Source organism: Paractinoplanes aksuensis, from assembly GCF_024137025.1.
Taxonomy (GTDB): Bacteria; Actinomycetota; Actinomycetes; order Mycobacteriales; family Micromonosporaceae; genus Actinoplanes; species Actinoplanes aksuensis.
The window spans coordinates 1-56,431 of the sequence record NZ_JAMYJR010000050.1 but is presented as its reverse complement, the minus strand read 5'-3'; the positions used below and the strand labels follow the sequence as shown (position 1 = coordinate 56,431).

Below are 56,431 nucleotides of genomic sequence, written 5' to 3'. Positions count from 1 at the left end.
ACGGTCGGGGATTCACGTAACGGCAGCGTCGTGGTCGGCGCTTCTCTGATTGCAGCGGAAGCTGCGGAAACCCGTGCCGGTCGGGTGGTCCGGCTTCCGCGCCGTGGACGAAGCCAAGACTTTCCCTCACCCAGGCCGGCCCGGGCGGTGGGGCGCGCGTGCGCACCGTGCACCATCGCGCCGGCCGGTTCGGTGCCGGACAGCACCAACGCCGCTGTGACGGCAGTCGCCGTGGCGGCCGCAACCGCCATCACGGAGGCCAGGTGACGGAGCAGGACGGCCGGGGCCGGCAGGCGGCCGGACAGCAGCAGGTCCCATCGGCCCGCGTCCTCCTCGCCGCGGGTGATCCGGGTTGTGGCCAGGATCGCCCGGGCGCCGAGCAGGACCGCGGTGACGGTTCCGACCCGCCACACGGTGAAGCCACCGGCGGTGTCGAGACCGATCGGGGCGCCGAACAGCGCCCGGATCGCGGGGTTCACGGCCAGCCACCTTCTGCCGGTTGCCCGTGGAGTAGGCTCGGGCCGGCTTCGAGGGGTCGAGAGCGAACCGCCGTACGGCTTGGTGAGGCCGGCAGTGCGCAACGCGAGATCGGTCATCGCGGGGAACCCTTCGGTCGGACACGGAGAATGACCGCCGACCAGACTTCCCGGCACACCTGTGACTCACCGTACTCCCGCCCGCACACCGCGGGAAGGCGGGGCCCGGCGGATCAGCGGCGATCGGCGCCCGAGTCGGCGTCGGCGGCCGCGAGGAAGGCGTTGTAGCGGGACAGGTCGTCCTCCTCGCCGGTGGCTTCGGCCCGATCGGCGGCTCGATCCAGGCGGGACTGTTCGCGCTCGTCGGAGCGGATCCACTGGCGTACGAGCAGGAGCAGGATGGCGGCCGCCGGGAGCTCGCCGAAGGCCCAGGCCAGGCCGGCCCCCAGGTGCTGGTCGTCCAACGGGGAGGCGGCCCAGGGCGGGTGGGCGGCGGTGTACCAGTCGTCGGCGATCACCGTGGTCGACTGGAGCAGCACGAAGCCGAAGAAGGCGTGAGCCACCATGGCCAGGAAGTGCACGATCACCAGCAGGGCCGGGTGGACGCGCCGGCGGCCGGGGTCGATCCCGATGAGCACCCAGAAGAGCAGGTAGCCGGCCAGCACGAAGTGCACCAGCATGGCCAGATGGCCCAGGTGGTAGCGCATCAGGGTGCCGAGCAGACCGCCCATGTAGAGGCCGTAGAGGCTGGCCACGTAGATGCCGAGGGCGACCAGCGGATGGCTCAGGAGGCGCATCACGCGACTGTGCAGAATCAGCAGCAGCCATTCGCGGGCGCCGCGCACCTGGGGGTCGGCCGGGCGCCGCAAGGTGCGCAGGGCCAGGGTGACGGGGGCGCCGCCGACCAGCAGGATCGGCACGACCATCGACAACACCATGTGCTGCACCATGTGGGCGCTGAACAGGACGTACGCGTACCGCGCCACGCCCAGGCCCGTGATCGCGCCGAGCAGCAGCAGGCCGCCGATCCACGAGGCGGTGCGGCTCACCGGCCACGGGTGGCCCGCGCGGCGCATACGGCGGACGCCCGCCAGGTAGGCCAGGATTCCGGCGGCGACCACGGTCAGGAAGAACATGTCGGGCAGTGGGTCGGCGAGCATGCGTACGGCGGTGGGCGGGCCGGGCTGGTCGAAGCCGAGCAACTCGACGAGCGGGTCGGGTTCGACCGCGGTCTCGGGCACCGGCGTCGGGCTGCGGGAGAGGGCGACCGACAGTCCGACGGCAGCGCTCAGGACGATCAGTTCGCCGGCGGCCAGACGTACGAAAGCCCAGGGGGTGCCCGATCTCAAAGCGGGCAGCGTGCGGGCGCGGTGGGCGGCGCCGATCGCGCCGACGGCGAGCAGGGCGAGCACTTTGAGCAGCACCAGCGCCCCGTACCGGGAGGACCAGAGGGCCGGCCAGTCCCCCAGCCGCACGCCGGCGTTGACCAGGCCGCTGATCGCGGTCGCGGCGAAACAGGCCAGGGCGAGGCGGCTGTAGCGGGCGGCCGTCTCCGCGAAACGGCGGTGGCGGCGTACGAGAAGGAGGCCGGCCAGGCCGCCGACCCAGAGCGAGGCCGCGAGCACGTGCAGGGCCAGGCTGCTCACCGCGAGCTGGTGATTGCCGGCGCCCGCGGAATGACCGGTGAACGTGGGCGGCAGGACGGCGGCCAGGGCGAGTCCGGCCGTCACGGCCGCCGTGCCGCGCGACAGGCCGGCCCGGGAGGCGATCGCCACGGCCAGGGCCAGGCCGACCTGCCACATGAGGGACTGGCCCTGCGAGACCGAGAACGCGAAGCTCACTATCGAGGATCGGCCGAGGCGCTCGACGGGTAGGCCCAGCACGTCCGAGACGGTGAAGACGACGAGCGCGGCCGAGGTTGCGGCCCACAGCAGGGCCAGCCAGGTGGTGCGGCGCAGCAGGACCCAGCCGTGCGCGGCGACGCTGCGGCCGTCGCCGGGGAGCAGGAAGGCCGCGGTCGCGGTGAGTCCGACGGTGAGCACGCCGAGGACGGTGGCCACCATCGTGAGCACCGGCAGCGCCCACTCGGTGACCGGGCCGGGGCTCGGGATGCCCGGCAGCACCGTGCCGTCGACCGCCCCGCCGAACCGTAACGCCGCCACGAGGGCGACAACCGCTGCTGCACCGGCACTGATCAGACTTCTGCGCACGGTGCATCAGTCGCCGCGGCGGGTGCCGAAGTTCCCCGGGCCGGGACAGATCACTCCCGCGCCGGTCGATAGCCGCTAATCGATTAACGACTATCGGTAGCGGGTGACGTTGAATGGGAAGTATTGTTTACTGTTGATGATCGATTTTCCGGCGCCTTTTCGGAGCCTTTAAGGATCCTTTATGAAAGTGCGCGTTACGTTCCTGCGGTCGCTGATCGATACGAGCTGATCGAGGTAAGTCATGGTGCCAGCCGCAGTCGCGGGACGATGTCCGCAGGGAGCCGGAGCGGTGGGTCTGCTCGCCGGGCAGAGGCTGGACTACGTGCAGCTCGGGACCGCACTCGTGCTGGGTTTCTCGGGCGGCACCCGGGTGGTCATCGAGACCGCGGCCCGGCTGAACGGACCCGCCGGGTTCGCCGCGGTCGAGCCCGGCGACCAGCCCTCGGACGAGCTCGGCACGCTGCTCAGCGATGTGGTGCGGACGGCTGAAGTACGCGACAGCGGCGAGCTCGCGCTCGGCTTCGAGAGTGGATCGAGCCTGGCCGTCGGCCCCGACGACGACTCCGAATCCTGGGCGGTGGCCGGCGAGGACGGCTGCCTGGTCGTATGCCTGCCGGGCGGCGAAGTGGCGGCCTGGACCGAAACCCCGTCCAAGGTCGTCATCCGCCGCGAAGAGCAGTAACCCGCAGGAGGCGGCCGCCCCGACCAAGAAGCAGCGCGGGAGAACGGCCGCTGCGAGGCGCCGCGGCCGCGGAAGCGGCCGCCACGACGACGTGAGGCCCGGCCGGAACACCGGTCGGGCCTCACGTTTGTCAGACGGTCAGACGAGGTCGAAGCGGTCGAGCTCCATGACCTTGACCCAGGCGGCCACGAAGTCGGCCACGAACTTCTCGGTGGCGTCCTCGCTGGCGTACACCTCGGCCAGCGCCCGCAGCTGCGAGTTCGAGCCCAGGATCAGGTCGACCGCCGAAACCGTCCACTTCACCTGGTCGGTGGCGAGGTCGCGGATCTCGTACCCGTGCTCGTCGGTCTTCGACGCCACCCACCGGGTGCCCGGCGAGAGCAGGTTGGCGAAGAAGTCGTTGGTGAGCTTGCCCGGCGTGCCCGTGAGCACACCGGTCGCGGCGCCACCCACGTTGTTGCCGAGGACGCGCAGACCACCGAGCAGCACCGTCATCTCGGGCGCGGTCAGGTTCAGCATGTACGCGCGGTCGATCAGCAGGACCTCGGGCTGGGTCTTCTCGCCGGAACGCAGGTAGTTGCGGAAACCGTCGGCCCGCGGCTCCAGGACAGCGAACGACTCGATGTCGGTCTGCTCCTGGGTGGCGTCGGCGCGGCCCGCGCGGAACGGGACCGTGACCTTGACGCCACCGTCGGCGGCGGCCTTCTCGACGGCGGCCGAGCCGGCCAGCACGATCAGGTCGGCCAGCGAGATCTGGGCGCCACCGGTGGCGTTCCACTCCTGCTGGATTCCCTTGAGCGCGTCGATCGTCGGGATCACGCCCTGGTTGACCGCCCAGCTGCGCTGGGGCTCGAGGGCGATGCGGGCGCCGTTGGCGCCACCGCGCTTGTCGGTGGAGCGGAAGCTGGCGGCCGACGCCCACGCGGCGGACACCAGCTGCTCGACCGTCAGGCCCGAGTCGAGCACCTTGGTCTTGAGCGACTCGACGTCGGCGTCGGAGACGAGCGCGCCTTCGACGGCGGGGATCGGGTCTTGCCAGAGCTGAGCCTCGGGCACCCACGGGCCGAGGAAGCGGCTGACCGGGCCCATGTCACGGTGCAGCAGCTTGTACCAGGCCTTGGCGTAGGCCAGCGCGAACTCGTCGGGGTTGTTCAGGAAGCGGCGCGAGATCTTCTCGTACGCCGGGTCCATGCGCAGCGAGAGGTCCGTGGTCAGCATCGTCGGCTTGTGCTTCTTGGCCGGGTCGAACGCGTCCGGGATGATCTCGTCGGTCGTCTTGGCGACCCACTGCTTGGCGCCGGCCGGGCTGGTCGACGGCTCCCACTCGTACCCGAAGAGGATCTCGAAGAAGCGGTTGCTCCACTCTGTCGGCTTGTCGGTCCAGGTGACCTCGAGGCCGCTGGTGATCTGGTCCTTGCCCTTGCCGCTGCCGTACGTGCTCAGCCAGCCCAGGCCCTGCGCCTCGATCGGGGCGCCCTCGGGCTCGGGGCCGATGTGGTTGTCGGCCGGGGCCGCGCCGTGGGTCTTGCCGAAGGTGTGGCCGCCGGCGATGAGGGCGACGGTCTCCTCGTCGTTCATGGCCATGCGGGCGAACGTCTCGCGGATGAAGTGCGCGGCCGCGACGGGGTCTCCGCTGCCCTTGGGGCCCTCGGGGTTGACATAGATGAGGCCCATCTCGGTGGCGCCGACACCCTCGGCCATCGTCTTCTCGGTGGCGTAGCGCTCGTCGCCCAGCCAGGTGTCCTCGGGGCCCCAGAAGATCTCCTCGGGCTCCCAGGTGTCGACCCGGCCGAAGCCGAAGCCGAAGGTCTTGAAGCCCATCGACTCCATGGCCACGTTGCCCGCGAGCACCAGCAGGTCGGCCCACGAGATCTTCTGGCCGTACTTCTGCTTGACCGGCCACAGCAGGCGGCGCGCCTTGTCGAGGTTGGCGTTGTCGGGCCAGCTGTTCAGCGGGGCGAAGCGCTGACCGCCGTCGCCGGCGCCACCGCGACCGTCCTGGATGCGGTAGGTGCCGGCCGCGTGCCAGCTCATCCGCACCATCAGGCCGCCGTAGTGGCCGAAGTCGGCCGGCCACCAGTCCTGCGAGGTGGTCAGGACCGAGATGATGTCGGCCTTGAGCGCCTCGACGTCGAGCTTGGCGAACTCCTTCGCGTACTCGAACGAGGGGCCGAGCGGGTTGGCCTTGGACGAGTGGGCGTGCAGCACGGACAGGTCGAGCTGGTTGGGCCACCAGTCACGGTTGGTGTGCGGACGGCCGCCGGTCTTGGGTGTCGGCGAGTCGATCGCGGGATTCTCGCTCTCGCTGCCGTGCGCGGTCACGGAGTCGTGCGCGACCGGGCAACCGGAGGCCTTCGGGTCCTGGGTGTCGCTCATCGGTTTCCTTCCGAACAGTCGGGGCACGTGCCCCAATAAACGACTTCCGCCTCGTCGATCACGAATCCGTGGTCGTCGGAGGCAGTGAGACAGGGGGTGTGGCCGGCCGCGCACTCGACATCGGCGATCGCCCCGCAGCGGCGGCAGACGACGTGATGGTGGTTGTCGGCCACGCGCGACTCGTAGCGGGCGGTCGCGCCGGCGGGCTGGATGCGACGCACCAGCCCGGCTTCGGTGAGGGCCCGCAGCACATCGTAGATCGCCTGGTGGGAGACCTTCGGGTGATCGGTGCGGACCAGCGCGATCACCTGGTCGGTGTCGACGTGCGGGTGGTCGCGCAGGGCGGCCAGAACCGCGAGCCGCGGCCTCGTCACCCGCAGCGAGGCGGACCGGAGCTGCGCCTCGAAGTCGACCATCACCCGCAGAACCCTAGACCCCAAGATTGGAACAAATCAAGTTTACGGCGGGTGAACCTTACCCGCGCCGACCCCCGGGCCGATGGAAGATGGGGGCATGACTGATTTCGATCCGAAGTCGCTGCTGGCCGAGTCCCGGCTGGGCGTGCTGGCGACCATCAAGGCGAGCGGCCTGCCCCAGCTCTCCCCCGTCACGCCGTTCTACGACCGCGAGGCCGGCAAGATCTACGTCTCGGTCACCGACGGCCGGGCCAAGACCGCCAACGTCCGCCGCGACCCGCGCGCCGCCCTCGAGGTGACCCACCCCGAGGGCTGGGCCTGGGCCACCGCCGAGGGCCCGGTCGAGCTGATCGGCCCGTCCAGCGACCCCAACGGCCCCGAGGTCGAGGCCCTGGTCGACTACTACCGACGGGCCGCCGGCGAGCACCCGGACTGGCAGGAGTACCGCGAGGTCATGGTCAGCGACCGCCGCGTCCTGCTGGTGCTCACCGTCGACCACGTCTACGGCCAGTCGATGCGCTGACTCACTCGAGGGCGGCGACCACCCGGCGCAGTTCGCTGTTGACGTAGAAGCCGTGGTCGGCCAGCAATTTCTGCATCTCGTCCAGGGCGGCCTGCCCCGGTTTGCCGAAGCGGACGGTGGCGTAGCGGGCGGCCACGGCCGGGGTGCGGCTCTGGCCGGCGGCGCAGTGCAGCAGCACGCGGTGGCCCTCGTCGCGCAGGGCGGCGACCATGCGGGCGGCCTGGTCGAGGGCGAACGCGGTGTTGGCGTTCGCGCCGGGCTGGTCGACCAGCCACACCTGCACCTGGTTCTCGGCCGGCACGCCCGGGAACTGGGCCCGGCCCACGCGGCACAGCGACACCACGGCCGTGGTGCCGGCCGCCGCCGCGTCGGTGACCAGGTTGCCCAGGACCACCTGGTCGTCGTCGGGGTGGGCCAGCAGCAGCGAGTGCGGGATGGGTGGTTCCATCCGGTCGACGCCGGGCCAGCCCACCCCGTCGGGGCGGCCGCCGCCGACCGTGAGCAGGCCCAGGCCGATCAGGTCGGCCGAGCGCTGGTGGTCCCAGCCGTGGACGATCCGCTGCCACGGCAGGGGGATGCCGGAGACACCCCAGCGGGCGCCGAGCAGCGCCCCGGCGATGGCGGCCACCGTATCGGTGTCGTTGCCCGCGCGTACGGCCGCGTACAGGGCGTCCCGCAGGTGATCGCTGGGGAAATCGGTGGCCGGCACCGGCGTACGGGAAATGGCCGACCACGCCGCCTGCAGAGCGGTCACCACGAAGCCGTTGTTGGGGAAGTGCGCGGGCGGGTGGGCCTCGGCCTCGTCGAGCCAGGCCGCCCACTGGCCGCAGCGGTCGGCCGGCAGCAGGTCGAGACCCTCGCGCAGGCCGTCGAACGTGCCCTCGAGCACGGCGTGCCGGATCGCGGCGCACCACAGCACGCAGGCCTCGCTCGCGAGCGGGTCGAAGTGGGTGAGCTCGCTGACCGCGCGGGCGGCTTCGGCCATGCCGACCGGGTCGTCGAGATAGGCGAGGGCCACGACGCCCGTACGCATGAGGGAGCCGTTGCCCGCGCTCTTGCCGGTCTTTTCGTGCAGCGTGCGGGCCGATTCGCTGAGCACCCGGCCGAGCCCTTCGACGGGTCGGCCGCGGACCGCGGAGAGCACCTGGCGGGTCTGGATGCCGATGTCGCTCGCACCCTCGGTCTGCCAGCGGACGAAGTTGGCCGCGATCCGGTCGAGCGCGGCCGCCGTGCGCAGGTCGGCCCCGGTCGCGGCGACCTCGGCGATGCAGAACGCCATCTGGGTGTCGTCGCTGTACTCGCCGGGCGCGTAGTTGCCCAGGCCGCCACCGTTCATCCGCGGGGCCTCACCTGACGGCGGCAAGGGGGCCGTCCCGAACTCGTAGGGGACACCGAGCGCGTCGCCGCAGGCCGCGCCCAGGAGCACCCCGGCCGCCCGGTCACTCTGAACGGCGCTGAGCCGTGTGTTGTTCATGCCCTGCATTTTCGCATTTCCGCAGCGCTGCACCCGTGATCACCCAAGCTGGGCGGGATGTTGCTTGTGCACCGGGCCGAGCGGACCGACCGGCTGGCCGAGGCGCTCGCCGACGTGCTGCGCGAGCCGCTCGGCGACCCGTTCGCGGCCGAGGTCGTCAGCGTGCCGTCGAAGGGGGTCGAGCGGTGGCTGGCCCAGCGGCTCGCGCACCGGCTCGGCACCGGGGACGGCGAGGACGGCGTCTGCGCCAACGTGGTCTTCCCGTCGGTGACCGAATTGCTGGACCAGGTCGGGCTGCCGGGCGGGGGCGACGATCCGTGGCGACCCGACCGGCTGGTCTGGCCGCTGCTCGAGGTCATCGACGAGTGCACGCCGCAGCCGTGGTGCCGGGCGTTGGCGGCCTATCTGAGCACGCGCGGGCGGCGCTGTGCGACGGCTCGGCATCTGGCGGGGCTCTTCGACTCGTACGGCAAACATCGCCCCGACATGCTGCGGGCCTGGTCGGCCGGCGAGGACACGGACGGGGTGGGCGGCCCGCTGCCGGACGACCTGGCCTGGCAGGCCGAGCTGTGGCGGTGGCTGGTCAAGCGGATGACCGTGCCCAGCCCGGCCGAGCGGCTGACCGAGGTCTGCGAGGCGCTGCGGCACGATCCGGGGCGGTCGGCGCTGCCGGGGCGGTTGTCGATCTTCGGCCTGACCCGGTTGCCGGCCGCGCACGCGGCCCTGGTCGACGCGCTGGCGGCCGGGCGTGACGTGCATCTGTGGCTGCCGCATCCGTCGCCCGATCTGTGGGAGCGCCTGAAGCCGTACGGGAAAGGGCCGCGAGCCGACGACGCGAGCCGGGGTGTGCCGCGGCATCCGCTGCTGGCCTCCCTGGGCCGCGACGCGCGCGAGCTGCAACTCACCCTGCCGGCGGCGGAGTCCCGGCATCATCCTGGTCCCGGGTTCCCGAGTACGCTGCTCGGCCGTCTCCAGCAGGCCGTAGCCGACGACGCGGTGGCCCCTGACGTACCCGTGGCGTCCGACGACCGCAGCGTGCAGGTCCACGCCTGCCACGGCCCGGACCGCCAGGTCGAGGTGCTGCGCGAGACGATTCTGGGCCTGCTGCAGGCCGATCCGACCCTGGAGCCGCGCGACATCCTGGTGATGTGCCCGGACATCGAGACGTTCGCCCCACTCATCTCGGCCGGTTTCGGGCTCGGCTCGGACGCCGCCCACCCGGCCCACCGGCTGCGGGTGCGGCTGGCCGACCGCGCCCTGCGCCAGCTCAATCCCCTGCTCGGGGTGATCGCCCTCCTGCTCGATCTGGCCGACGCCCGGGTCACCGCGGCCCAGGTGCTCGACCTGGCCGCGACCCCGCCGGTGCGGCGCCGGTTCCGGTTCGACGACGACGATCTGGACCGGCTGCGCGAGCTGGTGGTCGAGTCCGGGGTCCGCTGGGGCTTCGACCCCGAGCACCGGTCGCGCTTCCTGGTCCCGGCCCGGTCGAACACGTGGGTGGCCGGGCTCGACCGGATCCTGCTCGGGGCGGCCATGTCCGAACAGGAGCCGCAGTGGCTGGGCACAGCCCTGCCCCTGGACGATGTGGACTCGGGGGACGTGGATCTGGCCGGGCGGCTGGCCGAACTGGTCGACCGGCTGGGCGCGGCCCTGGGCGACTTCGCGGACGAGCGGCCGCTGACCGAGTGGCTCGACGCGGTGCGCCGGGCCGTCGACGGGCTGACGGCCGTGTCCGATGCGGACGCCTGGCAGCGGACCCAGCTCGACACGATCCTGACCGAGATGGGCGCGCACCCGAGCATGCTGACCCTGGCCGACGTGCGATCGTTGTTCGCCGTACGCCTGCGAGGGAGCCCGACCCGGGCCAACTTCCGCACCGGCGACCTGACCATGTGCACACTGCTGCCGATGCGCTCGGTGCCGCACCGGGTGATCTGCGTGCTCGGCCTGGACGACGGCGCGTTCCCGCGCGGCGCGGGCCTGGACGGCGACGACGTGCTCGGCCGCTCGCCCTGTGTCGGGGAACGGGATCCCCGCGGCGAGGACAGGCAACTGCTGCTGGACGCCGTGATGGCCGCGACCGGCACGCTGGTGCTGCTGTATTCGGGCGCGAACGAGCGGACCAACGCGCCGCTCCCACCCGCCGTGCCGCTCGACGAGCTGCTCGACGCCCTCGGCCCGGCCCGCGAGCACGTGCTCGTCCGGCATCCCCTGCAGCCGTTCGACGCCCGCAACTTCGCTCGGGAGCGGCCGTTCAGCTTCGACCGGATCGCCCTGGCCGGCGCGCTGGCCGCCGGTGGTGACCGGACCGACGAGCCGCCGTTCCTGGCCGCGCCGTTGCCGCCGCTCGACGGCGATGTCGACCTGGGTGACCTGCAGTCGTTCCTCGTCCACCCGGTCAAGGCGTTCCTGCGGCGCCGGTTGGGGGTCAGCCTCTATGCCGGCGCCGACGAACCGGCCGACGGGCTGCCCATCGAGCTCGACCACCTCGAGAAGTGGGCAGTGGGTGACCGGCTGCTGCGATCGCTACTGGGCGGGGCCGAGCTGACCCGGTGCGTGCAGGCCGAGTGGCGGCGGGGCACGGTGCCGCCGGGCCCGCTGGGCTCCCGGCTGCTCGACACGATCGCGGCCGAGGTGCAGCCGCTGGCCGACGCGGCCCGGCCCCTGGTCGACGGCTCGCCCGAGGCCGTCGACGTCGCCGTGCGGCTGCCGGACGGGCGCGTGCTGAGCGGCACGGTCGGCGATGTGTATGACGATACGATCGTCAGCGTCTCGTTCTCGCGGGTCTCGCCCAAGACCCGCCTGCGGGCCTGGCTCAACCTGCTCGCGCTGACCGCGGGGCGGCCCGATCAGCCCTGGCGGTCGATCGTGATCGGCCGGGGCAAGCGTGGGCGGCCGGCCAAGTCCACGTTCGGGCCGATCGACGCCGCGGTGGCCGGTCAGTTGCTGGCCGATCTGGTCGCGCTGGCCGACGAGGGGCTGCGCGAGCCGGTCCCGCTGGCGCTGAAGACGTCGCACGCGTACGCGCGAGCCCGGCTGGCCCGGGCCGACACCGAGAGCGCGTACGCCAAGGCCCGGGCCGAGTGGACCAAGTACGACGGCGTCGGCGAGTCCGAGGACGCCGAGCACGAGATGGTGTGGGGCGCGGAACCCGCTCTGGAGCGGCTCCTGGCGGATCCGGCGCGGTTCGACGCGCTGGCCATGCGGGTCTGGACCCCGCTGGGCCGGGCCGAGTTCGCGGAGCAGCTCTGATGACGGTCGCCGCGTTCGACGTCCGGGGCCCGTTGCCCGCCGGCACGACGGTGCTGGAGGCCAGCGCGGGCACCGGCAAGACGTTCACGATCGCCGCGCTGGCCGCCCGCTACGTGGCCGAGGGCCGGGCCGAGCTGCGTGAACTGCTGCTGGTCACGTTCAGCCGGGCCGCCACGGCCGAACTGCGGCAGCGGGTCCGCGAGCGGCTGGTCAGCGCGGAACGCGGCCTGGCCGACCCGCCGGGCGCCCGGGAGTCGGCCGACGGGGTGCTGGCGCTGCTGGCCGACGCGCCGGACGACGAGATCGCGCGGCGCCGCCGCCGGCTGGCCACCGCCGTCGCCGACTTCGACGCCGCGACCATCGCCACCACCCACCAGTTCTGCCGCCAGGTGCTGGCCGGGCTGGGCATCGCCGCCGACAGCGACCCCGACGGCGTGTTCGTGGAGGACCTCGACGACCTGATCACCGAGGTGGTCGACGACCTGTACGTCCGCAAGTACGCCGTGCCGGGCGCTTCGCCACCGCATTTCACTCATGCCGTGGCGCTCGAGATCGCCCGCAAGGCGGTCGGGGACAGCCAGGCCCGGCTCGAACCGGCGGGCGCCCCGGCGGGCGAGGTCGCGGACGTGCGCTACCGCTTCGCGTCGGCGGTCCGCCTCGAGGTGCAGCGGCGCAAGCGGGAACGGCGGCTCTACTGCTTCGACGACATGCTCACCGGCCTCGACGGGGCCCTGACCGATGCCGTACGCGGTGAAGCGGCCTGCCGGCGGCTGCGCGAGCGGTACGCGGTGGTGCTGGTCGACGAGTTCCAGGACACCGACCCGGTGCAGTGGAACATCGTGCGCACGGCCTTCCACCGCCACCGCACGCTGGTGCTGATCGGCGACCCCAAGCAGGCCATCTACGCCTTCCGCGGCGCCGACGTGGCGAGCTACCTGGCCGCGTCGGGCACCGCCCCGGCCCACGCCACGCTGGGCACCAACTGGCGCAGCGACCGGGGCGTGCTCTCGGCCTTCGAGACGTTGTTCGGCCGGGCCGCCCTGGGCGACAGCCGCATCACCGTACGACCGGTGGCCGCGGCCCACCCCGGCGCGCGCCTGCCCGGTCCCCCGTTCCGGCTGCGGGTGCTCGGCCGGAACGGGTTCGCTCTCAACACGTACGGCCTGATCGCCGCGGCCGAGGCCCGCCAGGCCGTCACCGACGATCTGGCCGCGCAGATCACCACCCTGCTGGCCCGGGGCACCGCGCCGCCCGGGGACCTCGCCGTGCTGGTGCGCACCCACCGGCACGCGGCTCAGGTGCAGCTGGCGCTGTCGGCCGTCGGCGTGCCGGCCGTGCTGACCGGCACGACCAGCGTCTTCGGCACGGCCGCGGCCCGCGACTGGCTGGCCCTGCTGGAAGGCCTGGAGCAGCCGCACCGCGGCCCCCGGGTCGCCGCGGCCGCCCTGACCGGCCTGATCGGCTGGCCCGCCCGGCGCCTGGCCGAGGCGACCGAGACCGAACTCGACGAACTGGGCACCACGTTGCGGCACTGGGCCCGCCTGGTCACCACCCGCGGCGTGGCGGCCCTGTTGGAGGCGGTCACCGCGACCGGGATGCCGGCCCGGCTGCTGGCCCGGCGCAACGGCGAACGCCACCTGACCGACCTGCGGCACGTCGGCATGGCGCTGCACGCGGCCGCGGTCGAGGGCTCGCTGGGTCTGACCGCCGTCACCGAGTGGTTGCGCCGCCGGATCGAAGACGCCCCGCACGACGCGAGCACCGAGCGCAGCCGGCGGCTCGAGTCCGACGCCGACGCGGTGCAGATCGTCACCGTCCACAGCAGCAAGGGCCTGGAGTATCCGGTGGTGTTCCTGCCCTTCGGCTGGGACCGCCCGCAGGGCAAGCCCGACCTGTTGCAGCTGCACGACGACGCGGGCGCGCGCGTGCTGGACGTCGGCGGGCCCAGCGGGCCACGCTTCCGCGACTCGCGCCGGCGCCACAACGACGAGCAGGACGGCGAGGATCTGCGCCTGACCTACGTGGCCCTGACCCGCGCCGCTTGTCAGGTCGTCGCATGGTGGGCGCCCACGCTGAACACCGGATCGTCGGCGCTGCACCGGTTCCTGTTCGGACGCCCGGGCGAGGGGCAGAGTCCCGACCACGAGTACGCCGTTCCGGACGACGACACCGTCCGCGCTCAGCTGGCCGGGCTGGCGTCGGCCCACTTCGCCGTGGAACCGGTCGCCGGCCACGGACCGGCGAGCTGGACCGCGCCCGCCACCGAACCGCCGGCGCTGGCCGCGGCCCGGTTCAGCCGGCGGCTCGACCTGGGCTGGCGACGCACGTCGTACTCGCGGCTCACTGCCGACCAGCACGACGAGCCCGGGGTGCACAGCGAGACCGGGCCCGAGAACGACGAGCCCGACCTGCCACCCACGCCGACGGCGGACAAGCACGGGGATCTGGTATCCCCGATGGGCGATCTGCCGACCGGGGCCGCGTTCGGCACGCTGCTGCACACGCTGCTCGAGGGCACCGAACACACCGAGGCCGGGCTCACTTCGAAGGCCGCCGAGTTGCTGGGCCCGTCGTCGGGCGAGCTCGTGACCGCGCTGCTGCCCGCCCTGCACACGCCGCTCGGCCCGCTGGCCGGCCAGCGGCGGCTGACCGACTTCGGGCGGGCCGACCGGCTCGACGAGCTGGAGTTCGAGCTGCCGCTGCACGGTGGGGACCGGCCCCGGACGGCCGCCCACCTCACCCTGCGGACGGTCGGCGACGGCCTGGCCCGGCACCTCGAGCCGGGGCATCCGCTGGCCCGGTACGCCGACGACCTGCGCGCGCCGGGGCTGGGTGACCAGCCCTTGCGCGGTTACCTGACCGGCAGCATCGACGCGGTGCTGCGGTTGCCGGGGCCGCGCTACCTGGTGGTCGACTACAAGTCGAACTGGCTCGGCTCGTACGGGGGTGTGCTGACCGCGCACGACTACCGGCCCGAGGCCCTGGACCGGGCGATGATCGCGGCCCACTACCCGTTGCAAGCGCTGCTCTACACCACCGCGCTGCACCGCTATCTGCGCTGGCGGCAGCCCGGCTACGACCCGGCGCAGCACCTCGGAGGCGTGCTCTATCTGTTCCTGCGCGGCATGTGCGGGCCGCTGACCCCCGTGGCCGACGGGGTGCCGTACGGGGTCTACAGCTGGCAGCCACCACCCGCCCTGATCACGGAGCTGTCGGACCGGCTCGACGGAGGCACCCCATGACCGTGCTGATCGAACGGGCCCGCAACGCCGCCGGGCTGCTGGCCGCGTTCAACGACGCCGGGGTGCTGGCCCTGGCCGACGTCCACGTGGCCGACCGGGTCGCCCGGCTCGGCGGCGAGCCCGACGAGACCGTGCGGCTGGCGGTCGCGCTGACCGTGCGGGCGTTGCGCCTGGGCTCGGTCTGCGTCGAGCTGGCCACGGCCCGCCGCACGACCACCTCCGAGGAGGAGGTCGACCTGAGCACGCTGCCCTGGCCCGAGCCGCCCGCGTGGCGGGCCGCCTGTGACCGCAGTCCGATCGTGGCCGCGGCCGGCGAGTCGGGGCGTCCGCTGCGTCTGGTCCGCGGGCTGCTCTATCTCGACCGCTATTGGCGGGAGGAGGAGCTGGTCCGCCGCCAGCTGCAACAACGGGCGGCCGCACCGCCGCCGCCGGTCGATCTGACCCAATTGCGTACGGACCTCGGGCGCTTGTTCGAGCCGGGCGGCGAGAAGCAACGGTTGGCGGCGGCCGTCAGCGCCCTGCGCCGCGTCACCGTGCTGGCCGGCGGTCCCGGCACCGGCAAGACGACCACGATCGCGCGTCTGCTGGCCGTCCTGTGCGCCCAGCCCGGTGAGCCACCGCGCATCGCGCTGGCCGCGCCCACGGGCAAGGCGGCGGCCCGGCTCGAGGAGGCGGTCCGCTCGTCCGGCGTGCCCCTGCCCGACCTGCGCGCGTCGACCCTGCACCGGCTGCTCGGCCGGCGGCCCGGATCCCGTACGCGCTTCAAGCACCACGCCGCCCACCGGCTGCCCTACGACGTGGTGGTGGTCGACGAGACCTCGATGGTGTCGCTGACCCTGATGGCCCGGCTGATCGAGGCCGTCCGCCCCGACGCCCGCCTGATCCTGGTCGGCGACCCCGACCAGCTGGCCTCGGTCGAGGCCGGGGCTGTGCTGGGCGACATCGTGGCGGCCAAGGGCGAACCGTCCCCGGCGCTGGCGGCCGCCCTGGCCGGGGTCGGCGAGACCGGCGAGGTGGTGAACGGCGTCGTCACCCTGGACCGGGTCTGGCGCTTCGGCGGCGACATCGCCCGGCTCGCCACCGCGGTCCGCGCCGGCGACGACGACGCCGTGGTGGCGCTGCTGCGCTCCGGGAGCGGCGAGGTCGAGTTCGTCGAGTCGGCGGCCGTGTCGGGCCTGCGCACCGAGGTGGTGGAGGCTTTGGCGACGGTGGCCGAGGCCGCGTCGGGCGGGGATGCCGTCGCCGCGCTGCACGCTCTGGAGCAGCACCGCCTGCTGTGTGCGCACCGCCGGGGCCCGTACGGGGTGACCCGCTGGACGGCCGAGATCGAGAGCTGGCTCCCGGCCGACCGCCTGACCGACCTGTCCCCCGGCCGCCCGCTGCTGATCACCGCCAACGACTACGACGCCGGCCTCTACAACGGCGACACCGGCGTCGTCATCCAGACCCCCGACGGCCTACGGGCCGCCTTCGCCCGCGGCGGCGAGGTCATGCTGATCCCGCCGTCCCGCCTGTCCGAGGCCCAGCCCCTTTACGCGATGACCGTCCACCGCAGCCAGGGCAGCCAGTTCGACCGCGTCTCCCTGGTGCTGCCCCCGGCCACATCCCCCCTGCTGACCCGCGAACTGTTCTACACAGCCGTGACCCGCGCCAGAACCGGCTTACGCATCCTGGGCACCGAGGACGCGGTGCGCGCGGCCGTCACCCGCCCGATCGCCCGCGCCAGCGGCCTCCGCGACACCCTCACCGAAAGGGCCCGGACGTAATTGTCCGGGCCCTTTCGGCGTACGGGAGAATCAGTTCTTGATCCATTCGAGAATATCGGCGCCGAGCTGGGCCCGGTAGTCGCCCTGAATGCCGTGGGGGGGCGCCCTTGTAGACCTTGAGGGTGCCGTTCTTGACCAGGTTGATGGACTTCAGCGCGGCGTCCTTGATGGGGACGATCTGGTCGTCGTCGCCCTGGCAGATGAGGATAAGGCATCGCATTCTTCTTTCGCTCGGTCGCGATGGTCGGACGCCGGCACAACTGCCCGGCCTCCGTGCCTTTCGAACGAGGATTTACCGCTGCTCACAATTCCCGATGACGCGTTTTCCCGAGTGTCAAGTAGTGCTTTCCCCCATCGTCACGGCCGAGCGGGTGAGGGTCCTCACCACCGCGCTGACCGCTTCCCGCCCGGCCCGGTTGGCGCCGACGGTCGACTGGGACGGACCGAACCCGATGAGATGCACGCGCGGCTCGTCGGCGACCTGGGTGCCGATCATGCGGATGCCGCCGGACGCGTTGCGCAGCCCCAGCGGGTCGAGGTGGGACAGGGCGGCCTTGAAGCCGGTGGCCCACAGGATCGTGTCGACGCTCGTGAAGGTGCCGTCGGCCTCGCGCACGCCGGTCGGCTCGATCGCGGTGAACATCGGGCGCCGGTCGAGCACGCCGCGCCGCTTCGCGTCCAGGGCGTACGGGGTCCAGGCCAGCCCGGTGTACGAGACGACGCTCCCGGTGGGGCGGCCGGCCTCGACGTCGGCGACCACCTTGGCGATGGTCTCGCGCCCGGCCACCTCGGGCTCGAAGCCGTCCGTACGGAAATAGGGTTCCCGCCGCGTGTACCAGAAGGTCCGGGCGACCTGCGAGATCTCGGCCAGCAACTGGAGGGCTGAGATACCGCCCCCGACGATCGCCACCCGGCGCCCGGCCAGCTGCTCGGCCGACACGTAGTCGGACGTGTGCAGCTGAAGGCCCCGGAACGTCTCCTGGCCCGGGTAGTGCGGGCGCACCGGGTTGGTCCAGGTGCCGGTGGCGTTGATGATCGCTTTGGTCGTCCAGCGGCCGTGGTCGGTCTCGACGACCAGGTCGGGGTCGGCCCGGCGGACGGCGGTGACCCGCACCGGGCGCAGGACGGGCGGATCGAACTTGCGCTCGAACTCGGCGAAGTAGCGCGGGACGGCCACGCGGCTCGGCTCGCCGGGGTCGGGCGGGTTCTGGGTCAGGCCGGGCAGGTCGAAGATCCCGTTGACGGTGGCCATCCGCAGCGAATCCCAGCGGTGGCGCCAGGCCCCGCCCGGCGCCGGCTCGGCGTCCAGGACGACGAAGTCGAGCCCTCGCCGCTGCAGGTGATATGCGGCAGAGAGTCCGGATTGACCGCCTCCGATCACCACGACAGTCGCTGATCTGTCCGTCATGGTGTCGCGCTCCTTGCTGTGAAGACCGGCCGCGCGAGGAGAACATCTACGGAGGGACCACCTATTCCCGGCCCGTTCTCGTCCGATCAGTCCGCCTGGGTCGACCGAACGGGCCGAACTTTCTTCGCAACCCGCTCGAAGGCCACAAAATCGGTCCACGTAGATGAACGGTTGATTACAGGCAACTGATCTGCCGGTGATCGCTTTGATAGCGTCACGCCGCCATTGTCCGGCAAGACGGAACACCCCCTCCGTCTGATCGGCGAAGGCACACGGGGAGCAGTGCGCTGGGCGGAGCCGGTTCGTCCGGCAGGCGAGCCGCCCGGCGGTGACCCGTGCGCCCGACTCGATCGCTCGATCGAAGGTTCACCAGATGCCCCTCTTGAGTGTTGTTCTCCCGGTCTATCGGGTCCAGGCGTACCTGCGGGAATGCCTCGATTCGATCCTCGAGCAGACGTTCACCGACGTCGAGGTGATCGCCGTGGACGACTGCTCACCGGACCACTGCGGCGCGATCCTGGACGAGTACGCGGCGCGCGACAACCGGGTCAAGGTCGTGCACCTGGCCGAGAACGTGGGACTGGGCGAGGCCCGCAACGCCGGCATGAAGCACGTGACGGGCGAGTTCGTCTGGTTCATCGACAGCGACGACTGGATCGCCCCGGGCGCCCTGGCCGCGGTGGCCGACCGCCTGATCACGGCCGACCCGGACGTGCTCGTGGTCGACTTCGCCAAGGTGTGGTGGAACAACAAGAGCCGGCGCAGCAAGCTCTCCAACCTGGTCCGGGCCTCGGAGCTGCCGCGGGTCTGGACGCTGGCCGAGTACCCCGACATGATCAAGGTGTTCCACGTCGCCTGGAACAAGATCTTCAAGCGGGACTTCCTGGTCAAGAACGAGATCACCTACCCGACCGGGCTGTACGAGGACGTGCCGGTGGGCTATCCGGTCCTCATGGTGGCCGACCGGATCACCGTGCTCGAGCGCGTCTGCATCTACTACCGCCAGCGCCGGCGCGGGGCGATCACCTCCACCCCCGGCCGTCGCCACTTCGAGGTCTTCGAGCAGTACGACCTGCTCTTCCAGCGGCTCGACAAGATCGGCGCCCGGGCCGCGCCGTTCCGCGCGCTGGTCTTCGGGCGGATGCTCTACCAGTGCCTGCTCGTGCTCGAGAACCGCGAGCGGGTGGCCATGGGCGACCGTCGCGAGTTCTTCCAGGCGCTGGCCCAGGCGTACCAGCGGCACGTGCCCAGCGGCGGCTACGAGTTCCCGGAGGGGCAGGAGGGCAGCCGGCAGCGGCTGGTCGCCCGCGGGTCGTGGGCGCGCTACCGGCTCACCCGGCTCGGCCTGCGGGTGGTCAACTCGGTCAAGTTCCGCAAGGACAAGCTGCAGAAGAAGGTCCGGCTGCGCAGCCGCCTCCGCATGCGCTACTACCGCCAGCAGCTGCGCCGGCCGATCGACCAGCACCTCGCGGTCTACTCCGCCTACTGGGGCAAGGGCTACGCCTGCAACCCCAAGGCCGTGTACGAGAAGGCGGCTGAACTGGCCCCCGGCGTCCGCGGGGTGTGGGAGATCAAGCCGGGCCAGGAGGATTCCGTCCCGGCCGGCATCGAGACCGTGACCATCGGCACCGCCGAGCACTACAAGGCGCTGGCCCGGGCCAAATACCTGATCTCCAACGTGAACTACCCGGGCTGGGTCGTGAAGCGCCGCGGCGCCGTGCACCTGTCGACCAACCACGGCACGCCGGTCAAGGCGATGGGCGTCGACCAGCTCAAGTTCCCGGCCGGCCTGTCCGGCATGAACATGAACTGGCTGCTCAAGCGGTGCGACCGGTGGACGTTCAACATCAGCCCGAACGCGTACACGAGCGAGATCTGGGAGCGGGCGTACCCGTGCGACTACGAGACGCTCGAGGTCGGCTACCCGCGTAACGACGAGCTGGCCAACGCCACCGCGGCCGACGTGCGAGCGGCCCGTGAGCGGCTCGGCCTCAAGCCCGGCCAGACCGCCATCGCCTACCTGCCGACGTACCGCGACTACGAGTTCGGCAGCGACGCGCTGCTCAACGTCGAGCGTTTCGCCGACCGGATGCCGCCCGAGACGGTGCTGCTGGTGCGCGTGCACCACTTCGACCGCTCGCACGTGGCCGGCACCCACCCGCGGGTCATCGACCTGGGCGACTACCCGACCGTCGAGGACATCTACCTGGCCGCCGACGCCATGATCACCGACTATTCGTCGGTCATGTTCGACTATGCGGTGCTCGACCGCCCGCAGGCCATCTACGCGGCCGACTGGAACAAGTACAAGGCCAACCGCGGCGCCTATCTGGACGTGTTCACCGAGGGCCCGGGCGTCACGGCCCGCAACGAGTCGGAACTGGTCGACCTGTTCATCTCGGGCGAGGTCTTCGGCGAGACGGCCGCGGCCACCCGCAAGGTGTTCCGTGACCGCTTCTGCTACCTCGACGACGGCCGTGCCTCGGAACGGGTCGTGCGCCGCGTGTTCCTCAACGAGGCAGCCCAGCCCCTGCCCGGCGCGGGCGCCGTGCCGGTCGTGCACACCGAGCAGCTGCAAGAGATGCGCAGCGTCCTCGACGAATCCCAGCCCCGCGACCTGTCGACGTCCGAGGCCACCACCGACGACGACACCGACATCTCCGAGGAGCCGAGCGCCGTCGTCGGCCGCTAACGCAGGTTCGCCACGAGCAGGCGGCCCGTCGCTTCGAGGTGGGTCCGCATGGCGGCCTCGGCGGCGGCGCCGTCGCGGGCGAGCACGGCGGTGACGACCGGCTCGTGCTCGGCGTGGATCTCGGCCAGCGTGCGCCCGCTGGCCGTGGTGGGCGGCCCGAGCAGCGCCGTCGTCGAGCGCAGCTGGGCCACGATGGCCGCTGCCCGGGTGTTGCCGGCGGCCCGCAACAGCAGGTCGTGCAGCGCCCGGTCGGCTCGCCAGAAGGCAGCCTCGTCGGCCACGGCCATGGCGTCGAGCGCGGCCCGGATCGCGGCGTGCTGCTCATCGGTGCCGTACAGGGCCGCCTTGCGCGCCGCCGCCGGTTCCAGCGCGAGCCGGATCTCGACGATCTCCTCGACGTCGTGGGCCCGCGGCGGCAGCACCTGGAAGCCCCGGTTGCGGTGGATCTCGACCAGCCCGGCCTCGGCCAGGCGCAGCATCCCCTCGCGGACCGGGCTGCGCGACACTCCGAGCAGCTCGGCCAGCTGATAGACCGAGTACGTGGTGTCGGGCACGAGCTCCCCGGCGGCGATCCCCTCGCGGACGGCCAGGGCGACGGCATCGGCCAGGGACGGGGCCTCCGGCGGCAGCTTCAGCGACGGCATGAGTAACATGTTACGCATGAGCGACGTGGTGGCGGCACTGCAGAAGGCGGGGCTCGAGGTTCGGGCCGACGCGGGCACGAGGGGCATGTACGCGTCCGACGCCTCGCTCTATCGGATTCCGCCGCTGGCTGTGGTGCGGCCGCGGAACGTGGATGATGTCGCGGCGGCGCTGGCGGTCGCGCGCGAGACGGGCACTCCGTTCACGTCGCGGGGGGCGGGCACCTCGGTCGCGGGCAACGCGGTCGGGCGGGGCATCGTGCTCGACTTCTCGCGCCACCTCAACCGGGTGCTCGAGGTCGACCCGGCGGCGCGCACGGCGGTGGTCGAGCCGGGCACGGTGCACGCCGTGCTGCAGAAGGCGGTCACCCCGCACGGGGTGCGGTTCGGGCCCGACCCGTCGACCCACCCGCGCTGCACCATCGGCGGCATGATCGGGAACAACGCCTGCGGGTCGAGGTCATTGGCGTACGGGCGGACCTCCGACAACGTGGCCGGGCTCGAGCTGCTGACCGCCGATGGGTCTTTCTTGAGCACAACCGCGCCGCAGGGCCCGGTCGTGGAAGGCATCAAAAATGTCATCGCCAAGCACCTGGCCACGGCGCGCACCGAGTTCGACCGGTTCGGGCGGCAGGTCTCCGGCTACGCGGTGCAGCATCTGTTGCCCGAACGCTTCGACCTCACACAGGCGATGGTCGGCTCGGAAGGCACCCTGGCCGTGATCACCAAGGCCACGGTGAAGCTGGTCGTCGACTCGCCGGTGCGGGTGGTCGTGGTGCTCGGGTTCCGTGACATCGTGGCCGCCGGCGCGGCCTCCCCCGCGGTCGTCGCGCACGGGCCGACGTCGTGCGAGGGGCTCGACTCCCGGCTGCTGGACGTGCTGCGGGCGCGGCGCGGGGCCGACGCCGTGCCGCCGCTGCCCCGCGGGGGCGCCTGGCTGTTCGTCGAGCTGGCCGGGGACGAGCTGGGCGAGGTCGAGGCGCGGGCGCGCAAGCTGGCCGAGGACGGCATCGCCGGCGACGCGCTGGTCGTGACCGATCCGGCCACGCAGGCCCGGCTGTGGCGCATTCGCGAGGACGGGGCGGGGCTGGCCGGCCGCGCGCCTTCGGACCGGCCGGCCTGGCCGGGGTGGGAGGACGCGGCGGTGCCGCCGGAGAAGCTCGGCGCCTACCTGGCCCGCTTCGACGAGCTCGTGGCCACGTACGGGATGACCTCGGCCCCGTTCGGGCACTTCGGGGACGGCTGCATGCACGTGCGCCTGGACTTCCCGCTCGACCAGCCCGGCGGCGCCAAGGTGATGCGGGAGTTCCTGGTCGACGCGGCCAAGCTGGTCGGCGAGTTCGGCGGGTCGCTGTCGGGTGAGCACGGCGACGGCCGGGCCCGCTCCGAGCTGCTGCCGCACATGTACTCCCCCGACGCGATCGCGCTGTTCGCCGGGATCAAGCACGCGTTCGACCCCGGCAACCTGCTCAACCCGGGCGTGCTGGTCGACCCCGACCCGGTCGACGCCGTTGTGCGGCCGGCCGGGCACTTCCCGGTCAAGCAGCTCGCGCTGGCCTATCCGCACGACGGCGGCGACCTGGCCCAGGCCGTGCACCGCTGCACAGGGGTCGGCAAGTGCCGGGCCGACAACTCGGCCGCACATGGCGTCATGTGCCCGTCGTACCTGGCCACGCGGGAGGAGAAGGACTCGACCCGCGGCCGGGCCCGAGTGCTGCAAGAGGTCGTCCGGGGCGAGCTGTCGTGGTCCGATCCGTCGGTGCACGATTCGCTCGACCTGTGCCTGTCGTGCAAGGGCTGCGCGTCGGACTGCCCGACCGGCATCGACATGGCCACCTACAAGTCCGAGGTGCTGCACCAGACCTATCGGGGCAAGGTGCGGCCGCGCTCGCACTACACGCTGGGCAAAATGCCGTTCTGGGCCCGTCTCGCCGGGTGGACGCCGGGGCTGGCCAACCTGGGCACCCGCCTGCCCGGCGTCCGGCGGCTGGCGCTGTGGCTGGCCGGTGTCGACAAGCGACGGTCGGTCCCGGCCTTCGCGAAGCGCCCGTTCCGGCGTACGTTCAAGGCCGCGACCTCGGCCAGGAAGCCGGTGATCCTGTTCGCCGACTCGTTCTCGGACGCGTTCTCACCCGAGGTGGCCGAGGCGACCGTACGGGTGCTGCGCGCGGCCGGCTACGAGCCGAGGCTCCCGTCCGGCTCGGTGTGCTGCGGGCTGACCTGGATCACCACCGGCCAGCTCGACTCGGCCAAGAAGATCCTTTCCCGTACGGTCGCCGCGCTGGCGCCGGAAGCCCGCGACGGCATCCCGATCGTCGGCATCGAGCCCTCGTGCACAGCCGTGCTCCGCTCCGACGTGCACGAGCTGCTCCCCGACAACCCGGACGCGACCGTGGTCAGCTCGTCGGTCAAAACACTGGCCGAGCTGCTGGCCGAGACGCCGGGCTGGACGCCACCCGACCTGTCCGACGTGTCGGTGGTGGCCCAGCCGCACTGCCACCACCATGCCGTACTGGGCTGGAAGGCCGACGCCGACCTGCTCAAGTCCACCGGCGCCGACGTGAAACGGCTGGCCGGTTGCTGCGGGCTGGCCGGCAACTTCGGCGTCGAGATCGGCCACTACGAGGTCTCGGTGGCCGTGGCCGAACAGAACCTGCTACCCGCCCTCGACAAGGCCCCCGATGCGGTCGTACTGGCCGACGGCTTCTCGTGCCGCACCCAGGTGGCCGACCTGCGGGACCGGCCCTCCGTCCACCTTGCACAGTTGCTGGACCGGTCCGGCATACCGGAGCGAGCCGCGGGGTAAGAGCCCCGCCATGGAGCTCTGGCTGGGCATCGCACTACTGCTCATCGGCATCGGCCTTGCCGTCTACGGTCTGGTCGTCCTGACGACCGGCCGCGTCCCGGCCCGGTCCCGGGCGGTGTTCCGCTCGGTCCGGGAAGCCGGGATGTATCCGTTGTGCAGCGGTGCGGCTCTGGCTTTCCTGGCCCTGGGTCAACTGGTCCCCGACGACTGGCGGCACTCCACCGTTCTGGTCCTGATCGCGACTTTCGGGGCCCTCACGCTCGTGGGGATCGCCTACGTGCTCTACCGGCCACGGCGCCAGCCGCCCGAGCAGAGCAACAGCTGAGAAACTAGGCCGCGGGCCGCTGAGCCGGCGGGTGCAGCGGACGTCGGACACGTCCGCGGGCGTGGTGCAAACGGAGGTCAGCTATTCGCGGCGGTGGTAGACGTTGCGGCGCGGTCGCCGGGTGGCGTCGACTGCCGGAGGCGGGATGAACTCGGGCTTCCGGTCAGGGCCGAGACGGATCTGCCAGCCTGCGGTCGGGTGATGAACCAGGCGGTGATGCTCGCGGCAGAGCAGCGCCAGGTTGTCGAGGGCCGTGGGGCCGCCGTCGAGCCACGAGACGATGTGGTGGGCGTCGGTCCAGCGCGGGGGCCGGTCACAGTGCGGAAAGACGCAGCCCCCGTCGCGCACGTGCAGGGCGCGGCGCAGGGTGCCGCCGGCCAGGCGGCGGGTGCGGCCGGCGTCGAGGATCTGGCCGGCGCCGCCGAGCACGACAGGCAGGATCCGGGCGTCGCAGGCGAGGCGCCGGGCGGTTTCGGGCGACAGCCGGTTGCCGGTGTCGGTGGTCGCGGCGCCCAGGGCGCGGGTCAGCGGGTCGAAGGCGACGGTGACCGCCAGCTGGGGTGGCTCGCCGCCGTCCTCGGGCAGGTCGGCGGTGCGCAGCGCCAGGCGGCAGACGTCGACCAGGGCATCGGCGCGGCGTTGCGCTTTGGTTCGATCGTCGCCGGGAGTGGGCGCGCACAACGGGTGCAGGGCGGCCTGGACGGTGGCGGCGTCCTCGGCGCCCAGCACGCCGGACAGACGCACCAGCCCGTCGACCGGGAGCGACAGGGTGACGCCCCGCTTGGCCCGGGCCCGGGCCTCCTGGCGGGCCAGCGCCGCTTGCTCGAACTGCTCGGCCAGGTGCGGGGCCACGTGCGCCAGGATGCGCTCACCGACCCGGCGCAGTTGGAAGGCGGGCAGCTGGGCGGCCATCTCGGTCATCGTGGCACGGGCCTGCTCGGCGATGTCGCCGGCCTCGGCCGGGGTGACGTCGTCGAACTCGGCGAGGTCGGCCGGGAGGCCCCGCAGTGTTTCGGCGATCACGGCGGCCTGGCGCAGGTCGAGGTGGCCGTCGAGGACCGCCTGTTCCAAGCTGGGCTGGTGGGCCAGCGCGGCCGCCAGATCGGTGAGCTCGCGAGCCGGTTGCGGGTCGAGGCGTACCACGGTGCGCAGCCAGCCCGTCAGAGTGCGATGACCGCCGGCCGCGGGCAGGGCGCGGGTGTCAGCCTGCCGGATCAGGCGGGCCTGCAGGGTGGTGACAACCTGCTGCAGGTGGTGCGTGGTCCGCAGGAGGCCAGTCAGTTCGTCATCGGTCAGCGGCCACAGCGGAGCGGCGGCAAGCTTCGCCGCTTCCTCGTTCAACTGCTCCATCTCGACCAGCACGGGACCATCTTCGAACAGCCGTACGACAGTTTCGGGCGCCCCGAGCATCTCCGGAGATCCACATTCACTATTTGAAAGCCGGCGGGGTTCGGAGCCGGTGCGGAAAGGAGGCCGCGTACACGAGAGACTGTCTCCGGCATTCGGTGGCGCTGCGCCCGTAACCGGGTCGCGGGTCGCTCGTTTAACAGGCACCCCTCGGAACGATCTGGACGTCTGTGATGGAAGGTGTGGTCGCCGGTCTGCTGGCCGGCTGCTCCGGCGTATTCGCCGTGCTCATGGCGCGGGCCGTCCGGCAAGGACAGGCGGCCGGGCCGAGCCGTCGTGCCCTGACGCTGGCCGGTGGCGTCGCGATCACCGCGCTGGCCGGGATCGGCAGTGGCCTGGCCGCGCTCTTCTGGCCGGAAGCGACGGTCGACGGCGTTCCCCTCGCCGCCGAGATCCCGCTGGTCTGCGTGTTCCTGGCGGCGATCCTCTATCTGCCGGCCCTGCTGCGCCCGCCGCAGCGCCGCGACGCGCTGGCCCGGCTGCGGGTCGGGCTCGACACCCTGGGCGTCTGGGCCAGCATCATGTACGTCGGCTGGCTGCTGCTCTTCGCCTTCGGTGAGCGGCGGGGCGCGTCGATCACCGCGCTGGTCTTCGGCGGCGGCGCCATCGCCGTGGCCGCGGTCACCGGCGTGCACGCCCTGCGCCACCGGGCTGCCCTGCAGTGGTGCGGCACCGCGGCCGCGTTCTCGTTGACCGGGCTCACCGCGCTGGTCATCGCGCGCGACTTCCCAGGTCAGGCCAACGCGGTCATCGCCGGGCTGGCCGCGGCGGGCGCGATCATCGTGGCCGCGGGCGGGCTCTGGTACGGCTCGGTGCGGCTGGCCCCCGAAACCCGTCCGGTGCCGCCACCCGGCAGCGAGTCGTCCGCGAGCTTCCCGCTGCTGGGTCTGCTGATCCTCGGCGGCGCGCTGGCCACCATCTATCACCTGATCAGCGGCGGCCGGGTCGACTCCCTCTCGATCATGCTGGGCGCCGTCGCGCTCACGGCCGTGGCCGTCCGCGAGTGGGTGTCGGCGACCGTGCTGCGGCGGCAGGCCGGGCACCTGACCGACCAGGGCAACCGGCTGCGCAGCCTGATGTTCGGCTCGACCGAGGTGGCCATGATCCTGGACGCCAACTTGGCCGTGCGCTGGCAGTCACCCGCGGCCGCGCGGCAGTTCGGGCTGTCCGATCAAGAGGTGCTGGGTCGCACGGTGTCGATGCTCGTGCATCCCGAGCAGGTCGAGGCCGTGCACGCCTACCTGACCGAGCGGATGGCCCAGCCCCGGGCCACGGCCCTGACCGTACGGCTGCGCGACGGTTTCGGGCGGTGGCGCGAGACCGAGTGGACCACGACCGGCGCCGACCCGGCCGAGCCCGGCTACACGCTGGTCGTGCACATCCGCGACGTCACCAACACGCACGATCTCGAGCAGGCGCTGAGCCAGGTCACCCACCTCGACCCGCAGACCGGCCTGGCCAACTGGGAGGGGCTGCTGCGCGCGGCCGACCTGATCCCGGACGCGGCCGCGATGATCGTGGTCGAGCTGGGCGGGCTGACCGCGGTCGGCGACGTCCACGGGCGCGACCTGGCCGAGGTGGTGCTGGTCGAGGCGGCCCGGCGGCTGCGCTCGCGGGTCGGCGACGCCGACGTGCCGGCCCGGCTGACCGAGACCCGGTTCGCGGTGCTGACCCACTGCGGCGCGATCCGGGCCCAGCTCATGGCCGCCCAGCTCGTGAACGCGCTGTCGGCGCCGTACATGGCGGGCCGTACGGTCGCCCACCTCTCGGCCTGGGCCGGGCTGGCCGACCTGACCGCCGAGAACGGCACCGACGAGGTGATCCGCCGGGCCTCGCTGGCGCTGCGGTCAGTGCGCTCGGGCCCGCCGGGTGCGATCGAATGGTACGAGACCGAGATGGAGACCCGGCTGCTGCGGCGCTCGACCTTGGAGCAGGATCTGCCGGGCGCCCTCGAACGGGGCGAGATCGACCTGAGCTACCAGCCGATCGTCGAGCTGCCGAGCCGCCGCCCGGCCGGGGTCGAGGCGGTGCCGGAATGGCGTCATCCGGCCCTGGGGCTGGTGCCGGTCGAGGAACTGCTCACCCTCGCCGAGGGCCTGGGGTTGCTGACCCAGCTCGGGAACGGCGTGCTCCGGCGGGCGTGCCGTCTGCTCGCGGGCTGGCGGCGGCAGCACGGCGAGCTGTGGCTGGCGGTCAACATCCGGCCGCGGGAACTGGTCGACCCGGCTTTCCAGGCCGGGCTCCAGACCGCCCTGGAGGAACACGACCTGCCCCATTCGGCCCTGGTGCTCGAGATCGCCGAGCAACACCTTTCCGACGTACGCGATGAGGCCCATCAGCCGCCGGTCGAGGACCTCTCGGCGGCGCTGGGGCGGTTGCGCGCGCAAGGGGTGCGGGCCGCCGTCGACAACTTCGGCACCGGCCCGACCACCCTCAGCCGCTTGCGGATCCTCCCGATCGACCAGCTCAAAATCGACCGTGAGGTGTTCGACCCGGCCCTGTCCTTCCGCCAGCCCGGCGCGGTGATGGACGTGGCCGTGACTCTGGGCAAGCGCCTCGGTCTCGAGGTGGTCGCCCAGGGGCTGGAGGACGGCGCCGACCTCGACGCCGCCCAGAGCGCGGGCTGCCGCCTCGGCCAGGGCAACCTACTCGGCCGCCCGATGCCCGCCGAACGCCTGGAGGCCCTCCTCGACCAGCACCACGACACCGAGCGGCGATGAAGCCAGCAGCCACGACACCGAGCGAACGTGAGGCCGGTCAGCGGCGCCAGGCCTCGCGCACGTTGACCAGCAGCACCCCGGCCGCGGCGGCGAACATGGCGAAGGCCAGCACGTAGCGGCCCTCGAACCACAGCACGAACAGCAGGGCCAGCACCGCCGCGGTCAGCAGCAGCCGCAGCAGCACGGCCAGCAGCTTGCCGCGAACCAGCCCCTCCACGCAGAGCAGGCCCAGCAGCCAGATGGCCGCGATGTCGAGGCCGCCGGTGCCCAGCGGCGAGATCGCCGCGCCCACCGCCAGCAGGATGAGCGGGGTGCTGAGCACGGCCCACCACGACATGGCCCGGGCCCGGAACCCGGCCGCCGGGTCCATCGGCAGCCGCCGGTGCATCAGGTGGGCGTGCGGGGGCTGGGCCACGGTCTCGGCCGTGGCCGTACGAGCCTGTTCGTCGGCCAGCCGGGTCCGTTCCATCCGCAGGCCCAGCAGCTTGCGTTCCTGCGGCTGCAGCGCCCGTACCTCGGGCGAGGCCACCGGCAGACCGGCCGCGGCCTGGGACAACTCGCGGCGCAGGGCGACGATCTCGGCGTCCAGCGCCTGCAGGCGGTCGTCGTTCTCGCGCGTCCGGCGTTCGATCAGCGCCCGCTCGGCCCGGGGGTTCGGGGCCACCTTGGCCAGGCCGGCCCACCCGACCGGGTCGGCCCACGACTGCCGGGCCGTGCCGTCGCGCTCGTAGCGGGGACCGGCCGGGCCCCGTTCGCCACCGAGCCGGTCCCGGGTGTCACGGCCCCACAGGCCGCGGAAGTCACGCACCCACGGCGTGTCGTCGTCGATGGCGACCGCGTGCCACCCCTCGGGCTGCCCCGGACCGACCGCCCGGCCGTCGCCGCGGGCGTAGTCGACGTACGGGATGCCGACCCCCTGCTGCCCCTCGGTCGCCCACGGCGCGAACAACCGGCCCGACCAGCGCAGCACGCCGACCAGACCCCGCAACCGCATCGGCCGTACGGTGATCAGGTAGTCCCCCGGCAGGTAGGCCCCCGAGTGCGAGCCGGCCCCGACGTAGACCACCGGGTGCCGCCCGTCGACCAGGGCCAGGTCCGGGTCGTCCCACCGCCGTCGCAGGTCGTCCCCGGTCTCGTCGTGGGCCGAGAAGACCACCCAGCGCGGCGCGGGCAACCCGTCGGTCCCGGTGCCGCCGGTGCCGTCGAGATAGACGGTCACCTGCTCCCAGTCGGCCTCGTGCTCGTTGACCCCGCCGAACGCCGACCGCCAGTTGTTGAAGCTGTAGAAGTACCAGTACTGGCAGACGATCCACGGGTCGTCCCGCAGCACCCGGCCGTAATAGACGGGCTTGTCCGGCTCGAGGTGGTCGCGCTGCAGCAGCCACGAGCGGGCCGCGCTGCCACCGGGCACACTCCCCCGGAACAGCAGCGAGACCTTGTTGGCGGTGTCGATGAACCGTGCGGTGAGCCCGACCGAGGCCAGCCGGCTGGCCCGCCGCAGGTGCGAGGGCCTTTCCCGCAGCGGGATGTGAGCCGCCCCGAGCTGCCCGCGGCCGTTGCCGATGCCCGAGAGCGACAGTTGGAGCCCCTGCCCGGCCCCGCCCGCCGCGGCCAGCCCGTCCAGGGTCAGCCCGCCCGGCGCGACCTGCTCGACCGGGCTCTCCCCGGCCTCCAGCCGCCACAGCCCGGCCCGGTCGACGTACCGCTCGGCCGACACCGGGAAGAAGTACTCCCCCTGCGTGAACCGCGCGACCGGCTCGTACGCGCGCAGCAGCCGCAGCTCGTCCTCGGTCCCCACCTGGGCAAACTACCGTGCCCGGTTCAGAGGAGCTGAGTCACCGCCGCCAGGAACGCGTCCGGCTCCTCGATCTGGGCGAAATGGCCGCTGTTCTCGAGGATCGTGAGCCGGGAGTCAGGGATGCCGGCGTGCAGCATCTCGGCCCAGACCGGGCCGCAGATGAAGTCGTGGCGGCCGGTCACGATCACGGTCCTGGCCGTGATGCCGGGCAGATCGGGTCGATAGTCGATCGTCGAGTCGTCGAAGTCGGTGAGCCACGAGCGGATCGCCTGCCGCAGCGGCTCGAACTCGGCCCGGCGGCCCCAGAAGTCGGCGAAATAGACCGGCAGCGCGGCCCGCAGCACGGCCGACTTGGCGTCGGCGGTGGTCGCCGCGCCGAAGCCGTTCAGCGCCGCCATCACGTCGGCCACCTCGGGGATGTCGGAGTGCCGTCGCACGTACGCCTCGGCCGCGGCCTGCTCGGCCGCCCAGAACTCGGCGTCGGTGGTCGGCGACGTGCTGTAGAGGGCCAGTCCCGCCGTCCGCTCGGGGTAGCGCAGGGCGAACCGCTGCGCCACGAACCCGCCGTGCGAGTGGCCCAGTACGTGCACCCGCTGCTCGCCGAGGTGCTCGACCGTGGCCTGCAGGAAGTCGACGTACGTGTCCACATAGGTCGCTCCGGCCGGGAGCGGGCCCGATCCGCCCGTACCCACGGGTTCGAGATACACCATCGTGAAGTGCTGCTCGAGGCGTTCCGAGCGCAGGTACGAGTACTCGACGCCGGGGCCGCCGGAGTGCGCGATCATCACCGGCCCCCGGCCGGCCACGTGGTAGGCCTGCCGGGTGCCGCGGAAGACGAAACTCATGAGAGGGCGGCCCGGGGCTCGGAGAGCTGACCTCGCGCGTACTCGGCGGCGAAGGCGGCCGGGCCCAGCGCCTCGGCGGCCGCAGCCCGCACGGCGGCCAGGTCGGCGGCGTCGTCGGGGTCGGGCACCTGGCCCAGTTCGGCGAACGCCATGTAGGTCACGCCGGCCAGCCGGGCGGCCCGGGCGAAGTCGTTCTCGGCCGCCGCGAGCGCGGCCGCGGCCAGGCACACGTACGGGACGAAGTCTTTCCACCCGTGGCCGAACACTCGCTCGCGACTCTCGTCGAACAGGCGGCGGGCCTCGTCGAGGTGACCGAGCTTGAGCTCGACGAACGCCAGGTTGTGATATTCGGCGTTGACCTGGACCGGCTGGCCGAGCTCCTCGTTGAGAGCGATGCTGGCCCGGTAGAGGTCGCGGGCGCGGGTCAGATCGCCCGACATGCGGGCCACCGCGGCCAGCACGTGCCGGGGCCGTTCCTCGAGCCGCCGGTCGCCGGAACGCTCGGCCACCTCCAGCGCCGTCCAGGCCCGGGCCTCGCCGGTGGTCAGGTCGCCCTCGCGGATGGCCACCCGGGCCAGGCTGTAGCGGGCCTCGACCTCGCCCGCGGGGTCGCCCGCGGCCCGGGCCCGTTCGATCTCGGCCTCGCTCATGGCCACCACGGCGTCGGTCTCGCCCCGCCGGAAGGCCGAGCGCACCCGGTCGCTGAAGCTCATCGGATCACCGTAACCCCGGCCGGTTGACGATTTGTTTACTGGCCGTCCGGGCAGAATGCATTGCCTGCCGCATGATCATCCCGAACGCCGTAGCAGGATGGGGGCATGGTCGAGATCATCGGGCGGGACGAGCTGATCAGCGCCCTCGACGCGCTGATCGGCGCGGCCGTCGACGGCCAGGGAGCGGCGGTCGTCCTGCGGGGCGAGGCCGGCATCGGCAAGACCGTTCTGCTCGAGCACGCGGTGCGGGCCGGGCGCGAACGCGGCCTGCGCGTGCTGAGTGTCACCGGGGTGCAGGCCGAGGGCGAGATCCCGTACGCCGGCCTGGACCAACTGCTCCGTCCGGTGCGCTCCGTGGCGGCCGCGGTCGAGTCGCCGTACCGCCGTGCCGTCGAGGTTCTCGGCCTGCTCGGCGATTCGGGCGAGGCGGTGCTGCTGGCCGTCGAGGACGCGCACTGGCTGGACGCCGAGACCTGGGAGACGCTGACGTTCCTGGGCCGCCGCGTCGGGTCCGACCGGATCGCCCTGGTCATGGCCGTGCGCGACGGCGAGGACATCGACCTGCGGCTGGCCGCGGCCGGGCTGCCCGAACTGCGGCTCGAACCGCTGCCCGACGCCGACGCCGGCGCCCTGCTCGACCGCACCGCACCCGGCCTGGTCCCGCCCCTGCGGGCGCGGGTGCTGGACGAGGCGGCCGGCAACCCGCTCGGCGTGGTCGAGCTCGGCTCGGCCGCGGCCCGTTCCGGCAGCTCGGCCCTGCTGCCGTCGTCGCTGCCGCTGAGCACCCGGGTCGAGCGGACCTTCGCCGGCCTGGTCGCCGAACTGCCGCCACTGACCCGGCAGCTGCTGCTGATCGCCGCGCTCAACGACGGCAGCAACCTCGACGAGATCCGGGCCGCCGGGGCCGTCCTGACCGGGGCCGAGGTGCCCACCGAGGCGATCCAGCCCGCGGTGACGTCGCGGCTGGTCACCGTCGACGAGCAGTACGAGGTGCGGTTCCGGCACCCCCTGCTGCGCTCGGCCCTGCGCCAGCAGGCGGCCCCGGGCGACCGCCGCCGGGTGCACGAGGCGCTGGCCGCGGTGCTGGCGGACAGCCCGGCCCGGCGGCTCTGGCACCGGGCGTCGGCCGTCCCCGGCCGCGACGAAGCCCTGGCCCGGGAGCTGACCGCGGTCGCCGCCGACGCCATGCAACGGCACACGGTCGCCTTCGCGCTGGCCGCGGCCAACCGGGCCGTCCAGCTCAGCGAGGATCCGGCGGCGCGGGCGCGGCGGCAGATCTGGGCCGTGCACGCGGCCCACGAGCAGGGCGACCCGGACACCGCGCGGCGGATCCTGGCCGAGATCGACGACCAGGATCTGCGCCCGGCCGACCGGGTGCGAGTGGTCTTCATGCGCGACCACTACTTCCCCGGCGCCAGCAGCGGACCGGAGCGGCTGCTGAGCTACGCCGGGATGATCCGCACGATGCACGAGGGCGGCGACCACGAGGCCGCGACTCAAGCCATGTGCGACGTCGCGCTCGGTGTGTACTACAGCAACGCGCCCGCGCACGTCCGCGACCAGCTCGTCGAGGCCACCCTCGCGCTCGGCCTGGACGAGGACGACCCGCGGCTGACCGGCATCCTCGGGCAGATCGCACCGGTCGAGCACGGTGCGGCGGCGGTGGAGCGGCTGCGGCAGTTGTTGCTGCGCACGGACATCCCGCCGACGTGGCGGGCCGACCTGACCGTGGCCGCCTGGGCCGTCGGCGCGTTCGACGTCGCCGCCGCCCTGGGTCTGTCCAGCGTGGCCGACCTGCGCCGGCAGGGCCGGATCGGCACGCTGTCGGTCTCGCTCAGCGCGGCCGCCGCGGCCCACGCCTCGCTCGGCGACACCCGCTCGGCCCTGCCGCTGGCCGCCGAGAGCATCGCGCTGGCGACCGAGATCGGCCAGCGGACCTGGGTGCTGGGCGGCCACCTGATCACGGCCCAGGCCGAGGCGCTGCGCGGTGAGACCGACTCGGCCCGGCGCCGGGCCGACGCGGCCGAGCAGGCGCTGAGCGCGGCCCGGCGGTTCCCGATGCTGGCCCTCGTGCAGCGCGCGCGGGGACTGGCGGCGCTGGCCGAGGGGCACGCCGAGGACGCGTTCCGGCAGTTCATGCGCGTGTTCGACCCGGCCGACACGATGTACTTCCCGAACCAGCAGCTGCACCTGCTGGGACACCTGGCCGAGGCCGCGGTGCTCGGCGGGCTGCTGGAGGAGCTGCGGCCGGTGGCCGACGCTATGGAACCGGTGGCCGAGCGCAGCCAGTCGCCGGCCCTGCGGGTCGGGTACGGCTACGCCCGGGCCGTGCTCACCGGCGACTACGAGAAGGCGCTGGCCGACGACCTGACCGCGTGGCCGTTCGACCGGGCCCGCTTGCAACTGACGTACGGGTCGGCCCTGCGCCGCGCCTACAAGATCACCGAGAGCCGGCCGCTGCTGCGCGAGGCCGCCACCACGTTCGACACGCTCGGCGCCACCCCGTGGGCCGACCGGGCCCGGGCCGAGCTGCGGGCCACCGGCGAGACCCGGCGCCGGCCGATGGACGCCCTGGACGCGCTGACCCCGCAGGAGCAGCAGATCGCCCGGCTGGCCGCCGACGGCCTGAGCAACCGCGAGATCGGCGAGCGGCTGTTCCTCTCCCCGCGCACGGTCAGCACCCACCTGTACCGGATCTATCCCAAGGTCAACGTACGGTCGAGGGCTGAACTGGCCCGGATCCTCGTGTCGTCCGGCGCGGCCTGATCACAGGGTCAGGACGACGCGGCCGGCGGTGGCCGGGTTCTCGACCAGTTCGTGGGCGCGGACGATCTCGTCCAGCGGCAGCTCGGCGGCGATCGGGTAGCGCAGGTCGCCCGCCGTGAGCGCGGCGGTCAGGTCGCGGGCGGCCAGGTCGTTGGCGGCCTCGGGGAAGTCGTCGTTGCTGAGGAAGCGGACGGTGATGTTCTTGAAGGCCAGCGGCCAGTACGGGACGCGGGGCTGGGCCTCGGCAGTGGCATAGGTGGCGATCACTCCGCCGTACGCCAGAAGCTTCTCATCGAGGTCGACGTTGCGGTCGAAGGCGAGTTCGGCGATGCGGTCGACGGGGTCGCCGACGGCCTGGCCGAGGTCCTCGGTGGAGACGTCGACGACCTGGTGGGCGCCGGTGGCCCGGGCCGCCTCGACCTGGTCCGGGTGGCGGACAGTGGCGATGACGGTGGCGCCGCCACGGCGGGCGACGGCGATGGCGGCCCGGCCGACCGCGCCCAGGGCGCCGGTGACCAGGACCCGCTTCCCGGTCACCGGGCCGTCGGCGAGGATCGCGCGGTGACCGGTGATGCCCGGGATGCCGAGGCCGGCCGCCTGCGCCCACGGGACCTCGGCGGGCAGGGGCACGGCGTGGGCGGCGGGGACGACGGTGTACTCGGCGGCCGTGCCGAACGGGCGGTAGGACTGGGCGAGGTAGACCCAGACGCGCTCGCCGACACGGGCGGCGTCGACGCCCGGGCCGACCGCGTCGACCACGCCGGCGCCGTCGCCGTGCGGGACGACCCGGGGGTAGGGCATGGTCGAGCCCCACCAGCCCTGACGTTTGCCGATGTCACCGACATGGATGCCGGAGGCGTGGAGGCGTACGCGAAGCTCGCCCGGACCCGGCGAAGGGACGGGCAACTCGCCGACGCGCAGCACCTCGGCCGCCGGGCCCTGCTTGTCGTACCAGGCGGCGCGCATCATCGGGTCGTCCCCTCCTCGGCGCTGACGAGTTCGGCGATGGCGGCGAAGAAGGCGGCGATGCCCGGGCGGTTCGCGCCCTTGGCCCGGGAGGCGGCGAACGCTTCCGGGCTCTCCCAGAGGACGAAGTCGAGCCACTCGTGGTCGGGCAGTCGCACCAGGTGGGCGTCGAGGAAGCCGGCCCGGTCGGCCCGGAAGTCGGCGAGCATGGCGGGGCGCGCTCGCAGCAGATCCGCCTCGCGGGCGGGGTCGACCCGGAAGCGGGTCAGTTCGACGGTAGGCATGCCGCTACAATATGGTCCAACTAATGGACTGTCCAGACTTTGGACTATGACGGGAGTTACATGGGACGCAGCGCACGACCGGCCGACCTCGGCATGCTGGCCGCCCGGCTGCTGTTCGGGCTGCAGGGCGAGTTGTTCCGGATCAGCGCGGAACACGGCTTCGGCGACCTGCGCCCGCAGCACGGCGCGGTGCTGGCCCACCTCGACGAGGACGGGCTGCGCCAGAACGACCTGACCCGGCTGGCCGGCCGCAACAAACAGACCATCGGGGCGATCCTCGACGAACTGCAGAAATTGGGGTACGTCGAGCGGGTCCCCGATCCGGCCGACCGCCGCGCCAAGCTGATCATGCCGACCGAGCGCGGTCTGGCCCTCATGCGCCTGTCCGACCAGATCGTGGCCGAAATCGAGAATCGATACTCGAAAATCGTCGGCCGCGACGACTACGACACGTTCCTGCGGACGTTGCGCGCGATCACCGGTTCAGAAGATCAGCCAGTACGGCGGCCTCGCTGATCGTGACGTCCTTGCTCGCGGTGTTCGGGCGACGGGGCCACGTTCTTGCACCATTCGTCGAGCGCGGCCCGCTCCTTGGTCATGCCCCGCGGCCACAACCGGTCGACCAGCACCCGCTGTGAACCGGGGTCGACCGGCACGTCGTACACCCGTCCGAAACTTACCCGCATAGTCCCTCCCCTACCCTCATCCTGGCCCCGACGGCGCGACGTGCCGCTCTAGGCGAGAATGTGCGTGCACGGATGTGCCCGAACTGAGGAAGGACTTGTCTTGGCCGGTGGACTCGTAGCCCTGCTGGATGACGTGGCGGTGCTGGCTCGCGCCGCCGCCGCGTCGGTCGACGACATCGGGGCGGCGGCCGCGAAAGCCGGGGCCAAGGCCGCCGGCGTGGTCATCGACGACGCCGCGGTCACCCCCCAGTACGTGCGCAACCTGGCGGCCGAGCGGGAACTCCCGATCATCAAGCGCATCGCGATCGGGTCGCTCCGCAACAAATTCCTGATCATCCTGCCTGCGATCCTGCTGCTCAGCCAGTTCGTGCCGTGGCTGCTCACCCCGATCCTGATGCTGGGCGGCGCCTACCTCTGCTACGAGGGCGCCGAGAAGGTCTGGGCCAAGATCGCCCACCACGACGCCCACGCCGCCGACGAGAAGGCCCCCGACGAGAAGACGCTGATCGGCGGGGCCGTCCGCACCGACCTGATCCTGTCGGCCGAGATCATGGTGATCACGCTCAACGAGGTCATCGACGAGCCGTTCTGGTCACGCCTGGCCATCCTGGCCGTGGTCGCCCTGGTCATGACGGTGGTCGTGTACGGCGCGGTCGGCCTGATCGTGAAGATGGACGACGCCGGGCTGCGCCTCTCGGAGCTCAGCGGGCCGATCGCCGGCTTCGGCCGCGGCCTGGTCAAGGCCATGCCCATCGTGCTGACCGGCCTCACCATCATCGGCACGGCGGCCATGCTCTGGGTCGGCGGCCACATCCTGCTGGTCGGCACCGATGAGCTGGGCTGGCATTTCCTGTACGAGCAGGTGCACCACCTCGAGGAGGCGGCGCACGACGCCACGGGGGCCCTCGGCGGCCTGATCGGCTGGCTGGTCAACACGGTGGCCAGCGCCATTCTGGGGTTGATCGTGGGTGCGCTGGTCGTGGTCGTGCTGACCTACACGATCCACCGCCGCAAGGGCGACCACGGCTCCGACAGCCACGAGGCGGCGCCTGGTTCCTCTGCCTCGGCCGGCGCCACTCCCGCTCCCACCGCCAGCACCGCTCCCACCGCCAGCACCGCTCCCACCGCCAGCGCCGCTTCCGCAGCCGGGACGCCGGGATCGGCCGATGCCGACGCGCCGCCGGCTGCTCGGGCCGCCACGGACGAGCCGGCAGGCGGAGCGGCGGGCACCGCCAAGCCCGGGCGCGAGACCAGCACCGACTCACACTGACGACTCCCGGGACCGCCGAGCCACCGTGCCCGGCGGTCCCACCCCGTCGGCGGTTCGTGCCCGGCCGAACCAGCCGGGCCCCACCGCGCGTACGGTCTCAGCGCGGTGTCGGTGTGTCGAGTTGGTCGATGACGGCGGGTAGGTCGGGGAACGTCTCGATCGTCGCGGCGACCAGGGTCGGGTCGAATTCCTCCAGGCGGCGGACGCCGCTCTGCAGGCAGGCGACGAAGCGGATGCCCGCGCCGCCGGCGGCCACCGCGTCGCCCGGCGAGTCACCGACGTAGACACAGTCGCCGGGCGCGAACCCGGTCTCGGCGAGCAGTTCGTCGAAGGCGCGCGGATCCGGCTTGCGGTAGCGGGAGTTGCCCTGGTGGTAGGCGCCGCTCACCCGCCCGGCGAGCACGTGGTCCGGGGCCAGCATGTGCGCGATCTCCGCTTCGGCCCGCGAGGTCAGCAGCAGCACCGTCCGCCCGGCCAGCACCACTTTGTCGAGCGCGGCGAGGTTCTCCGGTGGGATGACATCGAGTCGCCCGTCGGCCAGGTACTCCTGATGGACCGATGGGAACAACTCGGCGAACCGCTCCAGGTCGACACCTGGCGCCCGGGCCGGCATGGCGTCCAGCAACACCTCACCCCAGGTGGCCTTGTGCACCGCCCGCGACATCGGTGGCCGCCCCATCCGCGCCAGCACATCGTTCACGAGATCGAACGAGCCCGCCTCGGTCAGGCAGAGCGTGTCGTCCACATCGACGATCACCGCACGAATCACGGTTGCGCCCCGGCGCCGTCCAACCGCAACAGCGTCTCCTCGATCTCGGCCCGCCGCCCGTTCGCGTACCCGACGTCCGTACCGGTGATCACAAATCCCGCCCTTTGAAGAACGATAATCGATCCTCGATTATCGCTGGCCGCCCGAGCGAACAGCGGCCGGCCGGGAACCAGGTCCAGGAGCAGCCTCAACGCCCGCCCAGCGATGCCCTGTCCCCAGTACGAGCGGTCGATCCAATACGTGACCTCGGTTTCCCCCTCGATCACGAACGCGGCGATGCTGCCGACCAGCCGCCCGTCAAGAGTGACCACCCGATTGGTCACGTCGGCCCGCGCCCTGATCTTCGCCATGTGCGCATCGAACGCGGCCCGGTCACTGGGATCGTCAGCCGTGAAGGCCGCCATCCGCACCGACTCCGGATCCCGCATCAGCTCGAACAAGGCGTCCATGTCGCCGTCCTCGATCCGCCGTAGAGCCACCGAACCCATGACTTCCCCCAAGTCAGCCTCGGCTCAGCACCCGATCCGGCATCGGGCCCACTCAGCGATGCGCTGCACGATCCAGCCGTCCACCGGCCGAGCCAACTGCGCACGGTACCGCCACAACCCCGGCGGCGCGGGGTCCCGACGCAGCAGATGCGTGAGGTCGCCCGGCACTTCGCTGTCGAACGTGCCGGTCACCAGCCCTCCGATCCGCTCCACATCGTCCGGATCAACCTGGACATCCTTGGCCCCGGTGATCGCCGGCACGGGCCGATCGATGGCGGCCAGGTCGTCCCGCGGATCGTGAACCAGGTACTCCCGAAGCCACAGATCGGTGAGCCGCGACCGCGGCATCCGCTCGTGCCGCACCGCAGTCGACCGCCGAGCTGACATTCTCGATTGCGGGAATCAATGACGGCGGCAAGATCGTCGAAGCCGTACTGCACCCGATCCGCCTGCGAATCGTCCACGCGCTGATCGATCGCGAACTGACCGCACGCCGGCTGACCGCCGAGCTCAGCGACATCCCCCAAGCGTCGCTCTACCGCCACCTGGCCCGCTTGGTCGACGCCGGCGTAGTTCGCGTCACCCGCGAGGATCAGGTCCGCGGCGGAACCCAACGCACCTACACAACGGTCGATTCAGCCGTAACCGTCGGCCCCGACGCTTTTCCCGGCGCCTCCCTCGACGACCACCAGCGCTACTTCGCCGCCTTCGCCGGAGCCCTGGTAGGCGGCGCGGTTGTAGAGGCCGGGCGCCCGCCGTTCCCCCAGCACGCGCGCCCGAATCGCTCCCCAGAACGACCCGACCCCGACAGGCGGCGCGACTCACCGGGCGGAGCCGGGAAGACGGCGCTCGGGCGTTCAGCGGGAAGGGACGACGCGCCAGGCCAGAAGGCCGGCGATGGCCAGCATGACGGCGGCGATCACCGAGGTGCTTTGCATGGCGTGGCTGAAGGCCTCCTGGGCGGCGGCCACCTCGGTGCTGGCGGAGACGGCGGTAGCCAAGGAATCGGTAATCGATTGTCGAGCGGCCTCCGGCAGCGCGGACAGGTCGGGCAGGGCGGCGCGGTACAGCACTGTGTGCAGCGTGCCCAGCAGAGCGATGCCGAGGGCGACCCCCAACTCGTACGCCATTTCGGAGATCGCCGAGGCCGAGCCCGCCCGCTCCGGGGGTACGGAGGCCAGCACCGCGTCCGTGGCGGCGGTGAAGGCCAAACCGACCCCGAAACCGATGATCACCAGCCCGACGGCGAGCACCAGGTAGCCGTCGCGGCCCTCACCGACGGCCAGAATCGCCAGGCCGGCCGACGCGACCAGCAGCGACAGGCCCAGCGCCCGCCCGACGCCGAGCCGGGTCATCGCGCGCACGGCCACCACCACGACCGCGATCGAGGCCAATGTCAACGGCAGTTCGCGCAGGCCGGCCTGGAGCGGCGAGTATTCGCGGACGAGCTGCAGGTATTGCGAGAAGAAGAACAGCAGACCGCTGAACGCGAAGATGGCGATGACGCTGGCCAGGATCGTCCCGCTGAAGGCCGGGCGGGCGAACAGAGTGACGTCGACCAGCGGGGACTTCAAAGTGCGCTGGCGCCGCACGAACCACAGCACCGCGCCGATGCCCAGGGCCGCCACGAGTACGCCGACTCTATCGATTCCCGATTGGGCCGTGTGCTTGATGGCCCAGACGAACGGCACGACCGCGGCCACCGACAGCAGCGCGCTCAGCGGGTCGAAGCGGCCCGGCGCCGGATCGCGTGACTCGGGCACCAGGGCGGCCACCGTGACCAGCACCAACAGGATGATCGGAACGTTGATCAGGAACACCGAGCCCCACCAGAAATGCTCCAGCAGCGCGCCGCCGACCAGCGGGCCGAGCGCGGCCCCACCCGAGGCGCCGGCCGACCAGACCGCGATGGCCCGGGTGCGCAGCTTCGGCTCGGGGAACATATTGCGTACGAGGGAAAGGGTGGACGGCATCAGCGTCGCCCCCGCCACGCCGAGCAGGGCCCGCGCCGCGATGAGCCACCCGGGGCCGGGCGCGAAGGCGGCGAGCAGTGACGCCGCGCCGAAGCCGACGACACCGATCAGCAGCAGACGCTTGCGGCCGATCCGATCGGCCAGGGTGCCCATGCTGATCAGCAGGCCGGCCAGCGCGAACGAGTAGACGTCGCCGATCCAGAGCAGCTGGGTGCTGGTCGGGGCCAGATCGGCCATGAGGGCCGGAACCGCCAGAGCCAGCACCGTGCCGTCGACGGCCAGCAGCGTGACGGCCAGGGTGAGCGCGCCCAGGGCGGCCCACCGCCGAGCGCCCACTCGCGTATCGATCAGCGATTCCATGCGAGCCAGGTTACCGACCATCTGGTCGGCGCAACAGACCAAATGGTCGGCAACTACAGTGATGTGCCTGACCACCACCGAGAGGACAGCCATGCGCGATGCCGGCCGGACGCGACGCACGGTGCTCGACGCCGCCGCCCGCACGGTCGCGGTCAAGGGCACGGCGGTGAGCCTGGATGCTGTAGCAAAAGCGGCCGGAGTGTCGAAGAGCGGCTTGCTGCACCACTTCCCGTCCCGCGACGAGCTGTTCCTGGCCCTGGCCCAGGATCTGGCCGAGCAGTTCGTCGCCGCGGTGCAAGCAGCCGTCGACCCGCGCGACCACGCCGCCGGCCGCCTGGTGCGCGGCTACATCAACGCCACCTTCAACGAGATCGCCCACGGCGTCTCGGCCCCCGAACAGGTGATGCTGGCCGGCGCCCTGTCCTCCGTGCCCGGCGTCGACCGTGTCCTGCGCGAGCACACGGACCGCTGGGAGAAAGCGTTCGAGGCCGACGGCCTGCACCCCGACCGCGTCCTGCTCATAATCCGAGCCGCCGACGGCGCCACCGTAGCCGCGATCTACGAGGGCGGCGCCAACCCCGAAGAGCTGCAGCACACCCGAGAGCTGCTCCTACGCCTGAGCCATGGCGAGGGCGGCCTCTGAAGCCACAGCGCCAGCTCCTCCGACGCACCGCCGAACAGGCCGTTGAGCAGCCTTTCGTCTGCATCGGCGCGGCATGCCCCCGACCCACCACCCAGCCGACCACGGCCTGGCCGTGCTCAAGCACCGCCCCTAACCCGCATCACCCCGGCATCCCCCGCGCCCACCACAGCCCGGGGCGTGCTCGAGCGCCGCCCTCACCCGCATCGCCGCTACATCCCCGATCCACCGCCGAGCGCAGCGGCATACCCAGCGAACGCACAGCGACGGACAGGGTTTGATCCGGATGTCACCGGGAATAGGGGGCGCGTCCGGCGGCCCCCGAAGTTAACCGAGGTAGCGATGTCCCTGGAGTACCGCATCGAGCGTGACGGCGACCGCGTGACCGTGATCCCCGAGGGCGACATCAGCCTCGAGACGGTCGACGTGCTGCGGGAAGTCCTGCGCGGCATTGTGGACAGTCAGAACGCCGCGTTCATCGACATCGACATGCACGCCGTGACGTTCCTCGACTCCAGCGGCATCGGCGTGCTCATCGCGGCCCAGCGCCTCGCGGCCAGCCGTGGCAGCGCGCTGATGCTGCGCGAGCCGACGCCCATGGTGCGCATGGTGCTGGAAATCGCCCACCTCGACGGCTTGCTGGTCCAGGACACCGTCGCGTCACACCGGACAGGGGAAGCATCATGACCGACCAGAACCTCGACCGCGACCCCGACGAGGAAATCGGCGACGCCCCACCCGAGGCCGCCGAAACCGGATCCGGTGACGGCGACCACCTCGAAGAACACGACTTAGCCGACTCGTCCCAGGACACGGACGTCTAGCGAGCTGGCGACCGTCCGGCGGCGCTGCGGAGAAATCGTCCGGCTCACCAGTCGTGCACGGAGCCGTCGAGTCGGCGCGCGACGGGCAGGTACTTGGGGTCGTACGGGAAGCGGGCGGCGACCTCGTCGTCGTATTCGATGCCCAAACCGGGCTCCTCCGACGGGTACAGCATGCCGTTCTCGAGCCGGGGCGTGCCGCGGAAGACCTCGTACGTCTCGGGGTTGTGACCCATGTGCTCCTGAATGCCGAAGTTGGGCACCGAGATGTCGACGGCCACCGCGGCCGCGGTCGTGACCGGCGAGAGATCGGTGGCACCGTGCGAGCCTGTGCGCACGTGATACAGCGCGGCCAGGTCGAAGATGCGGCGCAGATGTGTAATACCGCCTGCGTGTACGACAGTCGTACGAACGAAATCGATCAGCTGCTCGGTGATCAGCGTCTGCACGTCCCAGATCGAGTTGAGCACCTCGCCCGTGGCGATCGGTGTGATCGTGTGCTGCCGGATCAGCCGGAACGCCTCCTGGTTCTCGGCCGGCGTCGGGTCCTCCATCCAGAACAGCCGCAGCTCCTCGACGCTCTTGCCGAACCGGGCGGCCTCGATCGGGGTCAGCCGGTGGTGCACGTCGTGCAGCAGGTGGATGCCGAAGCCGAACTCCTCACGCACCTTGGCCAGGTAGGCCGGCGCGAAGTCGAGGTAGGCCTCGGTGCTCCACGCCTGCTCATCGGGAAGATTCGTGGCCGCCGGCTCGTAGAAGGCGCCCTTGCGCACCCCGTAACTGCCGCTCAGCCCCGGCACCGCGGCCTGGGCCCGGATAGCTTGAAAACCCTTTTCCTGGTACGCCGCCACGTCATCGATCAGCGATTCGATGTCGCTGCCGCTGGCGTGGCAATAGACCAGCACGCCGTCCCGGGAGCGCCCGCCGAGCAGCTGATAGACCGGCAGCCCGGCCACCTTGCCCTTGATGTCCCACAGCGCGACGTCCACGGCCGCGATCGCCGTCATGGTGACCGGCCCGCGCCGCCAGTAGGCGCCCTTGTAGAGGTACTGCCAGGTGTCCTCGATGCGGGCCGGGTCGCGCCCGATCAGCAGCGGTGCCAGGTGCTCCTCGAGATAAGCGGCCACGGCCAGCTCACGCCCGTTGAGGGTCGCGTCGCCGAGCCCGGTCACCCCGTCCGAGGTGGTGATCCGCAGGGTCACGAAGTTACGCCCCGGCGACGTCACCAGAACCTCGACGCGGTCGATCGTGGCCATCGGATCACTCCCTCGTTACGACCGGACGCCTTGTGTGCGGTTACTTGTATACAAGAGTCTGTCGTATAGAAAATCAAGGCCCTATGCTTGCCCCCGTGGCAGGCAAGAATCGGCAGACCGTCTATGCGACGCTGCGGCGCAAGGTGCTCACCATGGAGCTGCCGCCCGGCGCGTCCCTCAGCGAGAACGAGCTGGCGGCGGCCCTGGGCGTGTCCCGGACTCCCGTACGGGAAAGCTTGATCCTGCTGGCCGAGGAGGGCCTGGTCCAGGTCTTCCCCAAGGTCGGCTCGTTCGTCTCAAGGGTCGACCCGGTCCGCGTGGCCGACGCCCAGTTCCTGCGTGAGGCGGTCGAGCTGACCGCGCTCGACGACCTGCCCGTGGTGCTCGACCCGGACCTGTTGGCCGAGCTCGGCGACAACCTGCGGCGTCAGGATCAGCCCGGCATCGACCTCGAGGACTTCTTCGCCCTGGACGAGGAGTTCCACCTCGGCCTGCTCAAACTGAGCGGCCACGGCGCGGCCTGGGCCACCGTCAGCAACGCCAAGGGCCACCTCGACCGCGCCCGCCGGCTGGGCCTGCACGACGCCACCCCGCCGGCGGTCAACGCCGGCCAGCACCGGGCCATTTTCGACGCCGTCCGCGCGGGCGACATCACCGAGGCCCGCTCAGCCATGCGCACCCACCTACGCGCGGTCTTCGACGACGTCGAACGCATCCGCGAGAGCAACCCCGAGCTCTTCGCCTCGAACGACGGCTCCACCCCGGTCCGCCGCAACGTGGTCGTCTGGGATTGACCCGCTCGTCTGGCCAAATCCGGTCCGCCGCAACGTCGTCGCCTGGGACTGACCGGCGCGCTAGGCCAGGAACCCGCCGTCTACAGGCAGGACCACGCCGCTGATGTGGCTGGCGCGGTCGCTCAGTAGGAACGATGCTGTGGCGCCGACCTCGGCGCCGGTGCCGGCCTTGCGGAGCGGGGTGGCGGCGATGCGGGCCTCCACGCCGCCGGGGATGGCCCGGCGGGTGGCGTCGAGCATCGGGCTCTCGGTCGGGCCGGGGGCTATCGCGTTCACGCGGATGCCGCGGGGGCCGAAGTCGTGGGCCGCGGTGCGGGTCAGGCCGATCACCGCGTGCTTGGTGGCCTGGTAGGCGCCCATTCCGGAGCTTCCCCGGAGGCCGCCGATGCTGCTGGTGTTCACGATCGAGCCGCCGCGCATGACGCGGGCCTGTTCGCGCAGGCAGAGCCAGACGCCTTTGACGTTCACCGCGAAGATGCGGTCGAAGTCCTCCTCCGAGACCTCGTCGAGGGGGCCGCCCTGGGTGGTGGCCGCGTTGTTGACGGCGCCGTCGAGGCGGCCGAAACGGTCGACCGTGGCCGCCACGAATCGGGCCACGTCGGCCGCCTTCGTGACGTCGCCGGTGGTGTACGCGACCTCGTAGTCGGCCAGTTCCTCGGTCAGTTCGGCCAATGGCGGCTCGGATCGGGCCACCAGCATCAGGCGGGCACCGTCGGCGGCCAGTACGCGCGCGGTGTCGGCGCCGATGCCGGCGCTCGCGCCGACGATGAGAACGACCCTGCCCACCAGTGCTGTCATGCTTGAGCATTCTGTCATACAGTCATACAATCTCGCCATGTCGGATCAACAGCTGGCGACGGCGCAGCCGGAGGACTTCGGCCGGCTGTTGCGGGGCGCCATCGACCTTCATGTGCACGGCCGGCCCGACCTCTCCCCCGGGCTGCCCAACCGCGGCAGCGACCTGGAAGTGGCTCGGCTGGCGCACGCCTACGGCCTGGCGGGCTGGGTGCTCAAGTCGCATCTGTGGGCGACCACCGACCGGGCCCGGGCGCTCCGCGAAGCCCTGGCCGACGAGGGCTTCACGGTCCACGGCAGCGTCACGCTCAACCCGCCCGTGGGCGGCCTCGAACCGGCCGTCGTCGAGCTGGCAGCTGCGCACGGCGCCCGGGTCGTCTTCCTGCCGACTTGGGGCAACGCCACCGACGTGGGTCGCGGCGGCTACATCTCGACCCTGCTCGGGCGTATCGCACCCTCGTTCGGCGAGTACGCCGACCGCACCGCGATCAGCCTGTGCGAGGCCGACGGCCGGCTGACCGGACGGGCCCGGGCCGTCATCGACGCGTGCCGGGGGCTCGGGCTGGCGCTGGCCACCGGGCACGCCTCGGTCGAGGAGAGCCGGGCCGTCGCCGCCTACTGCGCCGGCATCGGGCAACGCCTGCTCGTCACCCACCCGCTGCACTACACGACCGACCCGTCGATGCTGCGGGAATTCACGGCCATGGGCGCCTACCTCGAGTTCTGCAACGCGCCCCTGGTCCACCCGGACGCCCACCTGACCGTCCGCGACGTGCACGAGGCGTTGACCGCGGTCGGCGCGGAGCACGCGGTCCTGACCACCGACGTCTTCTCACGGTGGGTGCCGCCCGAGCCGGAATGCCTGCGCATGTTCGTCGAGCAGCTCGCCTATCTCGGCTGGTCCGACGATCAGATCGCCACGATGGTGTCCACCAACCCGCGAACCTTCCTGGGAGAGCCCGCTTGAGAATCGACGACGTCGACCCCGCGACCATGACCGGCGAGCAGCGGGCTCTGTATGACATCTATACGTCGGGCAAGCGCGTCGCGCCGAACAGCCCGTTCACGCTCGTCGGCCCGGACGGCCGGCTGCTCGGCCCGCCCGCGATCTGGATCATCAATCCGGCCTTCGGGCGGCCGCTGCAGCAAATCGGCAGTGCTGTCCGCTACGGCTCGCAGATACCAACGAGGGCGCGCGAGATCGCGATCCTGCTCGTCGGGCATCACCACAAAAGTGCTTTCGAGCTGTACGCCCATGAGCGCGCGGGCGCCGCGGCCGGGCTCACCGACGACGACCTGGCCGCGCTGGCCGACGGCAAGGAACCTGTCGGACTGTCCGACATCGAGGCGGTCGTCTTCCGCACGACCGTCCGCATCCTCGAGGCCGGCACGGTGACCGACGTCGAGTTCCGCGAGGCCGCCGCTCTGCTCACCGAGGAAGGGCTGCTCGAACTGACGACGATCGTCGGCTACTACAACATGGTCGCTTGGCAGCTGGCCGTCTTCGACGTGCAGCCACCGGCATGAACTGGCAGATCCAGATCCTCGAGTACGGCTACGTCGACCGTTTCCCGGCCAGCAACCTGTTCGCGGCCCAGCCCAACGAGGGCCACCGCCGGATGCCGTACTGCTTCGGGCTTGTCCGATCGCCGGACAGGTGCATCCTGGTCGACACCGGGTTCGCCGACGAGGCCGTCTACGAGCGGCTGACCCACAAGTACGGCGAGACGCGCTGGGCCCACCCGGTCGACGTGCTCGCCCGGGTCGGCGTCGCCCCCGAACAGGTCGACACGATCCTGTTGACCCACAACCACTTCGACCACGCCGGCTGTGTCGCCGACTTCCCGGAGGCACATGTCTACATCCAGCGCCGCGAGATCGACTCCTATGTGGCCGCTGCGGCCCGGCCGCGGCGCTTCGAGTTCCTGACCCGCTCGGGCCAGGCCGGCCTGCCCGAGCACCTCGCCGGGCGTACGGCAACGCTGGTCGACGGTTTCGCCGAGATCGCGCCCGGCCTCGAATTGCGCCCGGCCCATGACACGCACACCGCGGGCTCGCAGATAGTCGCCGTCACCGACGACGCGGACGGCACCTGGGTCTTCGCCGGCGACAACGTCTACAGCTACGAGAATCTGGAGGGTCTGCGCGGCGACGGCGTCTACGCCCCGATCGCGATGACCACCGGCAGCGCGGCCACCTGGCTCACGTTCGCCGACGAGATGCTGGCGGGCGTCGGCCACGACACCCGCCGCATCCTGCCGTTCCACGAGGCCGCCGTCTGGGACCGCTTCCCGTCCATTACGTTCGACGACGGCCTGCACGTCGCGGACGTCAACCCATGCTGACGGCCCGGCGACGTACGCCGCTGGGGATCAGAAGTTGACCTTGACTCCGGCGGTCTTGCAGGCGGCGTTGATGTCCTTGCCCGACTGCTCGTAGCCCTCGTTGTCGGTCGCGGTCACCGGGTCGGCCGCGGCCGCCGCCTCGGTCGACTTGGCCGCGAAGTCCTTGATGGCCGCCCCGACCTCGCTGTCGCTGCTCCCCGCCACCTTGGTCAGGTCGTCACCGAGCCCGGCCAGGATCTTCTTCATCTCGGCGGTGGGCATCTCGCCCTGGCTCGCCTTCATGACCTCGACCAGGTCGGCCGTCATCTTCTTGGCGGCCGCCGCGGCCTCCGTGCACAGCTTCTTGTCGTCCGGGGCCGGGCCGTCAGCGGGCGCAGCCGCTTCGTCGGTCGCGGCCGGGGCAGCCGCCGTGGTCGGCGCCGGAGCGGGCGCGGCCGTGGTGTCGTCGCCGCCACAGGCGGTCAGGGCCATCAGAGAAACGCCGATCAGCACGGCGGGGAGAACTCGCATTCGGATCACGGGCCGAGACAGTAATCAAAGCAAGACGACAAGATCAACCCCGTTCGGGCGGGGCGGACAGGGGCCGCGGCGGCCCGTACACTCTCGACCTCGTGAGACCTCCAACCCGTACGAGCCCCGTCGCCGCCCTCGCTGCCGCCGCCCTCTTTCTGGGCGCCTGCCAGGGCGATGACGCGGAGCAGCCGCCCGCCCAGCCCTCCGCTTCCCCCGCCGCGGCCGGCGCACCCGAGGCGGCCCGGGTCGGGGCGGCCGACAGCGCCTGCACGCTGCCGGTCACGTTCGGCACTGCCGAGGACTGGACGGCCAAGGCCGTGAAGATGGACGAGGACGACGAGCTGTTCGCCGCTCTGGCCCAGCGGGGCCCGATGACGATGGCCTGCGAGGTCGACGCCAAACCGGCCGGGCTGATCGGCTTCCTGCGGGTGTGGACCGGCAAGACCGCGGATCCCCGCGCCGGCCTGACCGCGTTCATCGGTGACCGAGCTCTCAAGCCGGTCTTCACCGAGGTCCAGATCGGCGGGCAGCCCGGGCTCGAGGTCGTCTACGAGCAGAAGAGCCAGCTCGACGACGAGTTGGAGCCCGAGCGGGCCTTCCTCGTGCCGACCGGGAAGGGCCTGGTCACCGTCTCGCTCGACAGCTTCGACAGCGGCGAGTACGAGGACATGCTCCCCGCCTACGAGCTGGCGAAGAGCAGCCTCAAAATCAACGGCTGACCGAATTTCCCGTACGCAGCCCGAAGCGCGCGAGGACGCGGGTCGCCACGGCGTAGGCGAGATGACCGGCCGGCCACTGCGTAACGTTGTGGCCGGACGGGTCGTGGTAGTAGTTGTGGCACCCCGAGTTCATGGCCGACGCGCTGCTCGCCAGCCGCCGGTCGACCCAGTCGATGAAGCGCCGCGTGGCGTCGGGTGACGTGTCGACGCTCGCGTGGCGGGCCCGTTCCATCCGGCGCACCGCCCCGACCATGACCTCGGCCTGGCGCTCGAGCTGCGCGATCACCGACACACCGCCGTTGGTGTTGGGCCCGTACAGAATGAAGAAGTTCGGGAAGCCGGGCACCGTGATTCCGAGGAACGCGCTGGCCCGCTCGCGCCACACGTCGTGGATGCTGCGCCCGTCGCGGCCCTTGACGTCCAGCCCGGCCAGGAACTTCGTGGGCTGGAAACCGGTGCTCAGGATCAGCACGTCGATGTCGCGCGTGGTGCCGGTCGAGTCGACCACCCCGGTCGGCGTCACCTTTGTCACCGCGTGCGGCACCAGTTCGACGTTGTCGCGGTTGAGCGCGGGATAGAACGTCGACGACAGCACCGGGCGCTTGCAACCCCACGGGTAGCCGGGTGTGACGGCGGCCCGCGTCTGCGGATCGCTGATGCTGCCGGCGATGAACCGCTCGCACACCGCGCGCATCCGGCGCTGGCGGCGGGACTTCACGTCGTACCCCTTGAACCGCTTGTTGCCTTGATGAAAGATCCGAGCCCGGTGTACGCGTTGCAACAGCGGAACGTTGCGGAACATCCACCGCTCGCGGGCCGTGTACTCGCGCTCGTTCTTCGGTTCGACCCAGCCCGGTTCGCGCTGGAAGACGTGGACCTGCCCGGCGACGGGCGCGATGGACGGGATGATCTGCACGGCGGTCGAGCCGGTGCCGACCACGGCGACGGACTTGCCGGTGAGGTCGTGCTCCTCCCAGCGCGAGGTGTGGAAGCACGGGCCGGCGAACGTGTCGAGGCCGGGCCACTCCGGGTAACGTGGCACGCTGAGCAGGCCCAGGGCCGAGATGACGACGTCGAACTCGTGGGTGTCACCGTCCGAGGTCGACAGCGTGTAGGTCGAAGTCGACTCTTCCCAGGCCAGATCGGTGACCCGCGTGTTGAGCCGCAGGTGCGGGGTCAGGCCGAACCGCTCGACCACGTGCTCGGCGTACGCCAGCAGCTCGGGCTGGGTCGCATGCGTGCGCTTCCAGTCGTACTTGAGGAACGAGAACGAGTACGCGTGCGAGTGCACGTCGACCTCGCAGCCCGGGTACCGGTTGTCGTACCAGGTGCCGCCGACGCCGGCCGACTGCTCGAAGATGACGAACTCGGCCCGGGTGCTCTTCTTCAGTTTCACCGCGGCCGCTATGCCGCCCAGGCCGGCGCCGATAATCGCTACCCGCATGCTCAGCTCGCCTGCGCGGAGGGCGCCGGGTAGTCGGCGGCGTTGAACACCCAGCCCTCCATGGCCGAGAAGTCGGCGCGGGGCGGGCTGAACACGTCGATCAGGTGGTTCGTGCCGGCGCTGACCGCCTCGCTGGTGTGCAGCGAGGGCGGCGGGATGACGGTGACCGACGGCGCGACGACCCGCTGGTGCTCGTCCTCGCGCCAGTTGGCCTTGTTGGTCGTCCACGGCCAGCGGATGTGGTGGATGTATTCGCCCTCGAGCACGATCGAGCACTGTTCGAAGTCGTCGTGCTTGTGCGGCGACATCTTCGACGGGTCGCGCGGGCCCTGCTTGGGGTCGATGAAGTTCACCATGAACGTCGTGCAGCGGTAGAGCCGGAACGGCGGGTTCTTCAACGGTTCGACGTTCAGGTCGTAGGTGCGGATGCGGTAGCCGCCGACCGGTTCGGGCCAGGGCTGGAAATCCGTGATGTTCTCATGCCTTTCCGCGTACGAGGCGGAGTTGGCGGCCAGGTCGGCGATGTCGGACGACCGCGTGGTCAGCAGGCGCAGCACCCGGCCCTGCCCGGTCACCGTGACCGTACTATCGCCGGGCGGTACGACAATCATCGTCTTGCCCGAGGCCGTGACCTCGCCGACGGTGGCGCTGAGCGTGTCGTCGGCCAGCAGCACCACGTACTCGTCGGGCTGGTCGGTGCGGCTGAACGTGGCCGTGCCGTCGAGCTCGGAGTAGCCGACCACGAAGTTCTGGCCGCGGGCGTACCAGGTCGAGACGCCGTCGCCCTTCTCGACCGGGGCGAGATCGCGGAACTGGACGTGCTCGGAACCGGAGAACCGTTCGGGGACCGGCGCCGTGGCCGCGCCGGACGGCAGGGTGGAACGTAGATCGCCTTTGTCGAACGCCATGCGGGGGTTCTCCTCACTCAAGCGCGGAACTCGGCCACCGCGGACGTCGCGGCGGACCGGAGCAAGCTGGTGTCGTTGCTGACCATCACGTACGAGTAGCCGCGATCGGCGGCCTGGCGGGCCTGGGCCGCGGTCTGGACGGCGGTGCCGGCCGGGATGCTGCGCGCTCGGGCCGCGGACAGCAGGCGGTCGACCAGTTTCTGGATCTCGGGATCGGAGCCGGGCCGGCCGGTGGACAACCCGAGGTCGCCCATCCCCAGGAAGACGCCGTTGAGGCCGGGCACGTCGAGCACCTGCTCGACCTGCTCGAGCACCCCGCGATCCTCCAGTTGCACGGCCCGCATCACCTCTTCGTCGCCGAAGCGCAGGTATTCCTGGCGGGACAGGCCGCCCCAGCGACCGGCGCGGGAGGTCGTGCCCAGCCCACGGTCGCCGCCGGGTGAGAAGAGCATCTGCCGGGCGGCGGCCGACGCCTCCTCGACGGTGGTCACCCGGGGCACGAGGATGCCGTCGACGCCGGAGTCGAGCAGGCGCTGCAGGTGGCTGCCGCTGCGATCGGGGACCCGCACGAGCACCGACATCCCCGCGCCCTGGGCGACCACGGTCGCCTGGTAGGCGAATTCGAGGGTGAGCGGGGCGTGTTCCTGGTCGATGACGAGGTAGTCGAAGCCGGCGTCGGCCAGGATCTCGACCGGCTCCAGGGCCGGGATCTTGAGCCAGGTGCCGACCAGGCAACGATCGGCCTCGGCCAGTCTGCGAGCGAATCCCAAGCGCGCCATGACGCTCCTCACGAGGGGTTTTGGGTTTCGGGATCGTATCATCGTCATACGATTTGAAACAACGATGAGGCGGGCTGGACCACCTCGATAAGATGTCGGACAAACACACAAAGGAGGACCGGTGGCAGAGGCCAACGTGTTGCGCGTCGAGCGGGCTCCGGCCCTCATCCGCTCCCAGGTGACCGACAACCTGCGGCAGGCGATCCTGGACCGCAAGCTGGTTCCCGGTCAACGCCTGATCGAGCGGGAGCTGGTCGAGATGACCGGGGTGTCCCGCACCAGCGTGCGCGAGGCGCTGCGCGAGCTTACGGCCGAGGGCCTGGTGACGGCCATCCCCAACAAGGGCACGGTCGTCACCAGCGTCAGCGCCGAAGAGGCCCGCCAGCTCTATCAAGTGCGCTCGGCCCTGGAGGCACTCGCCGGCCGCCTCTTCGTGCTGAACGCGAGCGATGCCGACCGCAAGGCGTTGCAGCGCGCCTTCGAGAAGGTCGACCGCACGGCCGCCAAGGGCCAGCCCATCCTGGCCGCCAAGGACGCGTTCTACGACGTGCTCTTCCAGGGCGGTGGCAACGACGCCCTCAAGTCGGTCGTCAGCAGCCTGCACGCCCGGGTCAGCGTGCTGCGCTCGCTGTCGATGTCGGTGCCGGGCCGCCTGGCCCACAGCGTCGAGGAGCTCAACGACATCGTCCGCGCCGTCAACGCGAGCGACGCCGAGGCGACCGCGGCCGCCTGCGCCCGGCACGTCGAGCAGGCTTGCGAGGCCGGACTTCAGGCGCTGGCCCAGCAGGAATAGCGCTCGGCATCACCGTTCGGGGCTTGATCACACTTCTCAAGATTGTATGACCGTCGTACGCTGTCCCTGCCCCATCGGCAGGAGACAGGAGCGGTCCATGAGTGTTGACGACAGCCGGCTCGAGCGCGGCAACCGGGTCCGGCGTGAAGTTCTGGGGGACGCCCACGTCGACCGGTCCATGCTGAAGGCCACCGAGTTCACCCGCGTCATCCAGGAGTACGTCACGGCCAGCTGCTGGGGTGACGTCTGGTCGCGGCCGGGCCTCGACCGCCGCACCCGCAGCCTGCTCAACCTGGCCATGCTCACCGCGCTGAACCGGCCGCACGAGTTCTCGGTGCACGTGCGGGGCGCGCTGAACAACGGCTGCACCGAGGCCGACATCCAAGAGGTGCTGCTGCAGACCGCCGCCTATTGCGGCGCTCCCGCCGCCCTGGAGGCGTTCCGCCTGGCCGAGCGGGCCATCACCGAGTGGCGCGAGGAGAACCAGCCGGCCGGAATCGTCGCCGGATGACCCCGGACCCGGCGCGGAAAGAAGCGCCCGAGGGCCGGCCCAGCACGACCAGCAGCCAGGCGCCGCCCAGCGAGGCCCGTCCCACGACAACCCCGGACCAGGCGACGCCCCACGAGGCCCGTCCCACGACAACCCCGGACCAGGCGACGCCCCACGAAGCCCGTCCCACGACTGCCCAAGGCCAGGCGACGCCCCACGAGGCCCGTGGCACGACTGCCCAAGGCAAGGCGACGCGTCACGAGGGTTTATCCAGGACAACCGGAAGTCGGACGCCACGCCACAACGACCCACCGGGGCCAACCGGGAGCCGGGCGACGCGGAGTTCGACGACCAGGACGGGCGCTCGGGTCATCGCCGACATGCTCGACGGCTATGGCGTGACGCATCTGTTCCACGTGCCGGCCATTCTGCGCCGTACGATGGCCGAGCTCGAGATGCACCACCCGCACATCGAGCGGGTCGTCACCCATGGCGAGAAGTCGGCGGCCTACATGGCCGACGGGTACGCCCGGGTCTCCGGCCGGCCCGGGATCGCGGCGGCTCAGGTGGTCGGCGCGCTCAACCTGGCCGCCGGACTGCGTGAGCCCTTCCTGGCCGGTTCGCCGGTGATCGCGCTGACCGGCGGACGGTCCCCGGCCACCAAGTTCCGGCGGGTCTATCAGGAGATCGACGATCTGCCCGCCTTCGACCCGGTCACCAAGCTCAATGCGACCGTCGACGACGCCGGTCGGCTGCCCGACATGCTGCGGCAGGCGTTCCGGGTCGCCACCACGGGCGCGCCCGGCCCGGTGCACTTACAGATCCAGGGCAACGAGGGCCAGCTCGACCTGGCTGAGACCACTGCCGAGCCGTTGGTCGAGCCGGCATTCGGCCAGGTTCCGCCGATCCGCCCACTGCCCGACGATCAGACCGTCCGACAAATCCTGCGCCTGCTGGCCGCGGCGGAACGGCCGGTCATCGTGGCCGGCGGCGGGGTGCGGGCATCCGGCGCGGGCGCCGAGCTGGTCGCACTGGCCGAGGCCCTGCGCATCCCGGTCGCGACGTCGGCCAACGGCAAGGACGCCATTCCCGGTACGCACCCGCTGTCGTTGGGCGTCATGGGCAGCTACTCCCGCGAGTGCGCGAACCAGGCGGTCGCGCGGGCCGACCTGGTGTGCTTCATCGGCACCGGCACGGGCGGCATGACGACCCACTTCTGGGCCGTGCCCCCGGAAGGCACCCCAGCCATCCAGATCGACATCGAACCGTCCCGGCTGGGCCTCAACTACCCGTTGCGGGCCTTCCTCGCCGCCGACGCCAAGTTGGCGCTGACCCGCATGCTCACCCTGACCCACTCACGCGAAGAACAGGACCGCGCACGCGAGGAACAGCGGCACGCGCGATACGAGCAGCCACACGCGCGAGACGTGCAGTCCCGAACGCAAGACGCGCAATCCCGCGCGCAAGACGCGCAATCCCGCGCGCAAGACGCGCAATCCCGCGCGCAAGACGCGCAATCCCGAACGCTGAACGTGCAGTCACACGGGCGAGACGTGCAGTCGCAAGCGCAGGATGCGCAGCTGACGCGGGACACGCGATCGCCGACGTTTGACGAACGGGCGCGTGCGGAAGCGGGCGCGGCCCGCCCGGAACGGCGGGAAGCGTGGCTGGCCGAGGTCGAGCGCCTGCGCGTCGATTGGCGGGCCCGCTATCGCGATGTGCTGACCAGCGACGCCGTCCCGATCCGGCCCGAACGTATAGCTGGTGAACTGACTGTCGGACTGCCCGACAATGCGGTGCTGGTGGCCGACACCGGCCACGCCGGGATGTGGATGGCCCAGTTCCACGACATCACCGCGCCGGGCCAGGGCTACCTACGCAGCGCCGGCCACCTCGGATGGGCCTTCTCCGCCGGCATAGGCGCCCAGCTCGCCGCCCCCGAGCGCCCGGTAGTGGTGTTCACCGGCGATGCGGGCATGTACTACCACCTGGGCGAGATCGAGACCGCCGTCCGCCGCCGGGCCGACCTCATCACGGTCGTCAACAACAACAGCGGCGGCAACCAGAGCAAACGCGGCTTCGACCGCTCCTACGGCGGCCAGGGCACGGAGAAGTCCCGCGAGATGTGGGTCTATCGGGACGTCGACTTCGCCCGCATCGCCGAGGAGATGGGCGCGCTGGGCATCCGCGTCGACAAGCCCCGCGACCTGGCCCCCGCCCTCGACCGCGCCCTGTCAGCCAACCGCCCGGTCGTCATCGACGTACACACCGACATAGAAGTAGTGGCCCCACGCCCTGTCAGCTCGTAAGAAGCCGCCCCGACCGCGCGGCCACGTACAAACGCCACCCTCACGCGACCAGCGTGGCCGCGCACCACGATGCAACCCCTGATCCCCGATGCTCCACGGCAACGCGCCCCTCAGGGCAAGTGAGACCCCAACCAACTACGCCCCGAAGCAACTGCGCCCCTCCCGGCAGCGCCCAAGCGAGTGCGCCCCCAAGGCGACCACGCCCCTCCCACCAGCGCCCAAGCAAGTGCGCCCCCAAGGCGACCACGCCCCTCCCACCAGCGCCCAAGCAAGTGCGCCCTCGGGGTGGCGCGCCGCGAAGGCAGCCATGTTCCTTCAAACAGGTTGCACCCACAGGAGCCGCCGGACACCTGTGTGATCGCCACGCGGACCAGGGCCAGTCACACGGCGGTGGGGGGGGGGGGGGGGGGGGGGGGCGCGGGGGGGGGGGGGGGGGGGGGGGGCGGGGGGGCGGGGGGGGGGCGGGGCGGGGGGGGGGGGGGGGGGGGCGG

Annotated in this window: 48 protein-coding genes and 1 pseudogene (1 of these 49 cut by a window edge); 24 read left to right on the top strand and 25 right to left on the bottom strand. The window is 71.7% G+C overall.

All coding sequences use genetic code 11. The annotated features are described in order from the left end of the window. Both M1L60_RS39880 and M1L60_RS39875 read right to left on the bottom strand, forming a co-directional pair. Window positions 1-479, bottom strand: partial view of a hypothetical protein gene (locus M1L60_RS39880; protein ID WP_253242782.1) — the 5' portion only. It extends 34 nt beyond the left edge of the window; 479 of the gene's 513 nt are visible here — the first part of the coding sequence; the start codon lies at window positions 477-479; its stop codon lies off the left edge, out of view. Between the two features lie 230 nt (window positions 480-709). Next, entirely contained in the window at window positions 710-2,686 is a 1,977-nt protein-coding gene (locus tag M1L60_RS39875; RefSeq protein WP_253242781.1) for a bifunctional copper resistance protein CopD/cytochrome c oxidase assembly protein, read from the bottom strand. A 289-nt stretch (window positions 2,687-2,975) separates the two neighbouring features. On the opposite strand from M1L60_RS39875, the gene M1L60_RS39870 reads away from it, so the two are divergent. Then, window positions 2,976-3,368, top strand: a complete 393-nt coding sequence (locus M1L60_RS39870) for a DUF6188 family protein (RefSeq protein ID WP_253242780.1) — start codon at window positions 2,976-2,978, stop codon at window positions 3,366-3,368. Between the two features lie 138 nt (window positions 3,369-3,506). Here the strand turns inward: M1L60_RS39870 and katG are convergent, their stop codons facing one another. Then, window positions 3,507-5,744 carry a catalase/peroxidase HPI gene (gene katG, locus M1L60_RS39865; protein WP_253242779.1) on the bottom strand — a complete coding sequence of 746 codons (2,238 nt, stop codon included), beginning with the start codon at window positions 5,742-5,744 and terminating at the stop codon, window positions 3,507-3,509. Beyond that, window positions 5,741-6,163 carry a Fur family transcriptional regulator gene (locus M1L60_RS39860; protein WP_308208608.1) on the bottom strand — a complete coding sequence of 141 codons (423 nt, stop codon included), beginning with the start codon at window positions 6,161-6,163 and terminating at the stop codon, window positions 5,741-5,743. Before M1L60_RS39860 ends, katG begins: the two co-directional genes overlap by 4 nt. A gap of 94 nt (window positions 6,164-6,257) precedes the next feature. Between M1L60_RS39860 and M1L60_RS39855 the strand changes: the two genes are divergently transcribed. Beyond that, window positions 6,258-6,683, top strand: a complete 426-nt coding sequence (locus M1L60_RS39855) for a PPOX class F420-dependent oxidoreductase (RefSeq protein WP_253242778.1) — start codon at window positions 6,258-6,260, stop codon at window positions 6,681-6,683. Between the two features lies 1 nt (window position 6,684). Here M1L60_RS39855 and M1L60_RS39850 read toward each other — a convergent pair whose 3' ends face one another. Next, on the bottom strand, window positions 6,685-8,157 hold the full coding sequence (locus M1L60_RS39850) for an ADP-ribosylglycohydrolase family protein (RefSeq protein ID WP_253242777.1): 1,473 nt from the start codon (window positions 8,155-8,157) through the stop codon (window positions 6,685-6,687). A gap of 57 nt (window positions 8,158-8,214) precedes the next feature. Between M1L60_RS39850 and recC the strand changes: the two genes are divergently transcribed. The 3 genes from recC to recD are packed head-to-tail and all read left to right on the top strand — an operon-like array spanning window position 8,215 to window position 16,417. After that, window positions 8,215-11,409: an exodeoxyribonuclease V subunit gamma gene (gene recC / locus M1L60_RS39845; protein WP_253242776.1), complete on the top strand. Its 3,195-nt coding sequence runs from the start codon at window positions 8,215-8,217 to the stop codon at window positions 11,407-11,409. Continuing rightward, a complete protein-coding gene (locus M1L60_RS39840; protein ID WP_253242775.1) occupies window positions 11,409-14,651 on the top strand; it encodes a UvrD-helicase domain-containing protein in 3,243 nt (1,080 codons plus the stop codon). Before recC ends, M1L60_RS39840 begins: the two co-directional genes overlap by 1 nt. Further along, entirely contained in the window at window positions 14,648-16,417 is a 1,770-nt protein-coding gene (gene recD / locus M1L60_RS39835) for an exodeoxyribonuclease V subunit alpha (RefSeq protein WP_253242774.1), read from the top strand. The genes M1L60_RS39840 and recD overlap by 4 nt, the downstream gene beginning before the upstream one ends. A 334-nt stretch (window positions 16,418-16,751) precedes the next feature. On the opposite strand, the gene M1L60_RS39830 is transcribed toward recD, so the two are convergent. Next, window positions 16,752-17,825 (bottom strand): FAD-dependent oxidoreductase, encoded by a 1,074-nt coding sequence (locus tag M1L60_RS39830; RefSeq protein ID WP_253242773.1) that lies wholly within the window; start codon window positions 17,823-17,825, stop codon window positions 16,752-16,754. A 373-nt stretch (window positions 17,826-18,198) separates the two neighbouring features. Here M1L60_RS39830 and M1L60_RS39825 point away from each other — a divergent pair, with 373 nt between their 5' ends. Further along, window positions 18,199-20,517, top strand: a complete 2,319-nt coding sequence (locus M1L60_RS39825; RefSeq protein WP_253242772.1) for a bifunctional glycosyltransferase/CDP-glycerol:glycerophosphate glycerophosphotransferase — start codon at window positions 18,199-18,201, stop codon at window positions 20,515-20,517. Here M1L60_RS39825 and M1L60_RS39820 read toward each other — a convergent pair. Further along, window positions 20,514-21,161, bottom strand: coding sequence for a GntR family transcriptional regulator (locus M1L60_RS39820; RefSeq protein WP_253242771.1), 648 nt, complete (start codon window positions 21,159-21,161; stop codon window positions 20,514-20,516). The genes M1L60_RS39825 and M1L60_RS39820 overlap by 4 nt on opposite strands. A gap of 16 nt (window positions 21,162-21,177) precedes the next feature. Between M1L60_RS39820 and M1L60_RS39815 the strand changes: the two genes are divergently transcribed. Both M1L60_RS39815 and M1L60_RS39810 read left to right on the top strand, forming a co-directional pair. Further along, complete coding sequence (locus M1L60_RS39815) at window positions 21,178-23,964, top strand: FAD-binding and (Fe-S)-binding domain-containing protein (protein ID WP_253242770.1); 2,787 nt, start codon at window positions 21,178-21,180, stop codon at window positions 23,962-23,964. A 10-nt stretch (window positions 23,965-23,974) separates the two neighbouring features. Continuing rightward, a complete protein-coding gene (locus M1L60_RS39810) occupies window positions 23,975-24,289 on the top strand; it encodes a hypothetical protein (RefSeq protein ID WP_253242769.1) in 315 nt (104 codons plus the stop codon). Window positions 24,290-24,370: 81 nt separating this feature from the next. Here M1L60_RS39810 and M1L60_RS39805 read toward each other — a convergent pair whose 3' ends face one another. Further along, complete coding sequence (locus M1L60_RS39805) at window positions 24,371-25,651, bottom strand: HNH endonuclease signature motif containing protein (protein ID WP_253242768.1); 1,281 nt, start codon at window positions 25,649-25,651, stop codon at window positions 24,371-24,373. 218 nt (window positions 25,652-25,869) lie between these two features. Here M1L60_RS39805 and M1L60_RS39800 point away from each other — a divergent pair, with 218 nt between their 5' ends. Then, window positions 25,870-28,416 carry an EAL domain-containing protein gene (locus M1L60_RS39800; RefSeq protein ID WP_253242767.1) on the top strand — a complete coding sequence of 849 codons (2,547 nt, stop codon included), beginning with the start codon at window positions 25,870-25,872 and terminating at the stop codon, window positions 28,414-28,416. 37 nt (window positions 28,417-28,453) lie between these two features. Here the strand turns inward: M1L60_RS39800 and M1L60_RS39795 are convergent, their stop codons facing one another. The 3 genes from M1L60_RS39795 to M1L60_RS39785 are packed head-to-tail and all read right to left on the bottom strand — an operon-like array spanning window position 28,454 to window position 31,772. Further along, window positions 28,454-30,214, bottom strand: coding sequence for a hypothetical protein (locus M1L60_RS39795; RefSeq protein ID WP_253242766.1), 1,761 nt, complete (start codon window positions 30,212-30,214; stop codon window positions 28,454-28,456). Between the two features lie 23 nt (window positions 30,215-30,237). Further along, window positions 30,238-31,059 (bottom strand): alpha/beta fold hydrolase, encoded by an 822-nt coding sequence (locus M1L60_RS39790; RefSeq protein ID WP_253242765.1) that lies wholly within the window; start codon window positions 31,057-31,059, stop codon window positions 30,238-30,240. After that, on the bottom strand, window positions 31,056-31,772 hold the full coding sequence (locus M1L60_RS39785; RefSeq protein WP_253242764.1) for a tetratricopeptide repeat protein: 717 nt from the start codon (window positions 31,770-31,772) through the stop codon (window positions 31,056-31,058). The genes M1L60_RS39790 and M1L60_RS39785 overlap by 4 nt, the downstream gene beginning before the upstream one ends. Window positions 31,773-31,877: 105 nt before the next feature. On the opposite strand from M1L60_RS39785, the gene M1L60_RS39780 reads away from it, so the two are divergent. Next, window positions 31,878-34,538: a helix-turn-helix transcriptional regulator gene (locus M1L60_RS39780; protein ID WP_253242763.1), complete on the top strand. Its 2,661-nt coding sequence runs from the start codon at window positions 31,878-31,880 to the stop codon at window positions 34,536-34,538. On the opposite strand, the gene M1L60_RS39775 is transcribed toward M1L60_RS39780, so the two are convergent. Both M1L60_RS39775 and M1L60_RS39770 read right to left on the bottom strand, forming a co-directional pair. Then, window positions 34,539-35,507, bottom strand: coding sequence for an NADPH:quinone reductase (locus tag M1L60_RS39775; RefSeq protein WP_253242762.1), 969 nt, complete (start codon window positions 35,505-35,507; stop codon window positions 34,539-34,541). Next, window positions 35,504-35,788: an antibiotic biosynthesis monooxygenase gene (locus M1L60_RS39770; protein ID WP_253242761.1), complete on the bottom strand. Its 285-nt coding sequence runs from the start codon at window positions 35,786-35,788 to the stop codon at window positions 35,504-35,506. Before M1L60_RS39770 ends, M1L60_RS39775 begins: the two co-directional genes overlap by 4 nt. Window positions 35,789-35,848: 60 nt before the next feature. Between M1L60_RS39770 and M1L60_RS39765 the strand changes: the two genes are divergently transcribed. Further along, window positions 35,849-36,304 (top strand): MarR family winged helix-turn-helix transcriptional regulator, encoded by a 456-nt coding sequence (locus M1L60_RS39765; RefSeq protein ID WP_253242760.1) that lies wholly within the window; start codon window positions 35,849-35,851, stop codon window positions 36,302-36,304. On the opposite strand, the gene M1L60_RS39760 is transcribed toward M1L60_RS39765, so the two are convergent. Next, entirely contained in the window at window positions 36,280-36,474 is a 195-nt protein-coding gene (locus tag M1L60_RS39760; RefSeq protein ID WP_253242759.1) for a DUF488 domain-containing protein, read from the bottom strand. The two genes, M1L60_RS39765 and M1L60_RS39760, sit on opposite strands and share 25 nt — an antisense overlap. 100 nt (window positions 36,475-36,574) lie before the next feature. Between M1L60_RS39760 and M1L60_RS39755 the strand changes: the two genes are divergently transcribed. Further along, window positions 36,575-37,744: a DUF808 domain-containing protein gene (locus M1L60_RS39755; RefSeq protein WP_253242758.1), complete on the top strand. Its 1,170-nt coding sequence runs from the start codon at window positions 36,575-36,577 to the stop codon at window positions 37,742-37,744. A gap of 97 nt (window positions 37,745-37,841) precedes the next feature. Here the strand turns inward: M1L60_RS39755 and M1L60_RS39750 are convergent, their stop codons facing one another. From M1L60_RS39750 to M1L60_RS39740, 3 genes are read right to left on the bottom strand one after another with little or no spacing between them, the layout of a single operon-like run. Continuing rightward, on the bottom strand, window positions 37,842-38,513 hold the full coding sequence (locus tag M1L60_RS39750; protein WP_253242757.1) for an HAD family hydrolase: 672 nt from the start codon (window positions 38,511-38,513) through the stop codon (window positions 37,842-37,844). Further along, window positions 38,510-39,001 carry a GNAT family N-acetyltransferase gene (locus M1L60_RS39745; RefSeq protein WP_256518206.1) on the bottom strand — a complete coding sequence of 164 codons (492 nt, stop codon included), beginning with the start codon at window positions 38,999-39,001 and terminating at the stop codon, window positions 38,510-38,512. The genes M1L60_RS39750 and M1L60_RS39745 overlap by 4 nt, the downstream gene beginning before the upstream one ends. A gap of 24 nt (window positions 39,002-39,025) precedes the next feature. Continuing rightward, a complete protein-coding gene (locus tag M1L60_RS39740; RefSeq protein WP_253242756.1) occupies window positions 39,026-39,364 on the bottom strand; it encodes a hypothetical protein in 339 nt (112 codons plus the stop codon). A gap of 17 nt (window positions 39,365-39,381) precedes the next feature. Between M1L60_RS39740 and M1L60_RS48410 the strand changes: the two are divergent. After that, window positions 39,382-39,570, top strand: a pseudogene (locus M1L60_RS48410) (helix-turn-helix domain-containing protein); the annotation flags it as partial. Window positions 39,571-39,636: 66 nt separating this feature from the next. On the opposite strand, the gene M1L60_RS47385 reads toward M1L60_RS48410, so the two are convergent. Both M1L60_RS47385 and M1L60_RS39735 read right to left on the bottom strand, forming a co-directional pair. Further along, window positions 39,637-39,771 carry a hypothetical protein gene (locus tag M1L60_RS47385; protein WP_256518204.1) on the bottom strand — a complete coding sequence of 45 codons (135 nt, stop codon included), beginning with the start codon at window positions 39,769-39,771 and terminating at the stop codon, window positions 39,637-39,639. 87 nt (window positions 39,772-39,858) lie between these two features. Further along, the gene (locus tag M1L60_RS39735) at window positions 39,859-41,334 is read right to left on the bottom strand and encodes an MFS transporter (RefSeq protein ID WP_253242755.1); all 1,476 of its coding nucleotides are present in this window, start codon (window positions 41,332-41,334) and stop codon (window positions 39,859-39,861) included. 91 nt (window positions 41,335-41,425) lie between these two features. On the opposite strand from M1L60_RS39735, the gene M1L60_RS39730 reads away from it, so the two are divergent. From M1L60_RS39730 to M1L60_RS39720, 3 genes are all read left to right on the top strand, one after another. Then, window positions 41,426-41,977, top strand: a complete 552-nt coding sequence (locus M1L60_RS39730; RefSeq protein WP_253242754.1) for a TetR/AcrR family transcriptional regulator — start codon at window positions 41,426-41,428, stop codon at window positions 41,975-41,977. 339 nt (window positions 41,978-42,316) lie between these two features. Further along, window positions 42,317-42,661: an STAS domain-containing protein gene (locus M1L60_RS39725; RefSeq protein ID WP_253242753.1), complete on the top strand. Its 345-nt coding sequence runs from the start codon at window positions 42,317-42,319 to the stop codon at window positions 42,659-42,661. Next, window positions 42,658-42,798, top strand: a complete 141-nt coding sequence (locus M1L60_RS39720) for a hypothetical protein (RefSeq protein ID WP_253242752.1) — start codon at window positions 42,658-42,660, stop codon at window positions 42,796-42,798. Before M1L60_RS39725 ends, M1L60_RS39720 begins: the two co-directional genes overlap by 4 nt. 44 nt (window positions 42,799-42,842) lie before the next feature. On the opposite strand, the gene manD is transcribed toward M1L60_RS39720, so the two are convergent. Further along, window positions 42,843-44,051 (bottom strand): D-mannonate dehydratase ManD, encoded by a 1,209-nt coding sequence (gene manD, locus M1L60_RS39715; RefSeq protein WP_253242751.1) that lies wholly within the window; start codon window positions 44,049-44,051, stop codon window positions 42,843-42,845. A gap of 95 nt (window positions 44,052-44,146) precedes the next feature. Here manD and M1L60_RS39710 point away from each other — a divergent pair, with 95 nt between their 5' ends. Next, window positions 44,147-44,845, top strand: a complete 699-nt coding sequence (locus M1L60_RS39710; RefSeq protein WP_253242750.1) for a GntR family transcriptional regulator — start codon at window positions 44,147-44,149, stop codon at window positions 44,843-44,845. A gap of 60 nt (window positions 44,846-44,905) precedes the next feature. Here the strand turns inward: M1L60_RS39710 and M1L60_RS39705 are convergent, their stop codons facing one another. Continuing rightward, window positions 44,906-45,643 (bottom strand): SDR family NAD(P)-dependent oxidoreductase, encoded by a 738-nt coding sequence (locus M1L60_RS39705; protein ID WP_253242749.1) that lies wholly within the window; start codon window positions 45,641-45,643, stop codon window positions 44,906-44,908. Window positions 45,644-45,680: 37 nt separating this feature from the next. Here M1L60_RS39705 and M1L60_RS39700 point away from each other — a divergent pair, with 37 nt between their 5' ends. The 3 genes from M1L60_RS39700 to M1L60_RS39690 are packed head-to-tail and all read left to right on the top strand — an operon-like array spanning window position 45,681 to window position 47,985. Further along, window positions 45,681-46,607, top strand: a complete 927-nt coding sequence (locus M1L60_RS39700; protein WP_253242748.1) for a DUF6282 family protein — start codon at window positions 45,681-45,683, stop codon at window positions 46,605-46,607. Further along, a complete protein-coding gene (locus tag M1L60_RS39695) occupies window positions 46,604-47,167 on the top strand; it encodes a carboxymuconolactone decarboxylase family protein (RefSeq protein WP_253242747.1) in 564 nt (187 codons plus the stop codon). Before M1L60_RS39700 ends, M1L60_RS39695 begins: the two co-directional genes overlap by 4 nt. After that, window positions 47,164-47,985, top strand: a complete 822-nt coding sequence (locus M1L60_RS39690) for an N-acyl homoserine lactonase family protein (protein ID WP_253242746.1) — start codon at window positions 47,164-47,166, stop codon at window positions 47,983-47,985. Before M1L60_RS39695 ends, M1L60_RS39690 begins: the two co-directional genes overlap by 4 nt. 27 nt (window positions 47,986-48,012) lie before the next feature. Here the strand turns inward: M1L60_RS39690 and M1L60_RS39685 are convergent, their stop codons facing one another. Next, window positions 48,013-48,504: a hypothetical protein gene (locus tag M1L60_RS39685; RefSeq protein WP_253242745.1), complete on the bottom strand. Its 492-nt coding sequence runs from the start codon at window positions 48,502-48,504 to the stop codon at window positions 48,013-48,015. A gap of 92 nt (window positions 48,505-48,596) precedes the next feature. Here M1L60_RS39685 and M1L60_RS39680 point away from each other — a divergent pair, with 92 nt between their 5' ends. After that, complete coding sequence (locus M1L60_RS39680; RefSeq protein WP_253242744.1) at window positions 48,597-49,217, top strand: lipoprotein; 621 nt, start codon at window positions 48,597-48,599, stop codon at window positions 49,215-49,217. Here the strand turns inward: M1L60_RS39680 and M1L60_RS39675 are convergent. Genes M1L60_RS39675 through M1L60_RS39665 form a run of 3 tightly spaced genes read right to left on the bottom strand, consistent with a single transcriptional unit; the run spans window position 49,207 to window position 52,348 of the window. Next, on the bottom strand, window positions 49,207-50,661 hold the full coding sequence (locus tag M1L60_RS39675) for a flavin-containing monooxygenase (RefSeq protein WP_253242743.1): 1,455 nt from the start codon (window positions 50,659-50,661) through the stop codon (window positions 49,207-49,209). The genes M1L60_RS39680 and M1L60_RS39675 overlap by 11 nt on opposite strands. 2 nt (window positions 50,662-50,663) lie before the next feature. Further along, on the bottom strand, window positions 50,664-51,569 hold the full coding sequence (locus M1L60_RS39670) for a cupin domain-containing protein (protein WP_253242742.1): 906 nt from the start codon (window positions 51,567-51,569) through the stop codon (window positions 50,664-50,666). A 17-nt stretch (window positions 51,570-51,586) separates the two neighbouring features. After that, complete coding sequence (locus M1L60_RS39665) at window positions 51,587-52,348, bottom strand: HpcH/HpaI aldolase family protein (RefSeq protein ID WP_253242741.1); 762 nt, start codon at window positions 52,346-52,348, stop codon at window positions 51,587-51,589. A gap of 121 nt (window positions 52,349-52,469) precedes the next feature. Here M1L60_RS39665 and M1L60_RS39660 point away from each other — a divergent pair, with 121 nt between their 5' ends. The 3 genes from M1L60_RS39660 (at window position 52,470) to M1L60_RS39650 (ending at window position 55,940) form a co-directional block, all read left to right on the top strand. Further along, entirely contained in the window at window positions 52,470-53,141 is a 672-nt protein-coding gene (locus tag M1L60_RS39660) for a GntR family transcriptional regulator (RefSeq protein WP_253242740.1), read from the top strand. 97 nt (window positions 53,142-53,238) lie between these two features. Next, a complete protein-coding gene (locus M1L60_RS39655) occupies window positions 53,239-53,652 on the top strand; it encodes a carboxymuconolactone decarboxylase family protein (RefSeq protein ID WP_253242739.1) in 414 nt (137 codons plus the stop codon). Then, window positions 53,649-55,940, top strand: a complete 2,292-nt coding sequence (locus tag M1L60_RS39650) for a thiamine pyrophosphate-dependent enzyme (RefSeq protein ID WP_256518197.1) — start codon at window positions 53,649-53,651, stop codon at window positions 55,938-55,940. Before M1L60_RS39655 ends, M1L60_RS39650 begins: the two co-directional genes overlap by 4 nt. Window positions 55,941-56,431 lie beyond the last annotated feature (491 nt).

What these genes read in the sequence shown, in the direction of transcription:
- katG (WP_253242779.1), bottom strand. Translation starts at nt 5,744, where the DNA reads ATGAGCGACACCCAGGACCCGAAGGCCTCCGGTTGCCCGGTCGCGCAC.
- M1L60_RS39855 (WP_253242778.1), top strand. Translation starts at nt 6,258, where the DNA reads ATGACTGATTTCGATCCGAAGTCGCTGCTGGCCGAGTCCCGGCTGGGC.
- M1L60_RS39850 (WP_253242777.1), bottom strand. Translation starts at nt 8,157, where the DNA reads ATGAACAACACACGGCTCAGCGCCGTTCAGAGTGACCGGGCGGCCGGG.
- recC (WP_253242776.1), top strand. Translation starts at nt 8,215, where the DNA reads ATGTTGCTTGTGCACCGGGCCGAGCGGACCGACCGGCTGGCCGAGGCG.
- M1L60_RS39840 (WP_253242775.1), top strand. Translation starts at nt 11,409, where the DNA reads ATGACGGTCGCCGCGTTCGACGTCCGGGGCCCGTTGCCCGCCGGCACG.
- recD (WP_253242774.1), top strand. Translation starts at nt 14,648, where the DNA reads ATGACCGTGCTGATCGAACGGGCCCGCAACGCCGCCGGGCTGCTGGCC.
- M1L60_RS39830 (WP_253242773.1), bottom strand. Translation starts at nt 17,825, where the DNA reads ATGACGGACAGATCAGCGACTGTCGTGGTGATCGGAGGCGGTCAATCC.
- M1L60_RS39825 (WP_253242772.1), top strand. Translation starts at nt 18,199, where the DNA reads ATGCCCCTCTTGAGTGTTGTTCTCCCGGTCTATCGGGTCCAGGCGTAC.
- M1L60_RS39820 (WP_253242771.1), bottom strand. Translation starts at nt 21,161, where the DNA reads ATGCCGTCGCTGAAGCTGCCGCCGGAGGCCCCGTCCCTGGCCGATGCC.
- M1L60_RS39815 (WP_253242770.1), top strand. Translation starts at nt 21,178, where the DNA reads ATGAGCGACGTGGTGGCGGCACTGCAGAAGGCGGGGCTCGAGGTTCGG.
- M1L60_RS39810 (WP_253242769.1), top strand. Translation starts at nt 23,975, where the DNA reads ATGGAGCTCTGGCTGGGCATCGCACTACTGCTCATCGGCATCGGCCTT.
- M1L60_RS39800 (WP_253242767.1), top strand. Translation starts at nt 25,870, where the DNA reads ATGGAAGGTGTGGTCGCCGGTCTGCTGGCCGGCTGCTCCGGCGTATTC.
- M1L60_RS39790 (WP_253242765.1), bottom strand. Translation starts at nt 31,059, where the DNA reads ATGAGTTTCGTCTTCCGCGGCACCCGGCAGGCCTACCACGTGGCCGGC.
- M1L60_RS39785 (WP_253242764.1), bottom strand. Translation starts at nt 31,772, where the DNA reads ATGAGCTTCAGCGACCGGGTGCGCTCGGCCTTCCGGCGGGGCGAGACC.
- M1L60_RS39780 (WP_253242763.1), top strand. Translation starts at nt 31,878, where the DNA reads ATGGTCGAGATCATCGGGCGGGACGAGCTGATCAGCGCCCTCGACGCG.
- M1L60_RS39775 (WP_253242762.1), bottom strand. Translation starts at nt 35,507, where the DNA reads ATGATGCGCGCCGCCTGGTACGACAAGCAGGGCCCGGCGGCCGAGGTG.
- M1L60_RS39770 (WP_253242761.1), bottom strand. Translation starts at nt 35,788, where the DNA reads ATGCCTACCGTCGAACTGACCCGCTTCCGGGTCGACCCCGCCCGCGAG.
- M1L60_RS39765 (WP_253242760.1), top strand. Translation starts at nt 35,849, where the DNA reads ATGGGACGCAGCGCACGACCGGCCGACCTCGGCATGCTGGCCGCCCGG.
- M1L60_RS39760 (WP_253242759.1), bottom strand. Translation starts at nt 36,474, where the DNA reads ATGCGGGTAAGTTTCGGACGGGTGTACGACGTGCCGGTCGACCCCGGT.
- M1L60_RS39745 (WP_256518206.1), bottom strand. Translation starts at nt 39,001, where the DNA reads ATGGGTTCGGTGGCTCTACGGCGGATCGAGGACGGCGACATGGACGCC.
- M1L60_RS39735 (WP_253242755.1), bottom strand. Translation starts at nt 41,334, where the DNA reads ATGGAATCGCTGATCGATACGCGAGTGGGCGCTCGGCGGTGGGCCGCC.
- M1L60_RS39730 (WP_253242754.1), top strand. Translation starts at nt 41,426, where the DNA reads ATGCGCGATGCCGGCCGGACGCGACGCACGGTGCTCGACGCCGCCGCC.
- M1L60_RS39725 (WP_253242753.1), top strand. Translation starts at nt 42,317, where the DNA reads ATGTCCCTGGAGTACCGCATCGAGCGTGACGGCGACCGCGTGACCGTG.
- M1L60_RS39720 (WP_253242752.1), top strand. Translation starts at nt 42,658, where the DNA reads ATGACCGACCAGAACCTCGACCGCGACCCCGACGAGGAAATCGGCGAC.
- manD (WP_253242751.1), bottom strand. Translation starts at nt 44,051, where the DNA reads ATGGCCACGATCGACCGCGTCGAGGTTCTGGTGACGTCGCCGGGGCGT.
- M1L60_RS39705 (WP_253242749.1), bottom strand. Translation starts at nt 45,643, where the DNA reads ATGACAGCACTGGTGGGCAGGGTCGTTCTCATCGTCGGCGCGAGCGCC.
- M1L60_RS39700 (WP_253242748.1), top strand. Translation starts at nt 45,681, where the DNA reads ATGTCGGATCAACAGCTGGCGACGGCGCAGCCGGAGGACTTCGGCCGG.
- M1L60_RS39690 (WP_253242746.1), top strand. Translation starts at nt 47,164, where the DNA reads ATGAACTGGCAGATCCAGATCCTCGAGTACGGCTACGTCGACCGTTTC.
- M1L60_RS39675 (WP_253242743.1), bottom strand. Translation starts at nt 50,661, where the DNA reads ATGCGGGTAGCGATTATCGGCGCCGGCCTGGGCGGCATAGCGGCCGCG.
- M1L60_RS39670 (WP_253242742.1), bottom strand. Translation starts at nt 51,569, where the DNA reads ATGGCGTTCGACAAAGGCGATCTACGTTCCACCCTGCCGTCCGGCGCG.
- M1L60_RS39665 (WP_253242741.1), bottom strand. Translation starts at nt 52,348, where the DNA reads ATGGCGCGCTTGGGATTCGCTCGCAGACTGGCCGAGGCCGATCGTTGC.
- M1L60_RS39655 (WP_253242739.1), top strand. Translation starts at nt 53,239, where the DNA reads ATGAGTGTTGACGACAGCCGGCTCGAGCGCGGCAACCGGGTCCGGCGT.
- M1L60_RS39650 (WP_256518197.1), top strand. Translation starts at nt 53,649, where the DNA reads ATGACCCCGGACCCGGCGCGGAAAGAAGCGCCCGAGGGCCGGCCCAGC.